Here is a 57435-nt window from a genome sequence, read left to right on the forward strand (position 1 = left end):
ATCTTGCGGGCCCGCTTGGCAAGCGCCAGGCCGAACGGCGTCAGTTCCACGCCACGGGCGACGCGCTGGTAGAGAGATGTCTTGGCGATCGCTTCCATCTCCGACAACATGCGCGAAGCTGCAGGTTGAGAGATATTCATGGATTCGGCTGCGGCGGATATCTGTCCGTGATCCTCGATCATGACGATCATCCGCAGATGATTCATCTTCAATCCGTTGCGCAGGAGGCTGTCGTCACGAAAATTATCTGTGTGGATTTCTATACCATCACGAGAATAATCGTTGTGTATGTTCTCCATGGTGGCATTTTTCCTGCTTACGGGGCCAAAAAGTAGTACTTTTTACCATTATACCAAAATCATCATATTGTACGCCAGTTATTCTATTTGACAGTTATACGAATTGATTCCAGTTTGCCGCCGTGCTGGGAGCAGCATGACACGTGTGGGATCGTGGAGGAGACGTACTTCGTATTGATATTGAAGTAATATCCAATCAACGGAACCTGCCACAGTTTCGGGGTGGGCGCTTTTGCGTACGCCAAATCTTTAAAAAAACGGGAGAGAGCAATGAAATCCATTATCTCATTGATGGCCGCAGCGGCCTTCGGTGTTGCAACATTTGTCATGCCAGCCATGGCTGCCGACAAGGGTCTGGTTGGTATCGCTATGCCAACGAAGTCTTCGGCGCGCTGGATCGATGACGGCAACAACATCGTCAAGCAGCTTCAGGCTGCTGGTTTCACGACCGACCTGCAGTATGCTGACGACGATATTCCTAACCAGCTTTCGCAGATCGAGAACATGGTCACCAAGGGTGCCAAGGTTCTCGTCGTCGCTTCGATCGACGGCACGACACTGTCTGACGTGCTGCAGAAGGCCCATGACGCCGGTATCAAGGTCATCGCCTATGACCGCCTGATCCGCGATTCGGCCAACGTCGACTACTACGCTACCTTCGACAACTTCCAGGTCGGCGTTCTCCAGGCTGGCACCATCGTTGACGGCCTCGGCCTCAAGGACGGCAAGGGCCCGTTCAACATCGAGCTTTTCGGCGGTTCGCCGGACGACAACAACGCCTTCTTCTTCTATGATGGCGCAATGTCGGTTCTTCAGCCTTACATCGACAGCGGCAAGCTCGTCGTGAAGTCCGGCCAGGTTGGCATGGACAAGGTCGGTACGCTGCGTTGGGATCCGGCAACGGCTCAGGCCCGCATGGATAACCTCCTGTCGGCCTACTACACGGATGCTCACGTCGATGCAGTCCTGTCGCCTTACGACGGCCTTTCGATCGGCATCATCTCGTCGCTCAAGGGCGTCGGCTACGGCTCGGGCACCCTGAAGCTGCCAATCGTCAGCGGCCAGGATTGCGAAATTCCTTCGATCAAGTCGATCATTGCTGGCGAACAGTATTCTTCGATCTTCAAGGACACCCGTGACCTCGCCAAGGTCACCGTTGCCATGGTCACCGCAGTTGCTACCGGCGGCACACCTGAAGTCAACGACACCAAGACCTACGACAACGGCGTCAAGGTCGTTCCTTCCTACCTGCTGAAGCCAGTCGTCGTCACCAAGGACACCTACCAGAAGGTCCTCATCGACAGCGGCTACTACAAGGCTGAACAGCTTAAGTAAGCACTGAAAACCACCGGAACCCGCAGATTGCGGGTTCCGGACTTCGCATTTATGATCGTCGCGTCAGTCACGACTCCCGGCGTTGGATTTTGATTATGGACAATATTATCCTAGAGATGCGGGACATCACCAAGACGTTCCCGGGCGTCAAGGCGCTTGAGAATGTGAACCTCAAGGTTCGGCAAGGTGAGATCCACGCACTGGTGGGCGAAAACGGGGCCGGCAAGTCGACCCTCATGAAAGTTCTATCCGGCGTCTATCCGGCCGGCACTTACGATGGCGATATCGTATACGAAGGCGATGTGCGTAACTTCAAAGTCATCAAGGACAGTGAAGCCATCGGCATCATCATCATTCACCAGGAGCTGGCACTGGTGCCGCTTCTGTCGATCGCCGAAAACATTTTCCTCGGCAACGAGGTTGCGACCAACGGCGTCATTCGCTGGCAGGAAGCTTTTTCGCGCACCCGCAAGCTGCTCGACAAGGTTGGATTGAAAGAGTCGCCGGAAACTCTGGTGACCAACATCGGCGTCGGCAAGCAGCAACTGGTCGAAATCGCCAAGGCGCTGTCGAAGAGTGTGAAGCTGCTTATCCTCGACGAGCCGACAGCCTCGCTCAACGAAAAAGATTCCGACGCCCTGCTCAATCTGCTGATCGAGTTCCGCAACCAGGGCATCACCTCGATCATCATCACGCACAAGCTCAACGAAGTGCGCAAGGTGGCCGACCAGATCACCGTCCTGCGCGACGGGATGACCGTGAAGACGCTGAACTGTCACGAGGAAGAGATCAGCGAAGACATCATCATCAAGAACATGGTGGGCCGCGAACTGGCTGACCGCTATCCGCCGCGCTCCGTGCCGATCGGCGAGACGGTTCTGGAAGTCAAGAACTGGAACGCCTTCCACCAGCACCACCGCGACCGGCAGGTTCTCCACGACATCAACGTCAACGTCCGCAGGGGCGAAGTTGTCGGTATTGCCGGCCTGATGGGGGCAGGGCGCACCGAGTTCGCCATGAGCGTCTTTGGCAAATCCTACGGCCACAAGATTACCGGCGAAGTGCTGATGGACGGCAAGCCCGTCGATGTCAGCACTGTGCGCAAGGCGATCGACGCCGGTCTCGCCTACGTGACGGAAGACCGCAAGCATCTGGGCCTGGTGCTGAACGACAGCATCATGCACAACACCTCGCTGGCCAACCTTGCCGGCATCTCCAAAGCGACCGTCATCGACAACCACAAGGAATCGGATGTCGCCACCGACTTCCGCTCCAAGCTGCGCATCCGCAGCTCCGGGATTTTCCAGGAGGCCGTCAATCTTTCGGGCGGCAACCAGCAGAAGGTCGTCCTGTCCAAGTGGCTGTTCTCGGATCCTGAAGTCCTGATCCTCGACGAGCCGACGCGTGGTATCGACGTCGGCGCCAAATACGAAATCTACAGCATCATCAACCAGCTGGCTGCCGACGGGAAGGGCGTTCTGATGATTTCATCGGAAATGCCCGAACTGCTTGGGACTTGCGACCGCATCTACGTCATGAACGAAGGACGCATCGTCGCTGAATTGTCCAAGGAAGAGGCAAGCCAGGAAACCATCATGCGCGCTATCATGCGCTCTGGGGAGAAGAAATAATGACTCCTGTTAACCCCCCCGCCGCTGAGGAAAGCCACGTGATTTCCGCCGTCGATTACATCCGCGGCAATATTCGTGAATATGGCATGCTGATCGTTCTCGTAGCGATTATGGTGTTCTTCCAGTTCTACACAGGCGGTATCCTGTTCAAGCCGGTCAACCTGACGAACCTCGTGCTGCAGAACTCGTTCATCGTCATCATGGCACTGGGCATGCTTCTCGTCATCGTTGCCGGTCATATCGACCTTTCCGTCGGCTCGATCGTCGGCTTCGTCGGCGCCATCGCCGGTATCCTGACCGTGCAATACCAGATGAACTTCATCCTTGCGGCCCTGCTTTGCCTGGTCGTCGGCGGTGTCATCGGGGCGGCCCAGGGCTACTTCATCGCCTATCACAAGATACCGTCGTTCATCGTCACGCTGGCCGGCATGCTTGTCTTCCGCGGCCTGACGCTGTTCGTCCTCGGCGGCAAGAACATCGGGCCTTTCCCGAAGGACTTCCAGCTGATCAGCACCGGCTTCATCCCCGATTTCATCGACATCAGCGGTCTCGTCTCCGGTCTGCACTCGACCTCGATCATCCTGTCGATCGTTATGCCGCTGCTCCTCTTCATCATGGCGTGGCGTCGCCGGAAGACCAACGAGAACCACGGCATCGACGTCGAGCCGATGAGCTTCTTCCTCATCCAGAACCTGATCATCTGCGGCGCCCTGCTGTTCCTCGGTTACCAGCTGTCGTCTGACAAGGGCCTGCCGAACGTCCTGATCATCATGGTCATCCTGATTGCGGCCTACGCCTTCATCACCCGCCAGACGACCATCGGTCGTCGCGTCTATGCCATGGGCGGAAACGAGAAGGCGACGAAGCTTTCGGGCATCAACACCGAGCGCCTGAGCTTCTTCACATTTGTCAACATGGGTGCGCTTGCAGGTCTCGCCGGCATGATCGTCGCCACCCGCCTCAATTCGGCAACACCGAAGGCCGGCGTCGGCAACGAGCTTGACGTCATCGCGGCCTGCTTCATCGGCGGTGCCTCGGCATCCGGTGGCGTCGGCAAGATCACCGGCGCTGTCATCGGTGCGTTCATCATGGGCGTCATGAACAACGGCATGTCGATCGTCGGTCTCGGCATCGACTTCCAGCAGATGGTCAAGGGACTGGTGCTTCTCGCTGCCGTCTTCTTCGACGTCTACAACAAGAACAAGGGCTGATCGCCTCTGGCGATCGGTTCCCATTTGCAGTCAGGCGAGCGATTTTCGCGGGCTCTTTCCTTAAGGGCGTGCCACGCGGGCTAGTCGCTTCCGCCTTCCAGATAGAAGGACAAGGTCCGTGCTCATTTCCCAGATCAAAGGTGCAGACGGCGCGATAACAGTCGCCGTCCGCAACGAACCGGGCGAAACCGCCAAGGCCGTCAAGGGTGCCGCCAGCGTCTATGCGCTCGCGATCGAGGCTGCCGATGGTGGAAAATCACTCTCCGAAGTCATCGCCGCCCACGGGCTGGGTGAGACTGTCGACCTCGACAAGGCCTATGCCGAAGGCAGGTTCCTGCCGCCAATCACCCATCCGGACGCTGCCCACCTGCACCTGACAGGCACGGGCCTTACCCATCTGGGTTCGGCCGCCACCCGCGATTCCATGCACAAGAAGACATCCGAAGAGGCTGAGGAAACCCTCACCGATTCCATGAAGATGTTCCGCATGGGCCTTGAGAACGGCAAGCCGAAGAATGGCGAAAAGGGTGTCCAGCCCGAGTGGTTCTACAAGGGCAACGGCAACGAGACTGCAGCCCCCGGCGCACCCTTGGTGTCGCCCTCTTTCGCGCTCGACGGCGGTGAAGAGCCTGAAATGGCCGGCATCTATGTCATCGGCAAGGACGGCACTCCGTTCCGCATCGGCTTTGCGCTGTCGAACGAATTCTCCGATCACGTGACAGAGCGGATCAACTATCTCTACCTCGCGCATTCCAAGCTGCGGCCTGCTAGTTTCGGCCCGGAAATCCGCATCGGCGCTGCGCCCGACGACATCAGGGGTACGTCGAAAATCACCCGCGACGGCAAGGTCATTTTCGAAAAGCCTTTCCTGTCGGGCGAAGCGAACATGTCGCACACCTTTGCCAATCTCGAATATCATCACTTCAAGTACGGCCTGTTCCGCGCTCCCGGCGACGTTCACGTCCACATGTTCGGCACGGCGACGCTGTCGTTTGCGGACGGTATCAAGCCACAGGCCGGCGATGTGTTCGAGATCGAAGTTGCAGATTTCGGCCTGCCGCTGAGCAATCCGCTCGCCGTAGCCGCGGAAACAGACGTGACGGTTCGCCAGCTCTAGAGACTTATGCTCCGGCCCGAGAGGGATGATCCGGAGCGCCCCCAAGGACGATGTGACATGCACAAGAAAGCAGAATGGCCGCGCCGGTTGAGATCGCAGGAGTGGTACGGCGGCACCAGCCGTGACGTGATCTACCACCGTGGCTGGATGAAGAACCAGGGCTATCCGCACGACCTGTTCGACGGACGGCCGGTCATCGGCATCCTCAACACCTGGTCGGACATGACCCCGTGCAACGGCCACCTTCGCGAGCTCGCGGAGAAGGTCAAAGCCGGCGTCTGGGAGGCCGGCGGCTTCCCGATGGAAGTGCCGGTATTCTCGGCCTCCGAAAACACCTTCCGCCCGACCGCAATGATGTACCGCAACCTCGCGGCACTGGCGATCGAGGAAACCATCCGTGGCCAGCCGATGGACGGCTGCGTGCTGCTCGTCGGCTGCGACAAGACCACGCCGTCGCTGATCATGGCAGCTGCTTCCGTCGACCTGCCGTCGATCGTCGTCACCGGAGGCCCGATGCTGAACGGCTATTTCCGTGGCGAGCGCGTCGGCTCCGGCACCCATCTCTGGAAGTTCTCCGAGATGGTGAAGGCCGGCGAGATGACGCAGGAGGAGTTCCTCGAGGCAGAAGCGTCGATGAGCCGTTCTTCCGGAACCTGCAACACCATGGGCACCGCCTCGACCATGGCGTCGATGGCCGAAGCCCTCGGCATGGCGCTGTCGGGTAACGCCGCGATCCCCGGCGTAGACAGCCGCCGCAAGGTCATGGCGCAGCTGACAGGCCGCCGCATCGTCGAGATGGTCAAGGACGACCTGAAGCCATCCGACATCATGACCAAGGAAGCCTTCGAGAACGCCATCCGCACCAATGCGGCCATCGGCGGCTCAACCAATGCCGTCATCCACCTGCTTGCCATGGCCGGTCGCGTCGGTATCGATCTTTCGCTGGACGACTGGGACCGTTGCGGCCGCGACGTACCGACCATCGTCAACCTGATGCCGTCGGGCAAGTATCTGATGGAGGAGTTCTTCTACGCCGGCGGTCTGCCTGTCGTTCTGAAGCGCCTCGGCGAAGCGGGCCTGCTGCACAAGGACGCGCTGACCGTCTCGGGCGAGACGATCTGGAACGAGGTCAAGGACGTCGTCAACTGGAACGAGGATGTCATCCTGCCGGCCGACAAGGCGCTGACCCAGTCTGGCGGTATCGTCATCGTGCGCGGCAACCTGGCTCCCAAGGGTGCGGTATTGAAGCCATCCGCTGCTTCGCCGCATCTGCTCGTCCACAGGGGTCGGGCAGTCGTGTTCGAGGATATCGACGACTACAAGGCGAAGATTAACGACGATGCGCTCGATATCGACGAGACCTGCGTCATGGTCATGAAGAACTGCGGCCCGAAGGGCTATCCCGGCATGGCCGAGGTCGGCAACATGGGCCTGCCGCCAAAGGTGCTGAAAAAGGGCATCACCGACATGGTCCGCATCTCGGACGCTCGCATGTCCGGCACTGCCTACGGTACCGTCGTGCTTCACACGTCGCCGGAAGCCGCTGTCGGCGGTCCGCTGGCTGTCGTGAAGAACGGCGATATGATCGAGCTCGACGTGCCGAACCGGCGCCTGCATCTCGACATTTCCGACGCGGAACTGGCAGAGCGGCTGGCCGCATGGCAGCCGAACCACGACCTGCCGACGTCCGGCTACGCCTTCCTGCACCAGCAGCATGTCGAAGGTGCCGATACCGGCGCCGACCTCGACTTCCTCAAGGGCTGTCGCGGCAATGCGGTCGGCAAAGACAGCCACTAAAAGCCATCCACATATGATATCGACGAAAGGCGGGGCTATAACCCCGCCTTTTCCTTATCTGCAATTAGCCAAGACTTTGCCGGCGGGCGAGGCGGCTTCCGGCGAACTACGCTTTACCCGACAGCGCTCCAGAAACCATGCTTCTTGCCATGCCTTCGCTTCAGCTCCGCAACATAGACAGCATGATCCGGGAACGCCCCGAAATCGGCGATATGGCTTGCGAGAATTGCGCAGGTGGCAAGGTGTCGGGCGGCGTGGCGATAGCGGCTGGAGCGGCCGCCCTCCAGCGAGAAGTCGATCATCGCCCGCAGCAGGATGGTGGCCGCCAGCGGTTGTTTTTCCTGCAGCCATTCGGCAGCTTTGGCCAGGATCTCGTAGAGGTCGCCATCGATCTCCCCAGCGCGGGCAAGCACCAGCTTTGCCGCTTCCGCCGGCGCCGGCCATCCCTCATAGAACATCAACGCCATATGGACATCCTCGAAGTCGGCCGCGTAGGCGAAGGCCTTTTCCTCGGCCTCGATATCGTCGAAATCCGGCAGGCGCTTGATGAACGCCTTCAGGTGTTCGACGCTCAGGTCCCGCTCGAAACACTGCCAGCGAAAAGCTTGCGCCTCCGCCTCGCGGCCGAGCACCTCCAGCGTCTCGACGCGCAAATGCTGCCACTCGATATCCAGCGCCGGGCGTCCCGTCGGCGGCGCCTTGTCGAGGGCCGCGAGCGCTTCCGCCGCCCGCCCGGCCGCAAGCAGCCGTGTGGCGATCTGGGCGGCAATGGAAGGCACGGTCTGCGACTTTTCACTGTGCTGACGGACGAATGCATCGACGTCCCCCTCGGCATCGGCGATCTGCTGCAGCGCGATGCGGACGGCGGAGTCCCGATGGCGGGCCTCGATCTCGTCGGCATAAATCGGCCCGCTCATGCCCCAGCCGATGGCGACGCGGTCTTTGGGCACCTCGAGCTTCTCCTGCTGCCATCCGGCCAGCAGCTTTTTCAGCTGTGCCAGCCCGCTCTGTCCGAGGGCCGCTGCAAGCGCCGGGATCAGCGGGTCACATTCGCCATACTCATTGCGCCTGATCGCGCCAAATACCTGTTCCGCCAGCCTCTTGTGGTGGGACGCCCGTGGGGCGATGGTGCCGAGATCGACGCAAGCAGCATGAAAACTGCCGATGATCACCCCATTGCTGTCGTCGCATCGTGCGAAGATCGAACCGGCCAGCTCGAGAAAGCGCCACAAAAGGTCCATCGCCTCGTCAGGATCGCCATCGGCGATGGTGCCTGAAATCATCGTACGCTGCGTTTCGAGGTCGCTCTTCAGGGCCTTGATCTTGCGCCAGTCGATGTAGGTTTTCGCCCGGTCGATGGACGACAGCCGCTTGCGCACCTCGCGCGCCACCTCGGCCGTGCTCTGCGCACCTGCCAGCTCCAGCCGAAGCCGCCGTTTGTGCGCCGCGTTGCCCATGCTGATCTCGATCAGCAATTCGGACAGCCGCCCGGCGCCGAGCGTCTCGAGGTTCTTCGCATTCAACGTCGTCTTGGCGGCCATGAAACATCTGCTTCTTTGGTTTAAATCCGGGTGTCCGGAGCCGGCAGATTAACGGCGCCAAGGGCAGGGGGCAATCGCGTTCGCCACCCAGATGCAGCCCAAGCGCATCCCGTCAGAGCGGTTTTTGCAAGAAGAAACAATAGCCTCGCCGCGCCAGCCGATAAAAATGCGCACTAAGCCAAAACACCCGCCGGCAGGGGGTTGCATCGCCAAGAGAATCCTTTATATGACGACGCACCGGCGAAGACCTGAGGCATGCCACAGGGATCTCTATTGGGGAATAGTTCAACGGTAGAACGACGGACTCTGACTCCGTTAATCTTGGTTCGAATCCAGGTTCCCCAGCCAAATCTAATTCATAGAATTAATTTAGATAATTACAGAAAATTACGTTTTGTGGCCGATATTTTCTCGGGGACGAATTTATCGGATCGTGAAAGCACTGAAACCGCCAAATCCGAAGAATGCACAACTCAAAGTTCCTTACGTTTCAGCTCCAGTCTCATTCAGTAAATTTTTGACCAGCGCTTGAAGGCTGAGATGTCAGCTCTCAACAGCTTGAACCACTCCCCACGCGTTCGCTTTGAAGCGAAGCGTTTATGCCAGTATGCTTCGACACCAGCGGGGTCATCAGTGAGGATCGAATGAACGAGTTCGATTTCCTGAGGTAATTCAATCTGGATTTGTCGCCCGCGCTTGTTTAAGGTAGTTGTGCACCCGATCTTATAATCGGAACCATGGCGTTGCATGTAGACGAAACCGAGCGCTACCGCGGCATCTTGGTCGCTCGCAGCTGTTCTGCGGCGCGGGACGTAGCTTCGAGCGAACGCTGCCACTTCTAACTCTTGAGCACGATCAGCGTAGTCAGCTAAGGCTGCGGCTAACTCCACCATGTTCCAATGCGAAGCAATTGTTTTTGCGTCTGGGCTACCAGGACGCTGGTGAAATTCGTATTTAAGATCGGTCGTGGACGGGAATCGGCCGAGCGACCTTGAGATCTCCATCACTATTTGAAGCAGGGCATCTTTCCCCCAAGCTCCCTGAAGTTGGTTTGGTGTAAGTCCTGCTTCGGCGACAGCATCACTCCAGTTTCGCCAAATCTTACCAATCCACTCGTGGCGTTTAACACCTGTTGCTGTTTCAAATCTGGCGATCCCAGGCGCCTTACCTCCACTGCTAGCGGCCAACTGCTGTATCTTGCGAAGAATATCCTGCTTCAGATGTGCATTCATAACTCTGATCCTAGGGTTAACACTTGGCAATAGACCAGCAGCCACATGCGAGGTTGTTCAACACGCTGCGGCGTTGTCATCCAGGAGAATCAAAGAAAATTACGGCGCACAAAGAGTGCCGTCTCTCGAAAATTAAATTGCATTAGCCTTGCCCCGGTTACATGAGTAATTGCGAGTAGATCTTCTACGATAAATTTCCAACAAGAAACTTTGCTTTCACTAGTCACACTCTCCCTACCCGTCCCACACCCCATCCCGACAGCCCCAGGCAAGCTCATCCTCCCATAACCGCCTCAGGTCGGGGAGCGTGGCGAGTCTTTGTGCGCGTCCTGTAAGCGACCTAGCTGTGAGGGCGTTCGGGGTCCCCTGTGATTTCGGGCGTGCATTGTTCGCGGGGGCGCGGGCAGGGCTTCGCGGCTGTGAAGATATCAAAGGGGTTCCACATGATTTCGCCGATTTCCTCGCTGAGCGCCACGCAGATCAGGGCGCTTGCGACCACGACTATCGCGGCCTGGACGACCAACGACATTTCGGCGTTGTCGACGACGCAGATCAAGGCGCTCTCGGCAGCGCAGGTCGCGGCGCTTGAAACGGAAGACCTTGCTTCCTTCTCGACAGCCCAGCTCTCCGCCATCTCGGCAACCTCGATCACCAGCCTCAGCCTCGACCAGCTGGCCATACTCACCACCGACAAGATCGGCGGCCTCGCGGCGACGCAGATCGCGGCGCTGAAGACCGCACAGATCGGCGCGCTCGACGCGCAGCAGATCGAGGCGCTGACGCCCGCTCAGGTGGCATCCCTTAGTGCCGGCCAGATCGCAGCACTGTCGACAGACGATATCGCCGGCTTCTCGACGGCCGACATCGCCGCAATCAGCGCCAGCGCCATTACCGGGCTGTCGTCCGCCAATATCTCCGTGCTCAGCTCCGGCCAGACTGCGGCCCTCAAAACCAGCCAGATCGTCGTGCTGAGGACCAGCCAGGTCGCGGCGCTGACGACGGACCAGATCCCCGCACTCTCGACCGCGCAGATTGCCGCCCTCAGCGCGACGCAGGTCAAGGCCTTGCCGACCGGAGATGTCGGCGCCCTATCCAGCGCCCAGATCGCCGCCCTCGGCACGAGGGCGATTGCAGGGCTGACGTCGGCCCAGATTTCGTCGTTGTCGACGGGGCAAATCGATGCCTTCACGTCTGTGCAGATCGCCAGCCTCACCTCGCTGCAGGTCTCGGCCGTCAGCGTGGCCGGCCTCGCCACATTTTCCTCCGGCGACATGGCGGCGATCAGCACCGTGGCGCTGGCAGGGCTGTCCACCGCCAGCATCGCAGCACTCACCTCCGATCAAGCCGCAGCGCTGAAGACAACCCAGATCGCGGCGCTGAGAACGGGCCAGATCGCAGCGCTCACTTCCGACCAGATCCCGGGCCTGTCGACCTTGCAGATCGCCGCCTTGACCGCATCGCAGGTGAGGATGCTGAACGGCGCAAGTATCGCCGCGTTGTCCACCGATCAGGTCGCGGCCATCAGCACCAAGGCCGTCTCGGGCCTCACCACGCAGCAGATCTCGTCGCTCTCGACAGGGCAGGCGCAGGCTCTCACCCCGGCGCTGGTCGGCGTCATGACGGCAGCCCAGATCGGCGCGCTCAATACTGCTGATCTCGCTACCTTCTCGACGGCCGATATCGCCGCAATCAGCGTTGCCGCATTGCCGGGCCTTTCCACCGCCAATGTCGCCGTTCTCAGTTCCGACCAGCTATCCGCCCTGAAGCCAACCCAGATCGCCGCCCTGAAGACAACCCAGATCGCTGCGCTCGACGCAACCCAGACACCGGCGCTGACGACGGCGCAGGTCACCGCGCTGACCTCGCTGCAGATCAAGGCTTTGGCGAGCACCAGCGTCAGTGCCCTGTCCGCCGACCAGATCGGCGCGCTCAATGCCAAGGCCGTCGCCGGCATGACGACCGCCCAGATCGCGGCCCTCTCCACGGATCAGGCTGCAGCGCTGACATCCAGCCAGATCGCAAGCCTCAACTCCGGCCAGATTGCAGCACTCAGCACTGCCGATATCGCGACGTTCTCGCCCGACGAAATCGCGGCCATCAACGCGGTCGCCCTGACAGGGCTGTCCACCGACGGTATCGCGGCGCTCACTCCGGATCAGGCGGCGGCGCTGAAATCGACCCAGATCGCAGCCCTGAAGTCCGGCCAGATCGCGGCCCTTTCGTCCGACCAGATTGCTGCGCTTACGACATCGCAGGTCGGCGCGCTGGTCTCGGCGCAGGTCAAGGCCTTGTCCAGCGGCGGCCTCGCGGCCCTTTCCGGCGACCAGATTACCGCGTTGAACAGCAAGGCTATCGCAGGCTTTACCTCGCTGCAGATCTCCTCCCTGTCGACGCTGCAGATCGAGGGCTTCACATCCGCCCAGGTCGCCAGCCTCAGTTCCGCGCAACTGGCAGCGCTGAGCACGGCAGACCTCGGTGTCCTGTCTACGGACGAGGTCGCCGCCATCAGCAACGCGGCGCTCTCAGGCCTTTCGAGCGCCGGCATCGCCGCCCTTTCGCCGGAACAGACGGCAGCGCTGAAGGCAACCCAGATTGCCGCCCTGAAGACGGCGCAAATCGCAGCCTTGAGTGCCGCCCAGATTGCCGAACTCGGCACCTCGCAGGTAGCCGTGCTGACGGCAGCGCAGACCGGCGCACTGTCCAGCACCACCATCGCCGCGCTGTCGAACGAACAGATCGGAGCCCTCAGTGCCAAGGCCGTGGCAGGTCTCACGTCGGCACAGATCGCTGCCCTGTCGGTCGATCAGGTGGAATCTCTGACCTTGGCGCAGGTCGCAGGCCTCGGCTCCGCCCAGATCGCCGCCATGAGTTCAGCGGATCTCGCGGCCTTCTCGGCCGATGAAGTGGCAGCTGTCAGCACCGCAGCGCTTTCCGGCCTTTCCAGCGATGTCCTGTCGTCCCTCAGCGCCGACCAGATCGCAGCGTTGAAGACAAGCCAGATCGCAGCCCTTAAAACCGCACAGATCGCCGGCCTTGCATCCGGGCAGATCGGCACCCTGAGCACCACGCAGGTTGCCGCCCTCAGCGCCGCGCAGGTCACGGCTCTCTCCTCCGGCAGCGTCACGGCCCTCTCCGACGACCAGATAGCGGCGTTGAGCGTCAAGGCGGTCGCCGGCCTGACGTCGACGCAGATCACCCTGCTATCCAGCGACCAGATCCAGTCGCTGACCTCGGCACAGGTGGCAGGCCTTGGCTCCTCCCAGATTGCCGCCCTGAGCACGGCAGGTCTCCAGGCCTTCTCGACCGACGATATCGCGGCGATCGGGACGGGAGCTCTTGCAGGCCTCTCGACCACTGCCATCGCCGCCCTCAGCCCGGATCAGGCCGCAGCGCTGAAGACGACGCAGATTGCGGCGCTGAAAAGCGCACAGATCGCGGCACTGACCACGGCACAGATTGCCAGCCTCACGACCCAGCAGATCGGGGCGCTCAGTTCATCAGCCATCTCCGGCATTTCGACAGCTGACATCGCAGCCTTTTCCGCAGACCAGATCGCCTCGCTGACGGCAACGGCGATGAAGGGCCTGACCTCCTCGCAGATCGCTGCCCTGACGACCGACCAGGTCAGCGGCCTCTCGGCATCGCAGATCGGGGCGCTGAATTCCTCGCAAATTGCAGCCCTCAGCACCGCCGACCTCGCGACCTTCTCTGCAGCCGATCTGGCCGCGATCAGCGCGGCCGGCATGTCGGGCCTCTCCAGCGACAATATCTCCAGCCTTTCGCCTGACCAGGTTGCTAGCCTGACCGCGGTCCAAGTGGCCGGGCTGACATCCTCACAGATAGCCGCCCTAACCGGGGCGCAGGTCGCAGCGCTGACAACCACGCAGGTAGCTGCCCTCGTCTCGACCGCGATACCCGGCCTCTCGACTGCAGGGATCGCATCCCTCTCGGGCGAGCAGGTTGCGGCGCTCACCACCAAGGCCGTCGCCAGCCTCACCACGGCGCAGGTCGGCGCCTTGTCCAGCGACCAGATCAACGCGTTGACGGCAACGCAGATTGCCAGCCTCGCCTCGAGCCAGGTCGCCGCCCTGACTGCGGGCGATGTTGCGGTCCTTAGCGCCGACGATATCGCAGCGATCACCGCCTCGGCGCTTTCCGGCCTGTCATCCAGCAACATCGCTGCCCTCAGCGCCGACCAGATTGCAGCCCTGAGTGCCAGTCAGCTGGCTGCACTGCAGACAGCCCAGGTTGCGGCGCTGACTTCAGCGCAGCTTCCGGGCCTCACATCGTCGCAGATCGGCGCGCTCACCTCTCTCCAGATCGCGGCTCTCTCCAGCGACAGCATTGCAGCCCTGTCGCCGGACCAGGTGGCTGGCCTCAGTGCCAAGGCCGTTGCCGGCCTTACGGCAGCCCAGGTTGCCGCGTTGTCGACCAGCCAGGTCGAAGCGCTGACTCCGACCCAGTTTGCAGGCTTCAGCGCCGCGCAGGTCGGTGGCCTCAACAGCGCGGATGTGGCTGTTCTCTCGACGGACGATATCGCAGCTATCGGAGCGGCTGCGCTGCCGGGGCTGGCGAGCGCCAATATCCCATCGCTCACGCCGGACCAGATGGCGGCCCTGAAGACAAGCCAGATCGCCGCACTGACCTTCGCCCAGACCCGGGCCCTGAGTTCGGCACAGGCCGCAAGCCTCAGTACCGATCAGGTGGCGGCGCTGAACGCGGTACAGATAGCTGCGCTCGGAACGGCCAGCGTCGCAGCGCTCTCGACCGATCAGGTCGCGGCCCTGAATGCAAGGTCTCTGGTCGGCCTGACCACGGCTCAGATCGGTGCCATGTCGACGGCGCAGGTCGAAGCCCTGACGCCGGCCCAGGTGGGGGCACTCAATTCCCTGCAGATCGCGGCATTGAGCACGGACGGGCTGTCGGCCTTCTCGCTGGCAGACATCTCCTCGATCTCTACGGCGGCGATTGCCGGCCTCTCCACGGGTGATATCTTCGGATTGTCGAGCGCCCAGTTGCAGGCAATCACCGCATCACAGGCCGAGGCACTGGATCCAACCCAGATGGCGGCGGTCATCACAGCCTACCAGTCTTTCTGATAGGATTGGACCATGCCTTTACCCACGTCGCGCAAAGCGTCGTGGGCTTTCCGGCTCAGAGAAATTCGCGCAGCGTGTCGCGCGATTGCAGCGACAGGAATTCGATTGCAACGCCTTCGCGGAAATGGCGAACGATCCTGCCGCGCATGTTGCCGAGGCGGACGGCCATGCCGAGGGCAGGGCGCGCTTCGACATCGACGGCAGCACCGGAGAGCGACAGATCCATGAGGCGGCAGTTATAGACGGAGCCATCCTCGAGGGTCAGTTCCACCGTCGCACTCTTCGGCGTCAGCCGATCATGGCGGCGATCCTCGGGCAGGCCGAGTTCGTGCTTGTTGGCAAGCCAGGTCAGCTGTGCTGCGAGCTTCTCGCGTTTGCGATCGGTGGCGTTGATCGACATGTTGAAGCCGCGATTGTCGAGCGAGATGACAAGACCCTCAATCCGGCCTAGATGGTCGATATAGGCAATAACCCGCTCATTCGCGCGCGGCCTGCCTTCGCATATAACGTAAAGGTCGCCCGGCGACATATCGACGACCATGCACTCGAATTCATCGTAATTTGCCAGCATCAGGCGACCCTGCATGTTGATCGGCACCCTTTGAAAGGTCCGTTGATCCACGCGCGGCGCACTCCGCGTTGTCAGTGCTGGCTGGAATGAGTGCATAAAGCGACTTCTTGATCCTGTGAGGCTCCAAGCATTGGTAGCAGAAATTTGTTAATAGATGATTGGCCGCCGTACGCCAGTTGCATTCGATGCACGTCATGCACTCATTCGCCACGCCCCAAAAGAGCGCAGGTTGTATCGTGGCTACCGGAGCATCTGCGACAGTTCGAAGGTCAGAGGTTGAGCGCCCGGCGAACGGCGAGGGATAGCCCCAACCCCTTGCTGGCCAAAGCCGATGCTTGAGATTGCGGCGCAGGCGTTTCGGGTTCGCGCAAGCCCGTCTGGCCATCGATCTTACGGCCACGATCGAGACGAAGACCGGCGAGGGGCTGCATTCCAAGCCAGGCGCTTTTGCTCGTCGCCACCAGGCAACCCAGCACCCGATCGCAGCGATCCGGCGAGGAGCGCATCGGCAGCAGGATGACCTCGAATGTCATCGAGCGGCCATAGCCGCCATTGCCCGTTGCATTGAGCAAGGCCGGCGAAACCCCGTCCATGACCCCCTTGGCAAAAGTGACGGCCTCGTCACCTTGGCTGCTCCAAAGCGACGAAAATGGCATGTCGCGAAGTTCCCGGGCGAAAAGACTGCAAATCATCGTCCCCGCCAGGCGAAAGCGGGGACCGCCGGCATCAGCGGCTTCCAGGATGAAGACCTGCGGCAGCATGTGACGGATGGCACCCGGATCGATCTCGGACCGCAACGGAGCGTCGGCGATCCCTCGGGTGCTGTTCCAATAGGTAAACAGTTCAAAGCTCGTATCCAGGCGCATGGTCGGTCCGTGTGTCAATTCGGTGCAGGATGGCGAATATTTCCGCCCTCTGGACCATCCCATGCTTATTCCGTGCCACGGCAACCGGGTTAGGGTTAACGAAGCCTTTCAATTGACCGCCGGTGCTTTCCCGTGAGATCGAGGATCATGACAGTCCGAAGGCTGACAGCACCAACTTCCAGCCGCCCGGCTCAATTGGGCGGCTTCTTTTTTGGCAACCGCTCCTGTATGCCTTGCGCTTTCCTTTCACGACGAAGAGCATGACATGCAAGACGATGTGCCCAATCTTCCCCCGACAGTGGAGAACCGCCCAGACGCGCCTCCGCCACGCACACCGATCTTCAATCTTCCCCCCGTCCTCGTCGCGAGCCTAGGCCTGCTGCTGGCGATCTTTCTGATCCAGAGCGTATTTTTTTCGACGGACACGCTCGACTGGTTCTTCTTTACTTTCGGCTTCGTACCGGGCCGCTACACAACGCCTTTGTCGCAGCAGGGTCTGGAGTGGCTCTGGACGCCGGTAACCTATTCGCTGCTGCATGCAAGCATCGAGCACATCCTGTTTAACGGCTTGTGGCTGATGGCCTTCGGTGCGCCGGTGGCTCGCCGCATCGGCCCGGTGCGCTACATCGCATTCTGGATACTTTCGGCAATCGCAGCTGCAGCACTCAATGCCGCCATCCATTGGGGCCAGATGACGTTGATGATCGGCGCATCGGGCGTCGTCTCGGCGCTGATGGGGGCTGCCTGCCGCTTTGCATTTCCGCCCGAGAAACGCGGGCCTCGCCCGATGGAATCGCACCTCAATCCAAGACTGTCGATCATTGGCGCATTGCGAAGCCGGACAGTCCTGATGTTCATCCTGTTCTGGTTCTTCACCAATATACTCATCGCCTTCGGCATGCCGCTGATTGGCGATGGATCGCAGGACGTGGCATGGGACGCTCATGTCGGCGGCTTTATCTTCGGTTTCCTGCTCTTTTCGCTGTTCGACCGCCCGATAGAATTGCCGACGCCGCCTGAAGACGTCGCCGCCATCGATGGCTGAAGGTTGCATTCCCGGCAACCTGAGTGCAACATCGAATTCCGGCCGCGCGGAGGGAGGAGACCACGGGCGACCGGAATCCTATTGCGATTTCGAAAGGGGAGGATCGAATGCCAATTTCCGTAAAATCCATTTTGGACGCCAAGGGTCGCGCCGTGGTGACCGTCGGTCCGGACACGACGCTGCTTGAGGCCGCTGCGATCCTGGCGGAACACCGTATCGGTGCGCTGGTGATCGGATCGCTCGGAGGCACTATCTCCGGCATATTCACGGAGCGGGACGTTGTAAAAGCTGTTGCCAAATATGGCCGCTCCAGCCTCGACCAACCGGTCGTGGAAGTGATGAGCTATAACATCGTCCGCTGCAGCGAAGATTCGACGGTCGACCAAGTCATGGAGATGATGACGCAAAGACGGTTTCGCCATGTACCGGTGGAAGACGACGGCAAGCTCAGCGGCATCATTTCGATCGGCGACGTCGTCAAGGCTCATATCCGCGAGATTGAACTCGAGGCCGAACAGATCAAGGCCTATATCGCTGGATGAAATGTCCTGGGGAAGGGGCTGATCACAGCGCCTCCCCAGCTACGACTGCGGGATGTGCGCCACCCACCGCGTCAGCGGGCATAGGCCTCCTGCATGCGGCGAATTTCCGGAAGTCGAGCCGAAGCCTCCTCATAGCCGCGATCGATGGCCGCACCGGCGCGATGAAACTCGGATAGGCCGATATCGCTCAGTCGCGGATGCAGCGCCAGGTCCGGTGGGTCGCCGGCAAGACGCGCGCGCGAAATCCTGTCCTGTATGATGTTGAAGGCCTGCACCATGACGCCGGTCATACCGAGCCTGGTATACGGCGCTTCGGACTGGCGATGGATGTCGGTCGCAGGCTGCAGAGCGTTGTGCTTGACCACGGCCGAACGGCCGTAGAGATCGTAATTGAGGTTGACCGCGACGACCAGCGGCTGTTCGTAGGACCGGCAGACCGAGACCGGCACCGGATTGACGAGCGCGCCATCAACCAGCGTCCGGTTGTTGCTGCGCACCGGCTCGAAAATTCCGGGAAGGGCGTAGGACGCACGCAATGCTGTGATCAATGATCCGTTGGTGATCCACACCTCATGGCCGGTGTTGAGTTCGGCCGCCACGGCAACGAATGGCCTGGGCAGGTCCTCGATGCTCAGCCCCTGCAGGTGCTCCTGCATCCGCTTGGTCAGTCGCATGCCGCCGAAGAGCCCGCTTCCGCCAATGGTCAGGTCAAGCAGGCTGGCAATGCGGCGCATGGTAAGCGAGCGGGCGAATGTTTCGAGTTCATCGAGCTTGCCGGCCAGATAGCAACCGCCGACGAGTGCGCCGATCGATGTGCCGGCAATCATACCGATCTCGATGCCGGCCTCGTCGAGCGCTCTCAGCACGCCGATATGCGCCCAGCCTCGCGCTGCGCCGCCGCCCAGCGCCAAAGCGATTTTCGCTTTGCTGGGAAGGACGGGAATGAGGGCCGTTGCGGAGAGATCGTTGCCTTTGGCCGGGGAGGTAACCGCCGAACTCTGTCCGGCTCCCTGACGATTGAAACGCCAGTTCAGCATCTTGTCTTCCTTCGAGACGTATCGCGCCTCTTGTTATATCGCGTCCCTTTTTGTTTGCCTGAACATCATACGTCTACAGGGCTTAACAGTGTAATGCCCTGCCGGATCAATTTGTTTTAATGGCCATATACATCGCGTGGGTCGAAGTGGCGGTGAGTGTCGACGATGCGCACCACCGGCTTACCGTCCTGCAATTCGACGACCCGGTAGAAGCACGAGCGCCGACCGGTATGGCAGGTGGCAGCATGACCCCCAACCTCGACCTTCAGCAGGATTGCATCCTGATCGCAATCGGTACGGATTTCCATAACCGTTTGCAAATTGCCGGACGTTTCGCCCTTCTTCCAGATCTTGGCGCGCGAACGGCTGTAATAATGCGCAATGCCGGTGCTGAGCGTGAGGGACAGAGCCTCGGCGTTCATGTGCGCTACCATGAGCAGGACACCATCACTGGCGTCGGTGACGACAGCGGTGATCAGACCGCCATCGTCGAAACGCGGCGTGAACTCGCCGTCATCCTCAAGTTCCGCCTTGTCGCGGGAAGGCTCCCTGAATCCTATCATCGCAAACCGTCACCTGAAATTAGCGTCCGCGCACCAGCGTCATGAAACGCGCCTGCTCGGCCGGATCGACCTTGTAAGAGCCGGTGAACCGTGTCGTCAGCGTTGTCGATCCCTGCTTCTGCACGCCGCGCATGGCCATGCACATATGCTCGGCCTCGATCATGATTGCAACGCCACGAGGACGCAGCGTCTCGTCGATTGCGGTGGCGATCTGTGCCGTCATAGTTTCCTGGGTCTGCAGGCGGCGCCCGAAGATATCGACCACGCGGGCGATCTTGGACAGGCCAAGAACGCGGCCGTTCGGCAGGTAGGCCACATGAGCTTTTCCGATGATCGGCACCATGTGGTGCTCGCAATGGGAAAAGAACGGAATGTCGCGCACCAGAACCATGTCGTCGTAGCCAGCCACTTCCTCGAAGGTCCGGCCAAGCACATCTTCCGGATCCAGGTCGTAACCGGCGAACAGTTCGCGGTACGACTTGGCGACGCGTGCGGGCGTGTCGATCAATCCCTCCCGGGTCGGGTCGTCACCGGCCCAGCGGAGAAGGACACGCACGGCATCCTCGGCTTCCTTTTGAGTCGGACGATCCGGGTGGGTGTCGGTCAGCGCCAAATTCTTCAACACAGCGTCCATTTCAGGCTCTCCTGATCCGCGATAGGGATCGTTTCAGTCTCGTCAGCGACATTGCCAGCCGGACACGGCTTTCGGCAAAATCAGTCCATACGTCCAGATTCTCGCGGCCGTCGTACACTGTTTCGGGTGAAACTCGCAGAAGAGCGTTGTAAAATCATGTCCTACGAACGAGATACATATAGTACGGCACCCTCGATGTGAAAGTGTTCGATCGGACACGGTGTGTTTTTCGTTTAGAATACAGTGACCGCCATATCGGAGCCCGGAGCGCAATGGACGACATCTACAACACCAAAATCCTTGAGTTTGCCGGCAACATAACGCGCATCGGCGTGATTGAGGATGCGGATGCCAGCGCCAAGGCGCACTCGCGTCTATGTGGCTCCCGCGTCACCATATGGCTGAAACTCGATGGAAATGTGGTCAGCGACTTCACCCACGACGTCAAGGCATGCGCGCTCGGCCAGGCTTCATCGTCAATCATGGCACGCCATGTGGTCGGGGCGACCGTGTCTGAACTGCGCCAAGCTCGAAGCGACATGCTGGCGATGCTGAAGGCAGACGGCGAGGGGCCTGTCGGCCGATTCGAGGAGATGCGATACCTCCGCCCGGTCAAGGACTATAAGGCGCGGCACGCATCGACGATGCTGACATTCGACGCCGTCATCGATGCCATCGAGCAGATCGAGGCCAGACGCGGCGCAGCCGTGGAGGCCTGACCATGTGCGACGCGCACGGCCATGACGATAAACCCCGCCAATCCAGAAACTATGCCGGTCCCTTCCGCAAGACCCCGGACCGGCTGCTCGGGATAGGCCTGATCCGACTCTACCAGCTGACACTTTCCGGCTTCATCGGCAATTCCTGTCGCCACCTGCCGACCTGTTCGGAATACGGCTATGAGGCAATCGCACGACATGGCCTCTGGCCCGGTGGCTGGATGACGTTGTTTCGCGTCGGCAGTTGCGGGCCTGGCGGCAGCAGCGGCTTCGACCCCGTTCCGGAGGTTCTCGAGCGCAGATACCGGTGGTGGACGCCGTGGCGATATCTGGCCCTGCGCCGCTCGCCGGGCGCCTGATAAACAACATCATACACGGCCGGGTAGAACATGAACGGCGTGCCTGATCTTTACTCAAAGCCTGAAAACATCTATCAGGCGCTGCGAGATCGGCGGCCTATTGCCCATCTCGTTTATGACGCACCACCCGCATTGGTTGGCGGGACTGGATAAGGAAGCTTATGATGACGGATGCTATTTCCCTGACATTTCCCGATGGTTCGGTGCGCGGCTTTGCAGCCGGCGCAACAGGCCGGGATGTCGCCGAATCGATATCGAAGTCGCTGGCCAAGAAGGCCGTGGCAATTACCATAGACGGCACTGTACAGGACCTCTCCGAACCGGTGACCTCAGGGGCGATCGAGATCGTCACCCGTACCGACCCACGCGCGCTGGAACTCATTCGCCACGACGCGGCCCATGTCATGGCAGAAGCCGTGCAGGAACTGTGGCCCGGTACGCAGGTGACCATCGGTCCGGTGATCGAGAACGGTTTCTATTACGACTTTGCCAAGAACGAGCCGTTTACGCCGGACGACCTGCCCGTCATCGAAAAGAAGATGAAGGAAATCATCCTGCGCAACAAGCCGTTCACAAGAGAGATCTGGTCGCGCGAAAAGGCCAAGCAGGTATTTGCCGACAAGGGCGAGACCTACAAGGTCCAGCTGGTTGATGCGATCCCTGCTGGCCAGGATCTGAAGATTTACTACCAGGGCGACTGGTTCGACCTCTGCCGTGGCCCGCATATGGCCTCGACCGGCCAGATCGGCACTGCCTTCAAGCTGATGAAGGTGGCCGGTGCGTACTGGCGTGGCGACAGCAACAATCCGATGCTGACCCGCATCTACGGCACGGCGTTCGCCGAACAGTCGGAACTCGACAACTACCTGAACATTCTGGCTGAAGCCGAGAAGCGCGATCATCGTCGCCTCGGCCGCGAGATGGACCTGTTCCATTTCCAGGAAGAGGGACCCGGCGTGGTCTTCTGGCATGGCAAGGGATGGCGGCTGTTCCAGTCGCTGGTATCCTACATGCGCCGGCGCCTTGCGCGCGACTACCAGGAAGTCAACGCGCCGCAGGTGCTCGACAAGTCGCTCTGGGAAACCTCGGGACACTGGGGCTGGTACCGCGACAACATGTTCAAGGTGACGGTTGCCGGCGATGAGACCGACGACGAACGCGTCTTCGCGCTGAAGCCCATGAACTGCCCCGGCCATATCCAGATCTTCAAGCATGGCTTGAAGTCGTACCGCGAACTGCCTGTGCGACTTGCAGAATTTGGCAACGTTCATCGCTACGAGCCCTCCGGCGCCTTGCACGGACTGATGCGCGTGCGCGGGTTTACGCAGGACGATGCCCACATCTTCTGCACCGACGAGCAGATGGCCGCCGAATGCCTAAAGATCAACGATCTCATCCTCTCGGTCTATGAGGATTTCGGCTTCCAGGAAATCGTCGTCAAGTTGTCGACACGGCCGGAAAAGCGGGTCGGGTCGGATGCCCTGTGGGATCGCGCCGAAGCCGTCATGATGGAAGTGCTCCAGACCATCGAGGCGCAATCGGGCGGGCGTATCAAGACCGGCATCCTGCCGGGCGAGGGCGCTTTCTACGGTCCGAAGTTCGAATACACGCTGCGTGACGCCATCGGCCGCGAATGGCAGTGCGGGACGACGCAGGTCGACTTCAACCTGCCGGAACGCTTTGGCGCCTTCTACATCGACCAGAACTCGGAAAAGACCCAGCCGGTTATGATCCATCGCGCTATCTGCGGCTCGATGGAGCGCTTCCTCGGTATCCTGATCGAGAACTTCGCCGGTCACATGCCGCTGTGGATTTCACCGCAGCAGATCGTCGTCGCAACCATCACATCCGAGGCTGACGACTACGGTATGGAAGTAGCCGAGATGCTGCGCGAAGCAGGCCTGCAGGTCGAGACCGACTTCCGCAACGAGAAGATCAACTACAAGATCCGCGAGCACAGCGTCACCAAGGTGCCCGTGATCATCGTTTGCGGCAAGAAGGAAGCCGAGGAGCGCTCGGTCAATATCCGCCGCCTCGGTTCGCAGGCGCAGACCTCGATGTCGCTCGATGCGGCTATCGAAAGCCTGACGCTGGAAGCCACGCCTCCGGACGTTCGCCGCAAGGCAGCGGAGAAGGCGGCGCGGGCAGCCTGAGCGATCACTCTCTGACAGAGCCGTGCTGGCTCTGTCAGAGAACTGACATCGAAGTGTAATATACCGACGCCAGTGTGATCAGGGGCGGGGCCTACCCGGAACAATCGTGAAGCTCAAAGTGCTTTCCTACGCCAATGACCGTGATCCTCGCCTGAAGCGCTGGTTCATCCGCTCCATCGAGGGCCTGTCGGGCCGAGATCGTTACGCGCGGCTTTACGACATCTGGCGCAGCGACATCGTTGCCTCCGGCGACCGTGTGTTTGGCAAGATGCTGGACCTTATCGACATCCGGATGGACGTGCGCGGCGCCTGGCCGCCGGTCAATCTGCCCGACACGCCGCTCGTCATCGTCGCCAACCATCCGTTCGGCATCGGCGACGGGATAGCGGTGCTGGCGCTGGCCGAACAACTCGGTCGTCCCTTCCGGGTGCTGATCAACGACGAACTGCTCAAGGTTCCGGAGATGAGCGCCTATTCGTTGCCGATCTCGTTCGAGGAAACCCGCGAAGCGATGGCGATGAACATGCAGACCCGCCACGAGGCCGTTCGTCTCCTGAAGGAAGGCGTGACCATCATCGTCTTTCCAGCCGGCGGCGTGGCCACGGCGAAGCGGGGATTTGGTCTGGCGGAAGATCTGCCCTGGAAGATCTTCCCGGCAAAGCTGGTGCAGGCAGCGCGGGCGTCCGTCATTCCGATCTATTTCGAAGGCCAGAACGGCCGGCTGTTCCACCTTGCGAGCAAGCTTTCCCTGACGCTTCGTATCTCGATGCTGATCCGCGAATTCCGACGCCTCTCCGGCAGCACGATCACCTCCCATATCGGTGACCTCATCACCTTTGAAAAACTCAGCGAGGGTGCCGATCGCAAGGATCTGCTGTCACGACTTTACAGCGCCGTGTTCTCGATGGCGCCGCCGAAGCGCCCGGTTCTCAGCCGCGCCAGCTGAGTCTGACGAAGCCGACCTGAGCCCGCTAATCCATGCTGGTACCGTCGTCGCCTGGAGGCAGCGGCGGCTGGACGGCGGAGGGTCCGCCGGCCTCGGGAGGTGCGGTCGGCGCCTGTGCGGCCGGTGCCTGCGGCGAAGGTGCCTGCTGCAGCTGGTCGTCAGGTCCGTTTTCCGGATCCTGCAGATCCTGTGGCTGCTGCTCTTTCATCAGCACCTCGACGTCGGTGTTCTTGCCGGCCGCAACACTGAAATCCCGCTGATAGATCTTGTCCTTGTTGCGGGCGACGGCAGTGTAGCGCCCCTCCGCCAGTATCATCGTCGGGAAGGCGCTGACGCTCTCGCCGACGATATCGCCGGCAGCCGTCAGCACAGACCAGGCCGTATCGGCAATGGCCTCGCCGCCGGCATCCGAAACCAGCTTGAAAGTGAGTTTTGCGGCACGATGCTGGATCGTCGCCTCGGTCACCTTGCCGGCCTCGACCTGGATATCGGCGCGGATGATGGCATTGACCTGCCCGTATTCCGAGACAATGTGGTAGGTCCCGGCGCTGAGTCCCACCAGCGTGTTCGGCTTGACGTCGGACATGACGAGACCGCGTGTCCCGTCCTCCTTCACCTCGTTGGAATAGACGGAAAAACTGAGCTCGGCCGGTGGAATCCTGACATCGGAGCCGGACACCGCGTTGAGCAGGATGCCGCCGGCATCGAGCACCATGACCTGCTTCTGCGTCTCGCCGCTTTCCGGCACCGTGAGCTTCTTGGTAACGCCGGCGCGACCGAATGAAACGTTGACGAAATAATCCCCCGGGCCGAGCTGAAAGGCCGCCGAACCGCCTTTGGAGCTGGCCACCAGCGGCAGTTTTCCGTCACCGCCAGCGACAGGACTGAACACGTACCAGGACAGACCCTGTTGCAAAGGCGGCCCATCCGCCGTCAGCTTGGCGTCGAGTGCGACATCGCGGATGGCGGCTGCCTTCTTGTCCGTCCCCGGGGAGATGAAAGCGTTTAGCTTCGGCATTTTCGCCGTACTGTCGAGCTGCTTGAATTCCTTGAAGGCATCGTCTGCCCGGACGGAGAGGCCGGTAGCGAGCAAAAGCATCGCCGTCAGGCCTATACGACCGGTATGAACAAAAGCCGACATGAATTCCCACCGATCGATGACGCGTATCAATCCGCAACAGAAGACCAACGCGGTGGCAAATTCAAGACCTTGACCATCATACCCCCGGGTTTCGCATGGTTTTGTCCCTGCAGCGGCAATTGACATCGGCGCAGCCGGCAGCGACAAACCGGCATCGCCATTCATGACCCTTGCGACCTTGTCGCCACGATGGAATTTCTGATGAAAAACGACATCACGCTGATCGATTACCTCGCTGTCCGCCGGTCGACGCCTGCCTTCCAGATGTGCGAACCCGGGCCGGGCAGGGGCGAACTCGAGGACATGTTGCGACTGGCCTCGCGCGTGCCGGATCACGGCAAGCTCGCACCCTGGCGCTTTATCGTCTACCAGGGTAACGAGCGAGCCAAGATCGGCGAGGCGCTGCTGCAGTTGGCGCGGGAGGCAAAGCCTGACCTTTCCGACGAAATGAGGAAGGTCGAACTCGCCCGGTTCACCCGCGCGCCTGTCGTCATCGCTGTCGTCAGCACCGCCGGACCTCATGTCAAGGTGCCCGAATGGGAGCAGGTCCTGTCGGCTGGCGCGCTCTGCCTCAATCTGTCGATGGCGGCCAACGCCCATGGCTATGTCGCGAACTGGCTGAGCGAGTGGTTTGCCTATGACGAGCGCGCCTATCCTTTGCTCGGCATCAGGCCCGGCGAGAAGGTTGCAGGTTTCATCCATGTCGGATCGACCACCTTCCCGATCACCGAGCGGCCGCGCCCTGAACTCAGCGACACCGTGACCTGGGTCGGCGGAGGCGACGGCTGATGTTCTACAGCACGGACACCAACCGGCACGGCCTGTCCCATGATCCGTTCAAAGCCATCGTCACGCCAAGGCCCATTGGCTGGATCGGCAGCAAGGGCAGGGATGGCTCGATCAACCTGTCCCCCTACTCCTTCTTCAACGCTGTCTGCGACACCCCGAAGATCATCATGTTCTCCTCGCAGGGCCGCAAGGACAGCGCCCGGAACGCGGAAGAAACCGGCGTGTTCACCGCCAATTTCGTCAGCCGCAACCTGATCGAACAGATGAATGCCTCCTCGGTGAGCGTACCCTATGGGGTCGACGAGTTTGATGTCGCGGGCTTGACGGCGGCACCCGCTGAACTGATCGATGCGCCCTACGTCTCCGAGGCCTTCGCCGTGCTCGAATGCAGGGTGACGGAAATCCGTAATCCCATGACCTTGTCCGGGACGCCGGCCAACAATTTCATGGTGTTCGGCGAAGTCGTCGGCATTCGCATCGACGAGGTGATCATCCGCGACGGGCGCCTCGACATGGAACTGGCACGGCCCATGGGCCGCATGGGCTATATGGACTACAGCGAGGCCAGCACGGTGTTCGAACTGCTGCGTCCACCCACGCCAAAGTCGTAATTCGATGTCGATTTACCCGTCGTCGGCCAATTCGACAATCTTACCGGACGCTTAACGCCTATGGTGAACCAATCATAAACTTTTTGCCGCTAGTCTCGGAATCACAGTAGCGGACGGCAGCCGTCCCCAACATCGAGGCCGGAAAAGTGATCGTAGAGGCATTTCTTCGCTGGACGGAAACGGCCAAGGCCGGCGACAGGGCAAGGGCTGCCAATGCGCTTGGTCGGGCCTATCTCGGCACGACGATGCCGGCTGCCGAACGCGATGCGGCCGAGATGGCGATGACTTTCCTGCTAGACGATCCATCGCCGCGCGTCCGCCTGTCTCTCGCGGAAGCACTGGCCCATGCAGCAGATGCGCCGCGCAACGTCATCCTGTCGCTAGCCACCGACCAGCCAGAAATTGCTGCCCAGGTCATCCTCTGCTCGCCGCTGTTTAACGACGCCGATCTCGTCGACCTCGCCTCGCGCGGCGACAGCGTGACGCGGGTGCTGATTGCCTCGCGCGGGGCACTCGGTGCGTCGGTCGTTGCGGCCATTGCCGAGATAGGCGACGAAGAGGAAGTTCTTTGCCTTCTGGAGAATGACGGTGCCTGCTGGTCGCGCGCTTCGCTGAAGCGTGTCACGGATCGGCTGGGCCATTCCGCCGATATCCGCCGGCTGCTTCTCGAGAGGCATGACTTGCCCTGCGATGCCCGCCATCTGCTGATGCAGCAGGTCAGCGACGCGCTGGCGGAATTTTCGCTCGTACAGGCAACCCTCAGCCCGCGCCGCCTGCAGCATGTGACCCGAGAGGCAGGCGAGGCGGCCACCGTGGCAATCGCGGGTGCCGTCAACCATGATGAAATCTCCGGAATGGTCGAGCACCTGCGGCTGTCCGGGCGCCTCACGCCGGCTTTCCTGATGCACACGCTGTGCAGCGGCAAGGTCGATTTCTTTGCCGGCGCCGTCGCCAATCTCTCAGGCTGCAGCGAGCCTCGTGTGCGGTCCATTCTCGGCACCGGACGCATGCATGCCGTGCGTGCCCTCTTTGAAGCCGCCGGATTGTCGCGCGATATCAGCACGCTGTTCGTCGAGGCGACGATGCTTTGGCGTCAGGCGTCGCGGTCCACCATGGAGACCATGCTGGATACGGTATCTCAACGCCTGTTGCGACGCCTTGGCCGGCGCCACGGCACTGCTGGTGGCGTCACCGACCTGCTGGTGATGGTCGAAAAGCTGCACATCCAGGAGCAGCGTCAGTCGGCCCGCAATTTCGTCTCCCAGGCCATGCCCTACGCGGCCTGAGAAACCGAAAGATCGCCTACTTACCCGTCTCGACTTCCGCGATAAAGGCCTTGATGATTTCGGTGAGCAACGCCGGCTGTTCAACGCAGGCTATGTGTCCTGCATCGCGGATCAGTTCATAGCGCGCATCGGGAATGCGCTTGGCCATTGCCAATACGACGTCAGGCGGTGTCGAGCCGTCCTTACCGCCGGCGACACAGATCGTCGGTACGGCAATGGACGTCGCCGCCGTCTCATAGTCTGCGTCTCTCAACGCCTCGCAGGTCGCCACGTATCCCTCCGCCGGCTGACGGACCAGCATATTCCGATAGCCGGCATAGGCTGTATTCTCTGGGCGTCGGAATTCTTCCGTGAACCATCGCTCCATGATGCCGTCGGCAAGCGCCTCTATGCCGCCGGCCTTAACTGCGGCGATGCGGTCATTCCAGAGGTCGGGTGTCCCTATCCTTGGCGCCGTGCCGCAGAGGATGAGGCCTCGCACCAGTTCGGGACGGCGCTGGTAAAGCGACTGGGCAATGAGCCCACCGACAGAAAGGCCGCAGATATACGCATTGCTGACGGAAAGCATGTCGAGAAGACCGGCGAGGTCGCCGGCATGGTCCTCGATCGCATATGGGGTCTGGCCGACATCCGACAGGCCGTGACCGCGCTTGTCATAGAGCACGATGGCAAAATCGCCCGCAAGCCGGACGATCACGTCGCGCCATATGCGGAAATCTGTGCCGAGAGCATTGGCAAAGACGATGGTCGGCTTGTCGGCCGGCGCGCCGATGATTTGATAATGGATCATCAAATCGTTGATGCGGGCAAACTGCATGCTTTGGTCCTCACGATCGGTTTAGGCTTCCATAGCCAGCGGCATGCCGGCAACACGCTCTATTGCCATGAGGATGGCTGCACAGCAAAGAAAATCAGTTCGTTGCAGCGAGCGGCGTAGGTCAGTTCGGTCCGTCGCCACTCCGGGCCACGGAGACTTCAGGGAGAGCATTCCGACGCTCATCTACCCAATGGCTGGCGATTGGTTCGGAACAATAGCAAACCGATTTTGTTGTCCTAGCAACGCCGCAAGGGCCTCCGTCCCGGCGCTCGAGGAATTGACAGCCAATGCAGAAACATCATCAGAGCCTGAGAAGCCTTGCCCGCACCCACGGCATAGACCTCCGCCGGCCGTCCTCGGACGGCAGCACAACGGCAGTATCCGACGCTACACTGCGGATGATGCTGACGGCGCTCAAGGTCACGTTCGATGATGAAACAGCACCCACAGGCCCCGCCAACTGCTTCCTGCCTCCGGAGCTCATAGATCGTCCGTGCTGGGGTCTCAGCCTGCAGCTCTACGAGCTTCGTTCAGCCCGCAACTGGGGCATCGGCGACTTCCTCGATCTCGAGGCTTGTTGCGATCTGGCAGGCCCGCTGGGTGCCGACTTCATTGGCCTTAACCCGCTGCACGCGCCATTCACGGCCGATCCCGAGCGCTGCAGCCCCTATGAGCCTTCCAACAGGCATTTTCTCAACCCTTTCTATATTTCAGTCGATGCGGTGGAAGGCTTCGCGATGACGCCCGCGCTGGATGAGCGCATCCGGCGACTTCGTGCCACGGAGCTTGTAGACTACAGGCAAGTGGCGGAACTGAAGCTCGAGGTGCTCCGGGACCTTTGGACGAGCGGGAAGGGCGGTCGCGGCAGCCCTGATTTTGCCGCCTATGTCTCGGAAGGCGGCGAAGGCCTGCAGCGACACGCTCTGTTTGAAGCCCTCTCCACGGAGATGGGCAGGGGCGGTGTCGGGACCGGTTGGCACGCATGGCCGGATGCTTATCGCACTCCATTTTCAGAGGAGGTCGGCCGCTTTGCGGAGGAGCACTCCGAAAACATCATGTTCCACAAATGGCTGCAGTGGCTGGCGCATCAGCAACTCGGCCAAGCCGGCACCCGTGCCAGGGAACGTGGCATGCGCATCGGGCTATACCTCGACCTTGCCGTCGGCGAGGCGCTTGATGGCTCCGCAACCTGGAGCGATCCGGATTTCTACGTCTCCGGCGCCAGCATCGGTAACCCGCCCGAACCCTATGCCATCGACGGCCAGGACTGGCGGCTGGCCGCCCTTTTGCCGGACGCCATCGCATCCGGCAAAGCCTCGCCGTTCCACAAGATGCTGGCGGCTGCCATGCGCTACGCCGGCGCGATCCGCATCGACCACGCGGCCGCTCTTTCGCGCCTCTTCCTCGTACCCACCAGCGGCACTCCGGCAGACGGGGCCTATGTATCCTATCCGCAGGAAGACCTGCTGCAGGTCCTCTCCAGTGCATCGCAGCAATACCGCTCTATCGTCATAGGCGAGGATCTCGGCAATATTCCCGGTGGTCTCCGCGAAGACCTTGCCGACGCGCAGATACTCTCCTACCGCATTCTGTCTTACGAGCGAAACGGGCAGGGGTTCATCGCTCCGGAAGCCTACCCGGCCCTCGCGCTTGCCTGCGTCTCCACCCACGATCACCAGACATTTACGGGCTGGTGGCGCGGCGACGACATTGCGCTACGCTCCGAGCATCGGCTGGTGCCCGCCGAGCTTGCCGAAGTCCACGAGATCGCAAGGCAGGAGGAGCGTGATGACCTGCTTCGTGCCTTTGCAGATGCCGAGGTTCGCGAGCCAGCGATAACAACGGGCGAAGACGAAAGTGTTGCCCTTGCCGTAGCCTCCTATCGCTATATCGCGCAGACGCCATCCGCGATGGTAGCGGTCAGGCTTGCAGACCTCACCAACGAACCGAACCCGACCAACATTCCGGGCACCAGCACCAGCTATCCGAACTGGAAGCCCAAGCTGTCGGTCCCGCTGGAATCGCTCGCTGAGGCACCGCTGTTTCGTGAAATCGTCAGCGCCATCAGTCAGATCCGACCGCGATAGTGCAAAGGCAGCAGGCTAAGGTAACTTGCCGGCTCAGCCCCCACCACCAAGTGTCACGGACATGAAAGCTCGGAATGTCGCTGCAGCCGTGGCCATAGGTCGGGCGCGCGCCCAGGCCAGGCCGACATCCATGCTGGGGACGGGTTCGATCAGTCTGCGAACTTCGATGCGCTGCCCCTCGAGAGACCACGGCCGATAAACCATGTCCGACAGGATAGTGACGCCGACACCGGCTGCGACGAGCGAGCGGACGGCCTCGACGGAGCTGGTCGTCAACACGGCATTCGGCTTTTTACCGGCAGCATCCCAGTAGCGTGTGGCGGTCGTGCTCGCCTCGTCGACGGTCAGCATCACATAGTCCTCCTGCGCGACGTCGGCGAGGCTGATTTCGGTCCTTGACAGCAGGTGGTGATCGGCGGAGAGCCAAAGCCGGCGTGATGATCGCAGCAGCAGTTCCTGTTCGAGTTCGTCCGAATTCGCCAGGTTGGAGACCAGCATGATCGCGATATCCAGGTCGCCGCTGGCCAGCTGTCGCTCGACTTCGGCGCGGGGCAATTCCCTGATCTCCACCGAGATATGCGGGTAGGTCTTTCGGAAGCGCGCGTAGTATTTCGACATGAAATAGCCGGTCACCGTGTAAGTCATGCCCATGGTGAGTTTTCCCGACAGTTCCGCACGCTCGCGCAGAGGGCTGTGAACCGCAGCGGCGACCGCTCCGGTGATGATCCGTGCGTGATCGAGGAACCGGGCGCCCTCCATCGTCAGCCGCACACCTCCATGCGTCCTCTCCAGAAGCTTGACCCCGAGCTCCTCTTCCAGCGATTTTATCGCTGCCGTTACCGCCGATTGGGAGATGTTGAGGTTGACGGCCGCGTGGCTGACTTGTCCACTTTCTGCAGACGCAATAAAATAATCTAGTTGTTTCAGTGTGATGCTCATGTCTGTTCCACCAATTTCTTATTATCGTTTTTTTCGATATTACATTACGAAAATTACTATTTCACAAGAGGCAAAAGCTCGGACAAGATTTGTGCAACGCCGCAAAGACGGCAGCTTATAAGGGGCACAACAACGATGAGCGTCACGCTGAACTGTGACATGGGAGAGAGCTTTGGCCTTTACAGGCTGGGCGACGACGCCGGGCTTATGCCGCTTATTGATGCGGCGAATGTGGCCTGCGGCTTCCATGCATCCGATCCCGACCATATGCGAACGACAGTCCTCCGCGCCAAGGAGCATGGCGTCAAAGTCGGGGCACACCCGTCGCTTCCTGATCTCCAGGGTTTTGGCCGACGCGAGATGAAGATGAGCCGGCAAGAGATCGCCAACTCGGTCATCTACCAGGTCGGCGCGCTGCTCGGTTTCCTGAAAGCGGAAAACATGCCGCTCAATCACATCAAGCCGCATGGCAGCCTTTACAACATGGCCGCCCGCCAGGAAGAAGTCGCTCAAGGCATATGTGATGCGGCAGAAGTCTTCGGTGTGCCGGTGTTCGGCATGACAGGTACCCTGCACGAAAGCATCTACCCGCAGCGCGGCATCCGCTTCATCCCGGAATTCTATGCCGATCTCGACTATACGCCGGCGGGTGCGCTGATCGTCACGCGCGAGCATCCGGCCATGGATCCGGAGCTGATGGCGTCCCGCTGCGTCCGCGCGTTGACGGACAAACAGGGCACGGCTACCGACGGCAGTCTCTTCCCGGTTGGCTGCGAAACGATTTGCGTGCATTCGGATACGCCGAACGCTATCGATATTGCCAAGGCCGTGCGCAGCGCAATCGCGCCCTGGCACTGATTTCGGCGGCCGCCATCCATGGCGGCCTTATTGCCTGCATCCATCTTGCATTGTCGGAACAGGAGACCCATTCCATGCCACAGATCCTTTCACCGCTTCCCGGAACGTTCTACCGCAGTGCGGCACCAGGCCAGCCGCCATTGAAGGCCGACGGCGACGATGTCGCAATCGGTGACGTTATCGGCCTGATCGAGGTGATGAAGTCCTTCCACGAGGTTAAGGCCGAGGTTGCCGGTAGCGGCATCTCCTTTCTTGTCGACAACGAAGACCCTGTCATGGCAGGCGCACCGCTGGCGGACGTCGGCTGATGCTGAAGAAGTTGCTGATAGCCAATCGTGGCGAGATAGCAGTGCGCGTCATCCGCGCTGCCAAGGACCTCGGCATTGCTACGGTAGCGGTATACTCCGCGGCCGATGCGGATGCGTTGCATGTTCAGCTGGCAGACGAAGCCGTCAACATCGGCCCACCGGCAGCCAAGAAGTCCTATCTCAACATCGAGGCCCTGTTGGCGGCAGCCCGCGACACCGGATGTGACAGCATCCATCCAGGCTACGGCTTTCTGGCTGAAAACGCCGAGTTTTCCGATGCCGTGAGTGCGGCAGGCCTCGTCTTCGTCGGCCCCTCCGGCAATGCAATCCGCCTGATGGGAGACAAGGTTTCGGCGCGCCTCGCTGCCTCTGCTGCCGGCGTTCCAGTTGTTCCGGGTTCGGTCGGTCGGGTCGAAAGCATCGAGGCGGCGCGGGACGTACTGGCCGAGACCGGTTTCCCGGTGATGATCAAGGCCGCCGCCGGCGGTGGCGGACGTGGCATCCGCATCGCCAACTCGGCGGCCGAATTCGAGCAAGCCTATCCGCAGGCCCAGGCCGAAGCCCTGGCTGCCTTCGGGGACGGGGGGCTTTATATGGAGAAGGTCATTGGCCGTGCCCGCCATATCGAGGTGCAGGTGCTTGCCGACGGCCATAATGCGGTCCATTGCTACGAGCGGGAATGCTCGCTGCAGCGTCGTCGCCAGAAGGTCTGGGAGGAGGCGCCTTCGCAAGCCCTCTCAGACGCGCTGCGCGAAGAACTCTGCGCCTCGGCCGTAGCGCTCGCAAAGGCCGTCGCCTATTCCGGCGCGGGGACAGTCGAATACCTCTACGACGATGCCGCCGACCGCTTCTATTTCATCGAAATGAACACCCGTATCCAGGTCGAACATCCCGTGACCGAGGCTGTGACCGGCATCGATCTCGTGGCGGAGATGCTGCGGATTGCCGGCGGCGAGCCATTGCGATTGTCCCAGGCCGATATCAGGGTCAGCGGACACGCAATCGAAGTGCGGCTGAACGCGGAAGATCCCGCCAAGGATTTCGCGCCGTTTCCGGGCAAGGTCGGCGATCTCAGGATACCCGGCGGCCCCGGCGTTCGCTTCGATTCGATGCTCTACGCCGGTTACCAGGTACCGCCCTTCTACGATTCACTTCTCGCCAAGCTGATCGTCCACGCAGAGACCCGGGAAGGGGCGATTGCGCGGCTTCAAAGGGCATTGGGCGAACTCGAGATCTCGGGCATGAAGACGACCAAGCCGCTGTTTCTGGCACTTGCCGCAGACCCGGCAGTCCAATCAGGAAACGTGCATACGCGCTGGCTGGAAGGCTGGCTTGTCGAAAACGCAGCGGCGCTTGCCAGCTGAAAAGGAGAACCGATGTCGATACGCTTCAACTTCGGCGGTGACGAACACATCTTCGGCGAGGTGTCCGAGGAAATGTCGCTCACTTCGTTCTTCACCGGCCTTTCGATGATCAACGCGGTTCGCGAGGCCGGTATCCGAGGGGTCACCGAGACCTGCCCGGCCAATGCGAGCTTCCAGATCCGCTTCGATCCGGATATCATTGCGCCGCAGGATCTTCTGAAAGAACTGCAGTCAATGGAAGACGCCGCGTCAAAGTCCGACGCCTCGCTGAAAACACGCATCATCGAGCTTCCCGTTTATTTCCAGGATCCCTGGACCCATGAGACGGAAATGCGCTTCCGCGAGCGCCATCAGGACCCCAGCGCGACGGACCTCGAATATTCGGCCCGTATAAACGGATACGCCACGATCGAGGAATTCATCGCCGCCTATTCCGGTCAGCCCTGGTTCGTTTCCATGGTCGGCTTCGTGGCGGGCCTGCCATGGCTATACCAGATGGTGGAGCGCAAGAAGCAGATCGAGGCGCCGAAATACCTGCGTCCCCGTACGGACACACCGAAACTCACCGTCGGTCACGGCGGCTGCTTTGCGGCGATCTATTCGGTGCGCGGCGCCGGCGGCTACCAGATGTACGGCGTCACGCCGGCACCGATCTATGACCCGACCCGCAAGATCCGCTATCTCATCGACGAGATGTGCCTCTTCAAGCCGGGTGACATCGTCAAGTTCAAGTCGATCACGCGTGACGAATACGATGGCACGCTCGAGGAAATCGAGGCGAACCGCTGGCAGCCCACGACGCGCGATTGCACCTTCAAGCTCACCGACTTCAACAAAGACATGCTTGGTACCAATGTCCAACTGATGGAGCTTCTCAATGGCCGTTAAAGTCATCAGTCCCGGCCTTGCGACCTCCGTGCAGGACCTCGGTCGCCCCGGCTATTATCACGTCGGCATCCCCGAAGGCGGCGGCATGGACCGGTTTTCGAGCCGCATGGCAAACCTGCTTGTCGGCAACGACGCAGGAGCAGCGGTCCTCGAAGCGACGTTCATGGGGCCTGAGCTGGAGTTCACTCAACCGGCCGTGGTAGCCATCACCGGCGGCGAGTTGCCGCCCAAGGTCAACGGCGAGGAGCGCCCAACCTGGGAAAGCTTCGAGGTCAAGGCGGGCGACCGTCTCTCCTTTGGCTACCTAAAATCCGGCGCGCGCGCATATATTGCAATTTCGGGCGGCATCGACGTGCCCGTCGTGCTCGGGTCCCGCTCCACCTACGTGCTGGGCGCGCTCGGCGGCTTTGAAGGCCGCGTGCTGAAAGCCGGTGACGAGCTTCCCATCGGGCAGGCAACAGGTACCGCCGGCCGCTCGCTACCAGCGGCCCTGCGCGGCCTCGGCGCGATGCCGGCAGAACTGCGCATGCTGCCCGGCATCTACTGGCACAGGATCACCGAGGCTGCCGGAAAGCGGTTCTTCGAGGATACCTGGAAGGTAGCCCCTGAGGCAGATCGCATCGGCTACCGCTTTCGTGGGGGTACACCGCTCGAATTCATGCCCCGTGAACAGCCTTTTGGTGCAGGTTCCGACCCTTCCAATATCGTCGATGCCTGCTACCCCTATGGCTCGGTTCAGGTGCCGAGCGGCACGGAGCCGATCGTACTCCACCGCGATGCCGTATCGGGCGGTGGCTACATGATGCTCGGCGTGGTGATTTCGGCAGACATGGATCGCATCGCCCAGATGCAGCCCCATACGCCGGCGCGCTTCGTTCCCGTCACCCTCGAGGAAGCTCTTGCTGCGCGCGCCGATCGCCGCGCCGAGCTCCGGAAGGCGGAAGAATACCTGACCGCCTGAGGCAGCGGCCCGCGACCGGTCAGGACTGGCGAGGGAAGGGACGAGGCTAAGGTCGGCGCGAGCCGGCCCTTCGAAGCGCCAGCCGACAAAAGGCTGGCACGCGCAACAACAAGACAAAGCCGGTAAACGGCGAGACTTTGGCAGCCGAGCGGTCCGCAGAGATCGCCGGTACCGAAAAAGGGGAACATAGCTAGACTCGGCAGCCTGTAACACGGCCGGACCCGTCGTTCCCTTTCCATCGGTAACACAAGGAACTGGGAACATGGTTGAACTGAGCGCGCAAAACATATCGGTCGCCTTTGCAGGGCTCAAGGCGCTGTCGTCGGTGACGCTCGACATCACGCCCGGACATATCAGCGGACTGATCGGCCCGAACGGTGCTGGCAAGACGACGCTCGTCAACGTCCTCACCGGATTTCAGGCGCCGACGGAGGGCGAAGTGAAGCTCGATGGAGCATCGCTCAATCGCCTCAAGCCGCATCAAGTACGCCGCAGGGGCATCGCCCGAACGTTCCAGGGCGGGCGCCTGTTTCGCGACCTCGCAGTCGTCGACAATCTGGAAGTGACCGGCGTCGGGCTCGGCATGAGCCGGCGCGCCGCCGTCGCCGAAGCTGAGGCCATGCTCGACTGGATGGGCATCGGATCGCTCGGTTCGCGTATCGCCGGAACGCTTCCCTACACGGACGAGCGCCGGGTCGCTATCGGCCGCGCGCTGATGGGCCGCCCAGCCTACATCCTTCTCGACGAGCCCGCCGCCGGCATGAGCAGCCAGGAGGCGGCCGACCTGTCGTCCCTTGTGCGCAAGATCGCCCGCGAACTCGGCTGCGGAGTGCTGATCATCGAGCACAATGTCGGTCTCGTCCTCGGTCTCTGCGACCACATCGTCGTGCTCGATTCCGGTGCTGTCATAGAGGAGGGGACACCGGCTGCGATCCGCAACAGCGAAAAGGTCCGCCACGCCTATATGGGAACTGCTGCGGACACAGCGCTGCCGGTCGTGGAGGTGCTGCTATGAGCCTGCTGGTTCTCGCCAATATCGAGGTTCGCTACGGTCGCCTGACGGCCGTGCGCGGCGTATCGTTTTCCATCAGGGATGGCGACACGGTTTTCATTACCGGGCCAAACGGCGCCGGCAAATCATCGTTGCTGCGCGCAATTGCCGGCGTCACGCCTGCCTTTGCAGGCACGATCGATTTCGACGGCTACAATATCACCGGCCGCGCGCCGGAGGATATTGCCCGCCTCGGCTTTTCGCTGGTGCCTGAGGGCCGGGATGTCTTCGGTTCGCTGACCATCGAGGAAAATCTGCTGGTCGGCACCGGAATGAAGGCAAAGGATCGCGGCTGGAAGGCCAAGGTCGCCGAGGATCTCGAGGCGGTCTACCAGACATTCCCGATGCTGAAGGAACGCCGCAACGGCCAGGCCGGCCTGCTGTCTGGCGGCCAGCAGCAGATGCTCGTCATCGGCCGGGCGCTGATGACCAATCCGCGCCTGATCGCCATCGACGAGCCGTCGCTCGGGCTGGCGCCCAACATCACCGATCAGGTGTACGAGCGGCTGATTGCCTTGCAGGCGCTGCGCAAGTTGACGCTGCTGATCGTCGAACAGAGTTCCACCCGCGCCAATCTCGTCGGCGGACGAATGCTGCTGATGCGCGGTGGCGAGGTCGTGCTTGACGGCGATGCCCGCGAACTCGGCACCAGCGAGGCCATCCAGGCCGCCTATTTCGGCTACGAGGACAAATGAGATGTTGCAGATCGTATTTGACTCGCTGTCCCTCGGTTCGCTCTATGCCCTCGGCGCCCTCGGCATCGCGCTGATCTTCGGCGTCATGCGCCTGGTGAATTTCGCCCACGGGGACGTCATCGCCTTCTGCGTCTTCGCATTGCTCTGGCCATCCACGGATGCGATGGCCATCGTCTTTGCCGGCAACCTGCCATGGTACCTGCTGGTGCCGCTGGTGCTTGCTACGGGTGCTGCGCTGTCGGTCCTCTGCGAAATCGTCGTCTTCCGCCGCTTCCGCCGTGCCAACCCGGCCACCATGATGATCGCGTCTTTCGCGCTCGGTTTCGTCATCCGCTACTTCCTGCTGATGCTCTTCACGAGCCGCCCGAAGTCGATCTCGCTGCTGCCGATGCTCTCGCAACCGGTGGAGATCTTCGGCGCCCGGCTGCCTCTGCTGCAGCTGATCACCATCGTCGCGACAGTGTTGATCCTGATCGCCCTTTCGCTCTTCCTGCGCCGCACGAGGTTCGGGCTGGAAATGCGCGCAGCCGCCGAAAACTTCTCGATGGCACGGATGCTCGGGGTGAGGGCCAACCGGGTGATCATGGGGGCCTTCGCATTGTCCGGAGCGCTGGCTGGCGCAATCTCGCTGATCTTCGTCTGCCAGACAGGCACCGCCGATATCCAGATGGGCGGGGCGATCATGCTGATGGCATTCATCGCAACGGTGATCGGCGGCCTCGGCAGTCTTCCGGGTGCAGTGCTTGCCGGCTTCCTGCTGGGTGCTGCCTCCGTCATCATGCAGGTGGTGTTGCCGATCGATGCGCGTCCGTTCCGTGATGCCTTCGTCTATGGCGCCGTCATCCTCGTCCTCCTCTTCCGTCCGCAAGGTCTGATCGCCGCGCGCGGCACCAAGGAAAGGGTCTGATCCATGACCACTGCAACCGCTCCCGCCTTGCCGGCCGAACTGGCATCGCCGCGCAAGCCCGCACCCTTCGCGCTCGCCCGGCGCACGATCATGACGCCGATCCTGCTGTCTCTGCTCATGCTGGCGATCGCCGTGCTGACCGTCATGACCGGCTCGCGTCCGTTCAACCAGGCGGTGATCGATGTCTTCGTCCGCATCACCCTGGTCGTCGGGCTCTATATCTTCATCGGCAACTCCGGGGTCCTCAGCTTCGGCCATATCGGCTTTACCTGCATGGGTGCCTATGCCGCAGCGTGGCTGACCATTAGCCCGATGATGAAGAAGAGCGCGCTTCCGGGCTTGCCCGGGTGGCTGCTCGAGACGCGTCTTCCGTACTGGGAGTCTGCGATTATTGCGGCGATCTTTGCCGGGCTGGCGGCCCTGGTTTTCGGGCGGGTGCTGATGCGCCTGTCGGGCATTGCCGCGTCGATCGCCACCTTCGCGATGCTGGCAATGATCAATACCATCTACTCGAACTGGCAGGATGTTACCGGCGCGACGTCGTCGGTGGTGGGCATTCCCATCGTGCGCCTCATCTGGCCTTATGTGGGTGCGGCCGTCCTCGCCATCTTCATCGCCTGGGCGCATGCCATCTCGCGCTCGGGACTGGCCTTGCGCGCCGCCCGCGACGAGCCGACGGCGGCTGCCGCCTCCGGCGTCGATATCCCGAAGGAGCGGCTGGTCGCATTCACCATCTCGGGCGTGGTCATGGGCCTCGGAGGCGCTCTGATGGCGCATTCGATCGGCGTCGTCACGCCCGACAATTTTTATCTCGGCCTCACCTTCATCACGCTTTCCATGCTCGTTGTCGGCGGCATGAGCAGCCTTTCCGGCGCGGTGATCGGGGTGGTCCTTCTCTCTGCCCTCATCCAGGTTCTTCGCTGGCTGGAGGCGGGTGTCCCCGTGGGCACAGTCACCCTCGCTCTTCCCAAGGGGCTCCAGGAGATCGCCCTCGGTGTCATCATGATCGTCATTCTCGCGCTTCGTCCTGCCGGCTTGATAGGCAATCGCGAGATCACGTTTTTCAGGCGTAAACATAACAAATAGCCGACGAGGACAACAATCGTCAGGCAATAAAGGAGCAGCTAATGGAATACGTAAGAAGACTATTTGCAGCAGTTCTGGCCACGGCATTCGCCGCGGCCGCAGTTCCGGCCATGGCCGACGACAGCAAGATCGTTGTGGGCTTTGCGACGGCCGCATCCGGCTTCATGCAGGCTTACGACAAGCCCGCAACCGATGCCGCGATGATCCGCATCGATGAGATCAACGCTGCCGGCGGCCTGCTCGGCAAGAAGATCGAAGTCGTCAGCGCCGACACCAAGTCCGACCGTGCAGAAGGCGCCAAGGCTGGCCTGTCGGTCATCGACCAGGGCGCAAGTCTGGTAGTCGTTTCCTGCGACTACGATTTCGGGGCACCGGCAGCACTGGCCGCCGAAGATGCCGGACTGGTGTCGTTCTTCCTTTGCGCGGAATCGGTCAAGGCCGGTATCCAGGGCGTCGGCAAGCACAGCTTCTCGGCTTCCGTGCTGGCAGCTGTCCAGGGCGCGACGATGGCCGAATGGGCCTTCAAGGAAAAGAAGGCCCAGACCTTCTACCGCCTGCTCGACACCTGGACGGAATACAACAAGGGCATCTGCGACGGCTTCGACTGGATGATGCCGAAGCTTGAAGCCCAAGGCGCCAAGCTCGTGGGCCAGGATACCTTCAAGAACGAAGATGCCTCGATCGCCGCCCAGATCACGCGCATCAAGTCGCTCCCCAAGGAGCCTGACGCCATCATGCTCTGCACGATGATGCCGGGCGCCGTCTCGGCGATCAAGCAGATCCGCGCCGCCGGCATCAACTCGATGATCCTCAACGGCTCCGGCGTCGATGGCAGCTACTGGCTGTCGGCCGTGCCGGACCTGTCGAACTTCTACACGCCGGTCCAGGGCTCGATCTACGGCGACGACCCAAATCCCGATGTGCAGAAATTCAATGGCGTCTATAAGAAGAAGACCGGCACGGATCCTTCCAGCCAGTACGTCTATCCCGGCTATTCGATGATCGACGTCTGGGCCAAGGCCGTCCAGCGCGCAGGCACGACCGATGCCGACGCAGTGGTTGCCGAACTCGAGAAGATGAAGGACGAGCCGACGCTCTTTGGACCGCGCACCTTCACCGCCGAACTGCACCACCAGAACAAGGCGCGCTACCTGATCGTCGAAACCAAGAACGGCAAGCCCGGCGTCGTTGGCAACTGGACGATCTCCGAGCCAGTTCCAATGGAAGCACTGGTCAAGAAATAACAAACCACCGCCGGGTCTGACCCGCCAAAACCAAAGAGCCCGACCGCTTCCACGCGGCCGGGCTTTTCACTTTCCGCTGCGGAGAAAAGTGTGACGCGGGTTTACCGAAGCTGCAACGAGAGCCGGCCAGACGGCGGACATTGATCCTGCGCTAAATCTCACGTCTCAGTCGCCGCCCATGGCCACGCTGGCAACAACGGGCAGGGGTCCATCGCGCAATATCCTGGCGTTCGTCCATGTCGAGCTGCAAGTAGGTGCGTTCCATTCCTCCACACTATCATAGCGGTCATAAATCCTTGAAATCATTGGCATGTCGCACTTGAAAATAGAATGTACCCGACTAGATGCAAAAGGTGGATAAGATAGATTATGGAACTGATGTGGATAGCCACATACTACCAAACCCCGCACCCATCGCAGATCCACGGCTACTCCGGCGTGTCGATCTCGAACGCGAAGCTCATCTGGTCGTAGGCCGGTTCGACGTTGGCTGGTGTTTCTCTGAGAACGGTGGCGTAGTCGAGCGGTGTGTGCATGTGGGTCAGGATGGCGCGCTGTGGCTTCAGGCGGCTGATCCAGTCGAGCGATTGCTCTAGCGACAGATGGCTTGGATGTAACCGGTACTGGAGCGCGTCGATGATCAGCACGTCGAGGTTGCCAAGAGCCTGGACGGATGCTCGCGGGAAATCGCTGACGTCGCTGCAATATGCGACGTCGCCGATGCGAAAGCCGAGCGACTGGATGTCTCCGTGTTGCTGGAGATGCGGCTGGACATGGATCGGGCCGCCGGCGCCGTCGATTGCGAACGCCTGCATATCCTCAATGATGACAGGCTCGACGATCGGCGGGTAATTGCTGCCGGTCGGTGTTTCCAGGCAATAGCCGAAACCCTGCCGGATGCGGTCCATGGTGACCCTGTCGGCGTGGATCGGAATGCGCTTGTTGTCGATGTGGAAATAGCCGCGCAGGTCGTCGATGCCGTGGATATGGTCGGCGTGCGCGTGGGTATAGAGAACCGCGTCGATTGCCTCGACCCTGGCGCGGACCATCTGCTCGCGAAAGTCTGGACCGGTGTCGACGACGACGGTGGTAACGCCGCCATCCGGCCCAAATTGTTCAATCAGCAATGCCGCCCGGCTGCGCCTGTTTTTGGGATTGGTCGGGTCGCAGGCGCCCCAGTCGCCGGTGATGCGCGGAACGCCCGGAGACGATGAGCAGCCGAGAATGGTGAACCGCCGCCTGTAGGTCACGCCGTCAGATCCTCGGCATCTTCGAAAAAATCCTGAATGCATTTTCGGTCGTCAGCGCCGCAACTTCCGCACTGCTGACGCCGATGGTCTCGGCCAGCACTTCAGCCGTGTTGACGACGTAGGACGGCTCGTTGCGCTTGCCGCGCCAGCGTTTTGGCGCAAGGTATGGCGCATCGGTCTCGACCAGAAGCCGGTCATGCGGGACGGTCCTGGCCACCGCGCGCAGTTCCTCGGATTTGGGGAAAGTCAGGATGCCGGAGAACGAGATATAGCCGCCGAGCGCAACGCCCGTGGCTGCCAGATCGGCACCCGCCGAGAAACAGTGCAGGATGAAGGGGAAGGCGCCCTTCCCTGTTTCCTCGGTCAGGATTTCAGCCATGTCGTCGTCGGCGCTGCGACTGTGAATGACAAGCGGCAGGCCGGTTTCGCGCGCCGCAGCGATATGTCGGAGAAAGCCGGTGCGCTGGTCCTCAGGCTTCACCGTGTCGTAGAAATAGTCGAGCCCGGCCTCGCCGATGGCCACCACCTTCGGATGGCGCGACAGCCGCACGAGATCCTCGACCTCGATGTCGAGCTCCTCGTCGGCATTGTTCGGGTGCGTGCCGACGGAGCAGAACACAGACGGATAGGCGTCGGTGATCGCCAGCAGGCCGTCCAGCTTGGCGACACGTGTCGAGATCGTCACCATCTGGCCGACGCCGGATGCGTGGGCACGCGCCACGATGGCATCGCGCTCCTCGGCGAAATCGGCAAAATCGAGGTGGCAGTGGGTATCGATCAGCATGTCGTCCTAGACCTCCGGCGCCACGTAGCGCGGGAATACCGGCTTCGGTGCTTCGAGCGGGGTGCCCGGCACGAGACGACCCGCCTCGCCCAGCGCCGCGAAATCGCGTTTGTCCGCAGGCGCGGCCACCAGGTCCAGCAGCTTGGCTGCCGAATCCGGCACAAACGGCTGCAGCAGGATGGCGATCTGGCGAACCACTTCGGCGGTTACGTACAGCACGGTTCCCATGCGGACGATATCGGTCTTTTTCAGCGCCCAGGGCTCCTGGCCGGCAAAGTACCGGTCGGTTTCAGACACGACGGCGATGATGGCCGCCAGCGCCCGGTGGATCATCTGCTTGCCCATCTCGTCACGGGTGATATCGGCCAGGGCATCGACTTGCGCCAACATCGCCTTGTCTTCATCTGACAGAGGCCCGCATTCCGGAATTTTTCCGTCGCAATTCTTGACGATCATCGACAGCGAACGGCTGGCAAGGTTACCGATGCCGTTGGCAAGATCGGCGTTGATGCGTGTGCCGATGGCGTCTTCGCTGCAATTGCCGTCCTGCCCGAACGAGATTTCGCGCATCAGGAAATAGCGGATCGGGTCGAGGCCGAAATGGGCAATCAGCTCGAACGGATCGAGCACGTTGCCGAGCGACTTCGACATCTTCTCTCCGCCCTTGGCCAGCACGAAGCCGTGGGCAAAGATCCGCTTCGGCAACGGCAACCCGGCCGACATCAGGAACGCCGGCCAGTAGACGGCGTGGAACCGGATGATGTCCTTGCCGATCACATGGACATCGGCCGGCCAGAATTTTGCCCGGGGGCCATTGGGATCTTCCAGATAGCCAGTCGCGGTCAGGTAGTTGGTGAGCGCATCGACCCAGACATACATGACATGCGATGGGTCGTTCGGCACCTTGATGCCCCAGTCGAAGGTGGTGCGTGAGATCGACAGGTCGCGCAGCCCCGATTTGACGAAGGACATCACCTCGTTGCGGCGCTCGGAGGGGCCGATGAATTCGGGATCGCTCTCGTAGAGCGCCAGCAGCTTGTCCTGGTACTGCGACAGGCGGAAGAAGTAGCTCTCCTCCTGCACCCATTCGACGACCGTGCCCTGCGGCCCGTAGCGCAACCCATCGGCGCGCTTCTCGGTTTCGTTTTCCTGGTAATAGGCCTCGTCGCGCACGGAATACCAGCCGGCGTAGGAATCCTTGTAGATGTCGCCATTCTCGGCCATCCGGTTCCAGATGTCGCGCGAAGTCTGGTGGTGACGCTCTTCCGTCGTGCGGATGAAGTCGTCGTTCGATGAATTCAGCAGCTTGCCCATCGCACGGAATTCGTCCGAGTTGCGCAATGCCAGAGCCTCCGGGGCAATCCCTTCGAGCTTTGCCGTCTGCTGCATCTTCTGGCCGTGCTCGTCGGTGCCGGTGAGAAAAAACACCTCGCGCCCGTCCAGCCGCTGGTAGCGGGCCAGCGCATCCGTGGCGATCAGCTCATAGGCATGGCCGATGTGCGGTCGGCCATTGGGATAGGCGATCGCGGTGGTGATGTAGAATGGGGAAGTGTCTTTCATCGGCGGCATCGAGCCCGTCTTGTTATGTTTGAAGAAGCTGCGTCGCTATTATCGCAAGTCGCACCGCAGCGAAACCTTGAAGTTTGGCGCCAGCGTCGATCGACCCGGCAGGAGGCGACTACAGCTGCTGTTTAAGATCGCCCAGCACGGTCAATATGGTCTGCTTGCGATCAAGATTGTAGGCCTGCGACACTGTCAGCCGTTCGGTGACGTCAGAATGAAGCCGCGACATCCGCTCGGCGTCCACCACCCGGCCTTCGAGTGCCGCCTGGCGCGCCCGCGCCATGATATCGTCCTCGATCTGGGAGACGAAGAAATCGAAAATCGTTTCGCTCTCCCGGCCCGACAGCACGTCCGCAAGCTTGTGCATCGCCTTGCGCGCTGCAGGCCCATCGGAAGCCACCACCTGTCGGTAGGCCGCGACAATGTCCGCGCCACCGTAGTTGATCAGCTTCAGCGCCTCGCTGACGCTCCCCTTGGCATCGCGCAAAAGGTTGGCATCGGCGGCGATGTCGAGATTGGACAAAGCCGCTGCCAGCGCTTCGTCACTGAGCGGTGACAGGCGCAATGGCAGGCAGCGCGAGCGTATGGTCGGCAGAAGCTTGCCGGGCGCGTGCGACAGCACCAGGAACAGCGCCCGCTTCGGCGGCTCCTCGAGTATTTTCAGGATGGCGTTTGCAGCGCTGCGGTTCATGTCGTCGGCGGGGTCGATGATGACGATGCGCCAGTTGCCGGTGCCCGACGTCTGCGAGAAGAATTTACCGGCCCGCCTGACCTCGTCGACGGTGATTGCCGATTTCACCTTGCCGGTCTTCTCGTCGACAGGGCGCGCCAGATAGAGAAGGTTGTGAGACGCGCCCGACGCGATGGCATGGCTGACGACAGAGGCCGGATCGGGATCGGCGATCTCGCCCGGCGCCATCAGCGGATCCGGATGCGACAGCACATGATTGGCAAAGCGGAAGGCCAGCGTCGCCTTGCCGATGCCCTCCGGCCCCTCGATCAGGATCGCATGGTGGCCCTTGCCGGAACGATAGGACTGGGCCAGGAACGCCTCTGCCTCCGCATGGCCGAAAAGCCTGGTATTTTCCATGGGAGCAATGGCGCCGTCCAGCACGCCGGGCCGTTCGTCGCTCATTGTGCGGTCTCCGGGCCGGGCCCCGCCTGCCCGTCATGCGATGCCAACCGCTGGCTGACAATGGCAAGGATGCGGGCCGCGATCTCTTCGGGTGCATGCAGGGCGTCGATGACATGGCAGCGTTGCGGATCGCTGGCAGCAATATCGAGAAACGCCTCCCGGCGCTTTTCATGGGTTTCCATCTCTTCCTTTTCAAAGCGATCCGGCTCGGCCGTCGTCGCGGCTCCGCGCCTGTGTGCACGCTCGAGGCCGACGCTGGCGGGCAGGTCGAGGATCAGGGTGCAGTCCGGAACGACGCCGTCGACGGCAATCCGTTGCAGCGCCTCGATGAAATCAGGCTCCAGATTGCCCGTCACGCCCTGGTAGACGCGCGATGAATCCATAAACCGGTCGCAGAGAACGATTTTCCCTTGCGCCAGAGCCGGGCGGATGACCTCCTCGACATGATCGTTGCGGGCCGCAGCAAACAGGATGGCCTCCATGCGCGTCCCGAAAGGCTCGGCAGCCCCGGAGAGCAGCACGTGGCGCACCGCCTCCGCACCGGGCGAACCGCCGGGCTCGCGGGTGACTAGCACATCGCGACCGCTCGCCGTCAGGGCTTCGGCGAGCAGACGGATTTGCGTCGATTTACCGGCACCCTCCCCGCCTTCAAAGCTTATGAACAAACCGGTTCCGTTCGACAATTGCTCGCATCCTGCGATCTCGCATTCCATTCGGCAGTCAGATAGGCACTGCCATCGGCCGTTGGCGACTGTTTAACGCAAGACGACGCCGGGCGAAACCTTCTGGCCGAGAGTTTGCGATGTTGTGCGGTGATTTGCCCGAAGCTCTGTCAAGCCGGGGTCGGAGTTTCCCAGAGCCAGGAAAACAAAAGCATTTCCGATAGCTCGACCAGGGCATCGAGCGCCCGGCGCCCGAGACCGCCCTGGGCGACATCGCCATCGGTGAACAACGGAACCTCGCGCACGACGCGGGTCCCGGAAAACACTTTTAAAATCCCCGCCGGCTGGCCGCTTGCAACAGGCGCGGCCAGCGGCCAGCGGTAGATGACGCGGGCCGTCAGCCGATCGGGATTGTTGACGGGCACGTAGACATCCACGCCTGTCTTGGCGACAAGCCCGACCGATGCCCTGGCGCCGCCGTAGACGCTGGCCGTGCCAATCACTTCGCCCTCATCGAAAACACGCTGGCTCCTGAAATTGCTCAGTCCCCATTCCAGTACGCGCTTGGCTTCCTCGGTGCGCTCCTTGTCGGAGCCGAGGCCGCCCATGGCAAGGAACAGACGCCGCCCGTCACGCGTCACGGATGAGACGATCGAAAACCCCTCGCCCTCCGCAAAGCCGGTGCCGAGCCCGTCGACGCCCATGGTCAGCGGCAGCAGCGGATTGCGGTTTCGCTGAAAAATCTTGTTCCAGGTAAAGTCGGGCTGCGAGAATGACTTGTAAAGGTCCGGATATTTTGACTGCAGGTCACGCGCCAGCGTTACCAGTTCGCGGGCCGAAACCTTGCTGTCGGCATCGGGAAGTCCCGTTGCGTTGCCGAACTGCGCCTTCGGCATGCCGATTTCGCGCGCATGCTGGGTCATCCTGCGGGCAAACTCCGCCTCGCTGACGGACATGCCTTCGGCAAGCACGATGCAGGCGTCATTGGCCTGCTGGATCGCCGCGCCCTGGACGAGGTCGCCGATCCGCACGCGGGATTTCAGCGCTGCAAACATGGTCGACGCCCGCGATGGTGCGCCGCCCCGGCGCCAGGCGTTTTCAGAGACGGGATAGGTGGTATCGAGGCTAACCTCGCCGCGGGCCAGCGCCTCGAAAACCACGTCCAGTGTCATAAGCTTTGCCAACGACGCTGGAGAAAAGGGTTTGTCCTCATTCTTGGCCAAGAGAACGGTGCCGGTCGACGCCTCGATCATAAAGGCCTGCCCGGCCTTGGTGTCGAAGGCCGGTGGTGGCGTTTGTGCGACCGCATTTGTGGAAAACAGCGCGACTACAGCGAAAAGGTATTTCAGCATCGAGTCCCCTTCCCGCTTGCCTGCATTAAAATTACGCGCGGCCCGGAACTAAGGCAATTGCCGCCCTCAGTCGACCTGCGCGGCGGCCATCTGCCGATGATACGAAGCCAGTATCGATTTCTGCGTCAGGCCATCGTTGCGGACCATCACGGCGTCGAACGCCAGTGCACGTGGCGCAGCCCTCTCAGGTTCCCCATAGGCGACGGCAAGAGACGACGCAGGTGTCAGAGCGGCAAAACCCTGGCGGGAATTCGGCCGTTCGTATGGAACGGGTCCGATCTGCGGCAGCGACACGAGGATACCCTGGGCCGCCGGCTCCGGTGCACCCCAGTTCATCGGTGGCTGCTGCTGCTTGAAGGCCGGCGATGTCGGTGTCGATCCGGCATAGGCAGTCGACGCCATGGGAGCTGCCGCGGGCACGGGCACTCCCGACGTCGGGCGGCGGGTCGGCTGGCGCAGCGGCGTCTGCACATAGTCCGGCAACTGGTCGGCGGTCATCTTGCCATTCGATGCGACCATCAGGCCGCTGCCGAACTGGCTGCCGGGATTGATGCCGGGCACGCGGCTGCCCTTCGGTACATAGGAGGCCATCAGATAAGGCATGTCGTGACCCTCGAGCGGTGCACGACCGACATATTGCACCCGCACCGCGCCGGTCCCGCTGTCGCGAAGATCGAGGAGGTCGGCGCTCTTGTTCGAAAGGTCGATGATGCGGCCGGGATGATACGGGCCGCGATCGTTGACACGCACGATGACCGACGAACCGTTCTCGACATTGGTAACCCGCGCGTAGCTCGGCAGCGGAAAAGTCGGATGGGCTGCAGATAGGCTTAGCTGGTCATAGACCTCGCCATTGGCCGTCAATCGGCCGTGAAATGCGGAACCGTACCAGGACGCGATGCCGACCTTGTTATACCTGTAGTCTTCCTTCGGATAATACCACGCACCCTTCACCTGATAGGGATTGCCGACCATGAAGCGTCCGCCGCCGCTGGGAATCTTGCCACTGGTGACGACGCGCGGGCTGGCCTTGACGCCATATTCGGCTTCAGAAAAATATTCCTTGCCATGCTTGGTCTTCAGAGGCGGAGCATGCGTCGTGCCGCAGGCGGAAACGGCTGCACACACGGCCGAGAGTGCCGCCCAGCGCAGGCCTCTCCTGTATGATACCGAAACATTCTCGAACGTCATGTCTGCCAAACCGATACGCGATACTGAACAAGGTGGAACAGAAGAGGGTGGATGAGACGACGGGTCTTCAACTCCAATTCCGACCTACGCCCCAATCACCTAACGGGACTTTAATCATGTTTGCATGATGTCAAATTAGCCGGTCCCAGTGGCCTAAAAGGAACAATTGTAACGATCATGGTTAACCAGCAGTAAACGGAACCAGGCAACCGCGCGCCAACCCTGACGGCCGGGAAAAGTATCAACCCGTTGCGCGACTGCGCTGTCCCCACGGATCGAATCTCAACCCCCAGGTCAGGTTCGTCTCCTAGCAGTACGGTTTTCTCCCCGGGGAACTACATGCGTCTGTTTTCGATCATCCTGGCCGGCTCACTGGCGGTTTCCACCACTGCGTTCGCCAATTCTCCCTGTAGCGGCAAGAAAGGTGGCATCGACCATTGCGAGGGCAGCACATTCATATGCAATGACGGGTCGGTGAGTGCCAGCAAGAAGTCATGCTCAGCCACCATGGGAACAGGCACGGGAGCACTCGGCATAGCCGGCGCCCAACAGGAAGAAATGTCGCCGACAGCTTCGAGCGACTGCTCCTGCCGATCCGCAACCTATTGCACCGGCCCAAAAGGCGGCCACTTCTGCACCACAGATACCGGTGGCAAGAGCTATCTCCATAAAGACTGACGAACGAGCCTCGACCAGCCAACGATAGTGGCTTAGATCCATGTGGCAAGGACGCTTGCATTGCCGAAAAGGTTGACGCCGCGTTGCAAGAAGCTATAAGCGCAAGTCGAAAACCGAAATAGTTGCAACCTGCGCCGCAACTAGTCATTCCGGTCAACGATATTGAAGAAGAAACCGCTTCAATATCATACGCTTGGAAGAGTGTCCGAGTGGTTTAAGGAACCGGTCTTGAAAACCGGCGTGCGGGAGACCGTACCGTGGGTTCGAATCCCACCTCTTCCGCCATTTCGCTGCAGATTGTGCGACAAACTGCGATTGCTGCGAATGGGATCGCCACGTCATCTCGCCGACGCAAAAATCAAAAGTGCTGGTCAAGAAACGCCGCCGCTTCGTCCGAGATTCCGACTACTTTGTTCGTCGCCTGACGATAGAGTTTGAAATTTAGCTCGGTTCCCGGCTGGCCATCATTCCATTCGTTGAGAGGCTTTAGCTCGCTCCGCCCCAGCGGCCTTTTTACGAGCGCGGTGCATCGAATGGAGAGGCTCACGCGCGGCGTTTGCCGGGCGACGCCGCGCTTCTTTGCAATCGCCTCGGCGTAAGTCACGATGCCGCGCGCGCAAAGGCCTCGCCCGCCCTCGTTCTCGCTTGCGAATACGAAAATTACGTCACCTTTGACGATCTGTTTGCCGCCGTACATCGTTTTCTGTGCCGTGAACGAGAAACTTTCAACCCTTGGATCGCCAACCTCAGCCTTGATCGCGAACGCCATGACTCTCCCTCCCGACTGCCCAAAGGACACATAGTGCTATAGCGTAGACATAGTGCCATCTTCATCGGGCGTGGCCCGCCACTTTGCCGAGGCAGCCGTGTCTGCGAACGGCTTATCGCAAATCGCCGCCCTTTTCATGCCATCACACGCCCTCGCCGGCGATCGACTGCCGATCCGAATCAATCGTGGCGTCGATGTAATCCGCAAGCCCGTCGAGCAGGACGCGTGTTTTGAGTGGCAAATGCCGAGCGCTTGGATAGAGGGCAACGATCGGCGCTTCGCCACCATCCCAACTTGGCAGTACACGCTCAAGCAGGCCTGTGGTGAGGTCTCCGGCAATATCGACTTCCGATTTCAACATGATGCCAAGGCCGTCCCGCGCCCAGCCGTGCACGACATCGCCGTCATCGGCGCGTAGCCGTGCATGCGCCGCAATATTTGCTGTGGCGCCATCGGGCCCGTGCAGGTACCAGGGTTCGCTGGCGGCGCCATAGCGCAGGAAAGCGTGCGCCTTTGAATCGCCCGGCGTGAGCGGCCGGCCAACGCGATCGAGATAAGCGGGCGCCGCAACCAGGATGCGCCGATTGTCGGCGAGCTTTCGCATCATGGCCGAACTGTCAGCAAGGGCGCCGATGCGGATCGCGACATCAAAGCCGTCGGCTACGATATCGACCACACGGTCGTCGAGTTCCAGCGCGACGGTAAGGCCGGGGTAGCGCCCGGCAAGTCGTCCAAGGGCCGGCGCCACGAAGCGCCGGCCGAAAGCGATCGGCGCACTGACGCGCAAGGTGCCAACCGGCTCGTTGCGACCGCCAGCCAATCGGCCTTCCGCCGCTTCCAGGGTTTCGAGAGCCCGCACGACATCGGCCAGCAGCCGAGCGCCTTCGTCTGTCGCGCTCAGTGACCGGGTGGTACGATGGATCAGCCGAACGCCGACGCGGCTTTCGAGTGTCCCGAGCCGCTTGCTGACCACGGCCAGCGTAACGCCAAGGCGCAATGCTGCAGCCGTCAGGCTGCCTTCCGCCAGGATCGCGCGAAACGTCTTTAACTCGTTGAGGTCATCGAGCATCAATTATCAATCCGAAGTCGACAAACAATCGTCTATAAATAACATTATCATCTATGGCACGATAGTCCATATCATGGCTCATGACGAATGTAGCCATTCTCACCAACAATCGAACGCTTCTCGGTAGCGACCTTGCCGCAATCGCCGCGTCCGCGATCTCCGCTCCCGGCAATGCCCGATCGAAGCCCGCCGTGTGGTTCGCTCGCAAGGATGAGATCGCGACATGGGCAGCCGAGCACCGCGCGATCACTCCCATTTATGACCGCGGCGCGCTGACCGTCAGCGGGTTGCCCGGCTCAGCCGCCTGATCCCGAACGAAAGGATTTGACCATGACTCTCTCCCTGAAAGATAAACGCGTCCTCATCGTCGGCGCCACCGGCGGGATTGGTGCCGCGACGGCCGAAGCTTTTGCCGCGACCGGTGCTTCCGTCTTCGCCGCTGGCAGGCCCGGTCCCAAGCTCGAAGCCCTCGCCGCCCGCATCGCGGCCCAGCCCGTCGCGCTCGACATTCTCGACAACTCCGCCATCGAAGTCTTCTTCGGCGAGGCGCAGCCGTTCGACCACTTGGTGATCGCCGCGGCGGCAACCCGGAGTGGTCCCGTTGGTGGGCTGTCGCTCGACGACGCCAAGGCCTCCATGGAAAGCAAGTTCTGGGGCGGCTATCGCATCGCGCGGGCCGCCAGAATCGCGGATAGCGGTTCGATCACCTTCGTCTCGGGATTTCTGTCACGGCGTCCGAGTGCGAGTTCGGTGCTGCAGGGGGCAATCAATGCGGCCCTGGAAGCGCTCGGACGCGGCCTGGCGTTGGAACGGGCCCCGGTCCGGGTCAACACAGTGTCACCCGGCCTGATCGACACGCCGCTCTGGGGCGGCATGGAAAAGGCCGACCGCGTAGCCATGTTCGCCCGCACGGCCGAACGGCTGCCCGTGCGTCGCGTCGGCGAGCCGGAGGACATCGCGCAGGCGATCCTGTTCGTCGCGACCAATCCCTTCGCCACCGGTACCACGGTCACAGTCGATGGTGGCGCCACCATCGCCTGAGACAAGCGGTGCTCGCCCGAACTCGGAAACACGACCACTTCACCACTGCGCCGACCGCTATCCTCGACGAACGCGTGTGTCGCGGGGACGACGATGCCGCCAACCCCTGAAAGAGAAAATGTCATGCGCAAATTTCCAGTCGCAGCCGCCATCCTCGGAATGCTGCTCTCTGTGCCAGTCGATGCCGCGGAGCTGAAGATCGACGATCTCACCGTTGGAAGGACCGTCTCGAACGAACAAAACCAGGCGACAGTGACGGCAGCGAAGGCCTTCTATCAGTTCTGGGACACCGGCGACGAAGCCGCCCTCAAGGCAGCGATCGCGTCTACCTTCACCGACCGCACGCTGCCGCCCGGCCGTCCCCAAGGACCGGCAGGCCCGGCGTTCGCCTCGAAAAAATTCCGCTCAGCGGTCCCCGATCTCCGCGTGGAGGTGAAGAAAATGATCGTCACAGGTGAGTTTGTTACGGTTCACATGGAGTTCAGAGGTCATTTCACCGGCACCTTCGGCACAGTGAAGGGCCAGGGGCAGGCGATCGACTTCATCGCGACCGATCTGCTCAAGGTGACCGATGGGCGGATTACGGACAACTGGCACATTGAAGACAATCTGACACTGCTCTCGCAAATGGGCGTCGCGACCGTAACGCGGTGATGGTTGCGCGAACCTGAAAGCCCCTACCGTGTGGGAGCGCTTTCGAATGGTGCATCAAATTGCGCGAGCAGCGGTCCATTCCTGACGGCGATGATATCATCATCGGCCAGATGCGGCATTAGAGGGCTATAGCGTAGACGTAGTGCTCTTCATCATCGCGCGGGGCCCGCCATTTCGCCGACTTTACGCCATGGTGCGACATTCTTCGCGATAGATCCTCGACCACCGCCGATAGAGCCACAGAGGCGATATGTGAGGATGTCATACATGGCTTATGAGAACCCTCGGATCGGCAGCAAGCGCCCCCAGACGGACGCTTAAATGAGCATTTCGAGCCGCCGAAAGCGGCCATTTGTTCAGCGCGATCTTTCCCGTTTCTCTGTCTCCCCGCGAAGATTTGGGGGGAAGCCGAAGTTGCGCTCGGTCGCGTGTATGAGGAACGCGGCGGCTTTCTCGCTCCCGGTCCGCAATCGGGAAAGTTGCCTTGCCGGTGACGGCGTTAAGGCGGCGATCGAGCCGCTTCCAAATAGGCGTTGCACATCATCATGAGCTGACCTTGGACGGCGCGTTCCTCGTCTGGAGGCAAGTTGCGCTCGAACACGTTGCGGACCGTGCCGAAAACGGTGGCTAGCAGCGTAAGGTTGACGGTCGACAGCTCGGCAAAGGTCGCATCGGAAGCGGTTCCTAACATCGCAGCGGTCGCGGCATCGACACGGGCGGCGAAGGCTGCGATCAGCGCCTCGTTGTCAATCTCCACAACGGAGCGATAGAGCGCGCGTGTCACCTCCGGCCGCTCCGTCTTGGCGTGCCAGTAGGTCGTCACCAGCGCCTCGATCATCCGCTTGATGGCAGCGCCGTGCTGCACCAGGCACGCAGCCTCTACTTTGGTAGCCAGTGCGTCGAGATAGCGTTCGTTGAGCGCATAGTACAGCGCCTGCTTGTGCGGGAAATACTGGTACAGCGTGCCCACCGACACGCCCGCCCGCTGCGCCACGCGAGTGGTCGTCAATCGGTGCGGTCCATCGCTCACCAGAACCTGAATGGTCGCCTCGAACATGACGTCCAGCGTCACCGTCGCCCGTGCCTGACGCGGCGTTTTCCGGGGGTTTAGGTGGGACGGCCGCGCCGAAGCCATAAGCGAATCCTCAAACTGATGGATCCTTCATATATTGGAGCGACACCAAAACGAACCCCATAAGGACTGAAGAAATGGCCGACACTTCCCGCATTGCCCTCGTCACCGGCGCGAACAAAGGCATCGGACTTGAAATTGCTCGCCAACTTGCTCAAGCGGGTGTCACCGTTGTCATCGGCGCTCGCGATCCCGGTCGCGCCACCGCATCCGTGAGCGGGCTATTGGAAGCTGGCCTGTCGGTTCGATCAGTTACCCTCGACCTCAACAATCATGCGGGCATCGCTGCGGCGGCCGAAACTATTCGCGCCGAATATGGTCGGCTCGATATCCTCGTGAACAACGCCGGCATCGTCGATGCCGAGGACGGACCGCCGACCAGCGGCTCAGCGGAGGCCGCGCGGCGTATCATGGACACCAACTTCGTCGGCACGTTGGCGGTGACGCAGGCAATGCTGCCGCTACTGCGCCTGTCGTCGGCCGCCCGTATTGTGAACCTATCCAGCTCGCTAGGTTCGCTCGCGCTCAACGGCGATCCAGCCTCGCCCTACTATTCAGCCCGGCTGATCGGCTACAATGCCTCCAAGGCGGCGCTGAACATGCTGACTGTGCAGCTTGCCGAGGAACTGCGCGACACGCCCCATGTCATCAACTCGGTTAGCCCAGGCTATGTGAAGACCGACCTGACCGGGGGCAACGGCTTCATGACGCCCCAGGAGGGCGCGAAGCTGCCGGTCAAATACGCGCTGCTGGGTGGAGATGCGGTATCCGGCCGCTTCGTTGAAGCACGTGGCGAGACGCCTTGGTAAGCTTTCGCGTAGGACGCCCTGCCCGCGTGACGGACGAGAGAGACGAGAGCGGACGGCCGGCAATTCACCAGCCCGGCCGTTCAGGACATAAATGGCCAAACTGCTAGGCAACCGTTGCAACCTCGGAAGTCGCGCCGTGCGGCGGTAGAGGGTTACAGCGTAGACATCATCACAATCGGGCGCGGCCGCCACTTCGCCGATGTTCAATCAGAGGCATTGTCGAGATGGTTTGCCCCATACCCTCACAGTCAGTCGAGCTATCCCGAGCGCGCTCCTCTGGCGAGTTCGGCCATCAACTTGCGCTTCGAAGACGCCCATGCTGCGCGGCAGCAGTCAAGATACCAGCTTCCGCATGCGCAGGTAGTTCAGATACTTCGCATCGGATTCCTCGAATATCTCCTCGCCCTCGGCCATGTAGGCGCGCAAGAGCGGGTCGGTGCTCTCCTCCTGATGACCAAGATCGTAAAGGCATGTGCCTATGCCTAGCTGGACAAAGCCGTTGGCATGGCCATCGCTGCTCGCTGCCGCCTGCTGGAAGGAGGAGAGCGCGGCCTCCATATCGCCTTGCTGCCTTTGGGCGTCGCCTATAGAAGCATAGAGCCACAGCGCCGCATCCCATTTGTGGTGCGGCTCCGGTAGCAAACGGATGGCCGACTGCCAGCACCGGATCGCACCTGTCTCGTTGCCAGCATCAAGCAGGTCGTTGCCCTGCTCGGACAACTCCGTCACGCGCTCATGAATGTCGTCCGGCAGTTCTTCCTGTTCAACACTCATTCTGCAAAGCCTTGTCTATCGATTTATCGGATATCTCTGTGGCGGGCGACGAAAGATACCCTGCCATACACGTACCCGACCGTCGCCTCCGCTGCCGTCGTCTTCAATCCTGTTGAATGAAATTGCGCGTTAGACCAGAAACCCAAGCCCACGAAGCCTTTTCTCCAGCGCGGCCATCGTTTCCTCCGGCGACCTTCCGACGGTCTCCAAGCGGACCTCGGGTTTTTCCGGGGCCTCGTAGGGGGAATCGATGCCCGTGAAGTTCTTGAGCATCCCATTTAGCGCCTTGGCATAGAGACCTTTTGGATCGCGGCGGGCACACTCTTCGAATGGCGTATCGACAAAAACCTCGACAAATTCGCCTGGCTGCAACATCTCCCGCGCCATCTGTCGCTCTGCACGAAATGGAGAAATAAACGACACCAGGACGATGAGGCCAGCATCGGCCATCAGCCGCGCGACCTCGGCAACACGCCGGATATTCTCGACCCGGTCCTCGTCCGTAAATCCCAGATCGCGGTTAAGCCCATGGCGCACGTTGTCGCCATCCAGGAGATAGGTATGGTAGCCGGCAAAATGCAGCTTTTTCTCGAGCAAATTGGCAATTTCCGACTTGCCCGCACCGGACAGACCGGTGAACCACAAGACGACCGGCTGCTGATACTTTGCCGCTGCGCGCTGCGTCTTGTCGATATCGAGAGACTGCCACCGGATATTCCCCGCGCGCCGCAAAGGATTGAGGATCGTTCCTGCAGCCACGGTAGCATTTGTCATCCGGTCGACAAGGACAAACGCGCCAGTGATGCGATTGACGGCAAAAGTGTCGAACGCGATCCGTGACTG

General features: G+C 61.1%; 54 protein-coding genes and 2 tRNA genes (2 of these 56 cut by a window edge). 33 read left to right on the top strand and 23 right to left on the bottom strand.

Annotated features, from left to right (window positions below; genetic code table 11):
* A protein-coding gene (locus J5289_RS10860) for a LysR family transcriptional regulator (RefSeq protein ID WP_209183743.1) crosses the window boundary here: on the bottom strand, window positions 1-299 show its 5' portion. 706 nt of this gene lie to the left of the window's left edge; the window shows 299 of its 1005 coding nt (coding positions 1-299); the start codon lies at window positions 297-299; the stop codon falls past the left edge of the window.
* Between the two features lie 270 nt (window positions 300-569).
* On the opposite strand from J5289_RS10860, the gene chvE reads away from it, so the two are divergent.
* The 5 genes from chvE (at window position 570) to araD (ending at window position 7390) form a co-directional block, all read left to right on the top strand.
* The gene (gene chvE / locus J5289_RS10865; RefSeq protein WP_142822692.1) at window positions 570-1634 is read left to right on the top strand and encodes a multiple monosaccharide ABC transporter substrate-binding protein; all 1065 of its coding nucleotides are present in this window, start codon (window positions 570-572) and stop codon (window positions 1632-1634) included.
* 95 nt (window positions 1635-1729) lie between these two features.
* Window positions 1730-3265 (top strand): multiple monosaccharide ABC transporter ATP-binding protein, encoded by a 1536-nt coding sequence (gene mmsA / locus J5289_RS10870; protein ID WP_209183744.1) that lies wholly within the window; start codon window positions 1730-1732, stop codon window positions 3263-3265.
* Window positions 3265-4476, top strand: coding sequence for a multiple monosaccharide ABC transporter permease (mmsB, locus tag J5289_RS10875; RefSeq protein ID WP_142822694.1), 1212 nt, complete (start codon window positions 3265-3267; stop codon window positions 4474-4476). Before mmsA ends, mmsB begins: the two co-directional genes overlap by 1 nt.
* Window positions 4477-4594: 118 nt before the next feature.
* Window positions 4595-5593, top strand: a complete 999-nt coding sequence (araD1, locus tag J5289_RS10880; RefSeq protein WP_209206561.1) for an AraD1 family protein — start codon at window positions 4595-4597, stop codon at window positions 5591-5593.
* A gap of 57 nt (window positions 5594-5650) precedes the next feature.
* Window positions 5651-7390, top strand: a complete 1740-nt coding sequence (gene araD / locus J5289_RS10885; protein ID WP_209206560.1) for an L-arabinonate dehydratase — start codon at window positions 5651-5653, stop codon at window positions 7388-7390.
* 113 nt (window positions 7391-7503) lie between these two features.
* On the opposite strand, the gene J5289_RS10890 is transcribed toward araD, so the two are convergent.
* Window positions 7504-8931, bottom strand: coding sequence for a DUF6880 family protein (locus tag J5289_RS10890; RefSeq protein WP_209183746.1), 1428 nt, complete (start codon window positions 8929-8931; stop codon window positions 7504-7506).
* 274 nt (window positions 8932-9205) lie between these two features.
* Between J5289_RS10890 and J5289_RS10895 the strand changes: the two genes are divergently transcribed.
* Window positions 9206-9279 (top strand) — tRNA-Gln (locus J5289_RS10895).
* Between the two features lie 158 nt (window positions 9280-9437).
* Here J5289_RS10895 and J5289_RS10900 read toward each other — a convergent pair.
* Window positions 9438-10163 carry a GIY-YIG nuclease family protein gene (locus J5289_RS10900; RefSeq protein ID WP_209183747.1) on the bottom strand — a complete coding sequence of 242 codons (726 nt, stop codon included), beginning with the start codon at window positions 10161-10163 and terminating at the stop codon, window positions 9438-9440.
* 443 nt (window positions 10164-10606) lie between these two features.
* Here J5289_RS10900 and J5289_RS10905 point away from each other — a divergent pair, with 443 nt between their 5' ends.
* Window positions 10607-15262, top strand: a complete 4656-nt coding sequence (locus J5289_RS10905; protein ID WP_209187464.1) for a hypothetical protein — start codon at window positions 10607-10609, stop codon at window positions 15260-15262.
* Between the two features lie 55 nt (window positions 15263-15317).
* Here J5289_RS10905 and J5289_RS10910 read toward each other — a convergent pair whose 3' ends face one another.
* Window positions 15318-15929 (bottom strand): PilZ domain-containing protein, encoded by a 612-nt coding sequence (locus tag J5289_RS10910; protein ID WP_209206559.1) that lies wholly within the window; start codon window positions 15927-15929, stop codon window positions 15318-15320.
* Between the two features lie 173 nt (window positions 15930-16102).
* The gene (locus J5289_RS10915; protein WP_209183750.1) at window positions 16103-16699 is read right to left on the bottom strand and encodes a PAS domain-containing protein; all 597 of its coding nucleotides are present in this window, start codon (window positions 16697-16699) and stop codon (window positions 16103-16105) included.
* 265 nt (window positions 16700-16964) lie between these two features.
* Between J5289_RS10915 and J5289_RS10920 the strand changes: the two genes are divergently transcribed.
* Together J5289_RS10920 and J5289_RS10925 are read left to right on the top strand one after the other, a co-directional pair.
* Entirely contained in the window at window positions 16965-17744 is a 780-nt protein-coding gene (locus tag J5289_RS10920; RefSeq protein WP_209183751.1) for a rhomboid family intramembrane serine protease, read from the top strand.
* A gap of 107 nt (window positions 17745-17851) precedes the next feature.
* On the top strand, window positions 17852-18286 hold the full coding sequence (locus J5289_RS10925) for a CBS domain-containing protein (RefSeq protein WP_209183752.1): 435 nt from the start codon (window positions 17852-17854) through the stop codon (window positions 18284-18286).
* Window positions 18287-18357: 71 nt separating this feature from the next.
* Here the strand turns inward: J5289_RS10925 and J5289_RS10930 are convergent, their stop codons facing one another.
* The 3 genes from J5289_RS10930 to folE all read right to left on the bottom strand — a co-directional run bounded on the left by J5289_RS10930 (window position 18358) and on the right by folE (window position 20520).
* A complete protein-coding gene (locus J5289_RS10930) occupies window positions 18358-19323 on the bottom strand; it encodes a patatin family protein (protein ID WP_209187465.1) in 966 nt (321 codons plus the stop codon).
* 116 nt (window positions 19324-19439) lie between these two features.
* Complete coding sequence (hisI, locus tag J5289_RS10935) at window positions 19440-19886, bottom strand: phosphoribosyl-AMP cyclohydrolase (protein ID WP_209183754.1); 447 nt, start codon at window positions 19884-19886, stop codon at window positions 19440-19442.
* A 19-nt stretch (window positions 19887-19905) separates the two neighbouring features.
* Window positions 19906-20520: a GTP cyclohydrolase I FolE gene (gene folE, locus J5289_RS10940; RefSeq protein WP_142822706.1), complete on the bottom strand. Its 615-nt coding sequence runs from the start codon at window positions 20518-20520 to the stop codon at window positions 19906-19908.
* Between the two features lie 272 nt (window positions 20521-20792).
* Between folE and J5289_RS10945 the strand changes: the two genes are divergently transcribed.
* From J5289_RS10945 to J5289_RS10960, 4 genes are all read left to right on the top strand, one after another.
* Complete coding sequence (locus J5289_RS10945; RefSeq protein ID WP_209183755.1) at window positions 20793-21239, top strand: iron-sulfur cluster assembly scaffold protein; 447 nt, start codon at window positions 20793-20795, stop codon at window positions 21237-21239.
* A 2-nt stretch (window positions 21240-21241) separates the two neighbouring features.
* On the top strand, window positions 21242-21598 hold the full coding sequence (gene yidD / locus J5289_RS10950) for a membrane protein insertion efficiency factor YidD (RefSeq protein WP_209183756.1): 357 nt from the start codon (window positions 21242-21244) through the stop codon (window positions 21596-21598).
* 164 nt (window positions 21599-21762) lie between these two features.
* The gene (gene thrS / locus J5289_RS10955; RefSeq protein ID WP_209183757.1) at window positions 21763-23751 is read left to right on the top strand and encodes a threonine--tRNA ligase; all 1989 of its coding nucleotides are present in this window, start codon (window positions 21763-21765) and stop codon (window positions 23749-23751) included.
* 106 nt (window positions 23752-23857) lie between these two features.
* Window positions 23858-24697: a lysophospholipid acyltransferase family protein gene (locus J5289_RS10960; RefSeq protein ID WP_209183758.1), complete on the top strand. Its 840-nt coding sequence runs from the start codon at window positions 23858-23860 to the stop codon at window positions 24695-24697.
* A gap of 25 nt (window positions 24698-24722) precedes the next feature.
* Here J5289_RS10960 and J5289_RS10965 read toward each other — a convergent pair whose 3' ends face one another.
* On the bottom strand, window positions 24723-25796 hold the full coding sequence (locus tag J5289_RS10965) for a hypothetical protein (RefSeq protein WP_247749127.1): 1074 nt from the start codon (window positions 25794-25796) through the stop codon (window positions 24723-24725).
* Between the two features lie 243 nt (window positions 25797-26039).
* On the opposite strand from J5289_RS10965, the gene J5289_RS10970 reads away from it, so the two are divergent.
* The 3 genes from J5289_RS10970 (at window position 26040) to J5289_RS10980 (ending at window position 28524) form a co-directional block, all read left to right on the top strand.
* Window positions 26040-26627: a nitroreductase gene (locus J5289_RS10970; RefSeq protein WP_209206558.1), complete on the top strand. Its 588-nt coding sequence runs from the start codon at window positions 26040-26042 to the stop codon at window positions 26625-26627.
* Entirely contained in the window at window positions 26627-27238 is a 612-nt protein-coding gene (locus J5289_RS10975) for a flavin reductase family protein (RefSeq protein WP_209183759.1), read from the top strand. Before J5289_RS10970 ends, J5289_RS10975 begins: the two co-directional genes overlap by 1 nt.
* A 146-nt stretch (window positions 27239-27384) precedes the next feature.
* Window positions 27385-28524: a DUF2336 domain-containing protein gene (locus J5289_RS10980; protein ID WP_374108271.1), complete on the top strand. Its 1140-nt coding sequence runs from the start codon at window positions 27385-27387 to the stop codon at window positions 28522-28524.
* Between the two features lie 16 nt (window positions 28525-28540).
* On the opposite strand, the gene pcaD is transcribed toward J5289_RS10980, so the two are convergent.
* The gene (gene pcaD, locus J5289_RS10985) at window positions 28541-29341 is read right to left on the bottom strand and encodes a 3-oxoadipate enol-lactonase (RefSeq protein ID WP_209183760.1); all 801 of its coding nucleotides are present in this window, start codon (window positions 29339-29341) and stop codon (window positions 28541-28543) included.
* A gap of 287 nt (window positions 29342-29628) precedes the next feature.
* Between pcaD and malQ the strand changes: the two genes are divergently transcribed.
* Window positions 29629-31428 carry a 4-alpha-glucanotransferase gene (malQ, locus tag J5289_RS10990; protein WP_209183761.1) on the top strand — a complete coding sequence of 600 codons (1800 nt, stop codon included), beginning with the start codon at window positions 29629-29631 and terminating at the stop codon, window positions 31426-31428.
* Window positions 31429-31461: 33 nt separating this feature from the next.
* Here malQ and J5289_RS10995 read toward each other — a convergent pair whose 3' ends face one another.
* On the bottom strand, window positions 31462-32367 hold the full coding sequence (locus tag J5289_RS10995) for a LysR family transcriptional regulator (RefSeq protein ID WP_142822716.1): 906 nt from the start codon (window positions 32365-32367) through the stop codon (window positions 31462-31464).
* Window positions 32368-32502: 135 nt separating this feature from the next.
* Between J5289_RS10995 and J5289_RS11000 the strand changes: the two genes are divergently transcribed.
* The 10 genes from J5289_RS11000 to J5289_RS11045 all read left to right on the top strand — a co-directional run bounded on the left by J5289_RS11000 (window position 32503) and on the right by J5289_RS11045 (window position 41729).
* Window positions 32503-33225, top strand: coding sequence for a LamB/YcsF family protein (locus J5289_RS11000; RefSeq protein WP_142822717.1), 723 nt, complete (start codon window positions 32503-32505; stop codon window positions 33223-33225).
* A gap of 74 nt (window positions 33226-33299) precedes the next feature.
* On the top strand, window positions 33300-33533 hold the full coding sequence (locus J5289_RS11005) for an acetyl-CoA carboxylase (protein ID WP_142822718.1): 234 nt from the start codon (window positions 33300-33302) through the stop codon (window positions 33531-33533).
* Window positions 33533-34897 carry an acetyl-CoA carboxylase biotin carboxylase subunit gene (locus J5289_RS11010; protein ID WP_209183762.1) on the top strand — a complete coding sequence of 455 codons (1365 nt, stop codon included), beginning with the start codon at window positions 33533-33535 and terminating at the stop codon, window positions 34895-34897. Before J5289_RS11005 ends, J5289_RS11010 begins: the two co-directional genes overlap by 1 nt.
* Before the next feature lie 12 nt (window positions 34898-34909).
* A complete protein-coding gene (locus tag J5289_RS11015; protein WP_209183763.1) occupies window positions 34910-35785 on the top strand; it encodes an allophanate hydrolase subunit 1 in 876 nt (291 codons plus the stop codon).
* Window positions 35775-36746: a biotin-dependent carboxyltransferase family protein gene (locus J5289_RS11020; RefSeq protein ID WP_209183764.1), complete on the top strand. Its 972-nt coding sequence runs from the start codon at window positions 35775-35777 to the stop codon at window positions 36744-36746. Before J5289_RS11015 ends, J5289_RS11020 begins: the two co-directional genes overlap by 11 nt.
* Before the next feature lie 262 nt (window positions 36747-37008).
* Window positions 37009-37761: an ABC transporter ATP-binding protein gene (locus J5289_RS11025; protein ID WP_209183765.1), complete on the top strand. Its 753-nt coding sequence runs from the start codon at window positions 37009-37011 to the stop codon at window positions 37759-37761.
* Window positions 37758-38492, top strand: coding sequence for an ABC transporter ATP-binding protein (locus J5289_RS11030; protein WP_209183766.1), 735 nt, complete (start codon window positions 37758-37760; stop codon window positions 38490-38492). The genes J5289_RS11025 and J5289_RS11030 overlap by 4 nt, the downstream gene beginning before the upstream one ends.
* 1 nt (window position 38493) lies before the next feature.
* Window positions 38494-39399: a branched-chain amino acid ABC transporter permease gene (locus J5289_RS11035; RefSeq protein ID WP_209183767.1), complete on the top strand. Its 906-nt coding sequence runs from the start codon at window positions 38494-38496 to the stop codon at window positions 39397-39399.
* A gap of 3 nt (window positions 39400-39402) precedes the next feature.
* On the top strand, window positions 39403-40485 hold the full coding sequence (locus J5289_RS11040) for a branched-chain amino acid ABC transporter permease (RefSeq protein WP_209183768.1): 1083 nt from the start codon (window positions 39403-39405) through the stop codon (window positions 40483-40485).
* 41 nt (window positions 40486-40526) lie between these two features.
* Window positions 40527-41729, top strand: a complete 1203-nt coding sequence (locus J5289_RS11045) for an ABC transporter substrate-binding protein (RefSeq protein ID WP_209183769.1) — start codon at window positions 40527-40529, stop codon at window positions 41727-41729.
* Between the two features lie 428 nt (window positions 41730-42157).
* Here the strand turns inward: J5289_RS11045 and J5289_RS11050 are convergent, their stop codons facing one another.
* The 7 genes from J5289_RS11050 to J5289_RS11080 form a co-directional block, all read right to left on the bottom strand.
* On the bottom strand, window positions 42158-42979 hold the full coding sequence (locus J5289_RS11050) for an MBL fold metallo-hydrolase (RefSeq protein ID WP_209183770.1): 822 nt from the start codon (window positions 42977-42979) through the stop codon (window positions 42158-42160).
* Window positions 42980-42983: 4 nt separating this feature from the next.
* The gene (locus tag J5289_RS11055; protein ID WP_209183771.1) at window positions 42984-43763 is read right to left on the bottom strand and encodes a TatD family hydrolase; all 780 of its coding nucleotides are present in this window, start codon (window positions 43761-43763) and stop codon (window positions 42984-42986) included.
* 6 nt (window positions 43764-43769) lie between these two features.
* Window positions 43770-45323 (bottom strand): methionine--tRNA ligase, encoded by a 1554-nt coding sequence (gene metG, locus J5289_RS11060; RefSeq protein ID WP_209183772.1) that lies wholly within the window; start codon window positions 45321-45323, stop codon window positions 43770-43772.
* A gap of 118 nt (window positions 45324-45441) precedes the next feature.
* Window positions 45442-46461, bottom strand: coding sequence for a DNA polymerase III subunit delta' (locus J5289_RS11065; RefSeq protein ID WP_209183773.1), 1020 nt, complete (start codon window positions 46459-46461; stop codon window positions 45442-45444).
* The gene (gene tmk / locus J5289_RS11070) at window positions 46458-47144 is read right to left on the bottom strand and encodes a dTMP kinase (RefSeq protein ID WP_209183774.1); all 687 of its coding nucleotides are present in this window, start codon (window positions 47142-47144) and stop codon (window positions 46458-46460) included. The genes J5289_RS11065 and tmk overlap by 4 nt, the downstream gene beginning before the upstream one ends.
* A 149-nt stretch (window positions 47145-47293) precedes the next feature.
* Window positions 47294-48475 (bottom strand): D-alanyl-D-alanine carboxypeptidase family protein, encoded by a 1182-nt coding sequence (locus J5289_RS11075; protein WP_209183775.1) that lies wholly within the window; start codon window positions 48473-48475, stop codon window positions 47294-47296.
* A gap of 66 nt (window positions 48476-48541) precedes the next feature.
* Entirely contained in the window at window positions 48542-49666 is a 1125-nt protein-coding gene (locus J5289_RS11080; protein WP_209183776.1) for a septal ring lytic transglycosylase RlpA family protein, read from the bottom strand.
* A 339-nt stretch (window positions 49667-50005) separates the two neighbouring features.
* On the opposite strand from J5289_RS11080, the gene J5289_RS11085 reads away from it, so the two are divergent.
* Together J5289_RS11085 and J5289_RS11090 are read left to right on the top strand one after the other, a co-directional pair.
* On the top strand, window positions 50006-50344 hold the full coding sequence (locus tag J5289_RS11085) for a hypothetical protein (RefSeq protein WP_209183777.1): 339 nt from the start codon (window positions 50006-50008) through the stop codon (window positions 50342-50344).
* Between the two features lie 195 nt (window positions 50345-50539).
* Window positions 50540-50629: transfer RNA gene (locus J5289_RS11090), tRNA-Ser, on the top strand.
* A 73-nt stretch (window positions 50630-50702) separates the two neighbouring features.
* On the opposite strand, the gene J5289_RS11095 is transcribed toward J5289_RS11090, so the two are convergent.
* Both J5289_RS11095 and J5289_RS11100 read right to left on the bottom strand, forming a co-directional pair.
* A complete protein-coding gene (locus tag J5289_RS11095; protein ID WP_209183778.1) occupies window positions 50703-51113 on the bottom strand; it encodes a hypothetical protein in 411 nt (136 codons plus the stop codon).
* 142 nt (window positions 51114-51255) lie between these two features.
* On the bottom strand, window positions 51256-52182 hold the full coding sequence (locus J5289_RS11100) for a LysR family transcriptional regulator (RefSeq protein WP_209183779.1): 927 nt from the start codon (window positions 52180-52182) through the stop codon (window positions 51256-51258).
* Between the two features lie 80 nt (window positions 52183-52262).
* On the opposite strand from J5289_RS11100, the gene J5289_RS11105 reads away from it, so the two are divergent.
* From J5289_RS11105 to J5289_RS11115, 3 genes are all read left to right on the top strand, one after another.
* Complete coding sequence (locus J5289_RS11105) at window positions 52263-52490, top strand: hypothetical protein (protein ID WP_209183780.1); 228 nt, start codon at window positions 52263-52265, stop codon at window positions 52488-52490.
* A 22-nt stretch (window positions 52491-52512) separates the two neighbouring features.
* On the top strand, window positions 52513-53223 hold the full coding sequence (locus J5289_RS11110; protein WP_209183781.1) for an SDR family oxidoreductase: 711 nt from the start codon (window positions 52513-52515) through the stop codon (window positions 53221-53223).
* A gap of 123 nt (window positions 53224-53346) precedes the next feature.
* Window positions 53347-53877, top strand: coding sequence for an ester cyclase (locus J5289_RS11115; RefSeq protein ID WP_209183782.1), 531 nt, complete (start codon window positions 53347-53349; stop codon window positions 53875-53877).
* 499 nt (window positions 53878-54376) lie between these two features.
* Here the strand turns inward: J5289_RS11115 and J5289_RS11120 are convergent, their stop codons facing one another.
* Entirely contained in the window at window positions 54377-55012 is a 636-nt protein-coding gene (locus J5289_RS11120) for a TetR/AcrR family transcriptional regulator (protein ID WP_209183783.1), read from the bottom strand.
* A gap of 74 nt (window positions 55013-55086) precedes the next feature.
* Here J5289_RS11120 and J5289_RS11125 point away from each other — a divergent pair, with 74 nt between their 5' ends.
* A complete protein-coding gene (locus J5289_RS11125; RefSeq protein WP_209183784.1) occupies window positions 55087-55818 on the top strand; it encodes an SDR family oxidoreductase in 732 nt (243 codons plus the stop codon).
* Window positions 55819-56151: 333 nt separating this feature from the next.
* Here J5289_RS11125 and J5289_RS11130 read toward each other — a convergent pair whose 3' ends face one another.
* Together J5289_RS11130 and cysC are read right to left on the bottom strand one after the other, a co-directional pair.
* Window positions 56152-56592: a tetratricopeptide repeat protein gene (locus tag J5289_RS11130; RefSeq protein WP_209183785.1), complete on the bottom strand. Its 441-nt coding sequence runs from the start codon at window positions 56590-56592 to the stop codon at window positions 56152-56154.
* A 129-nt stretch (window positions 56593-56721) separates the two neighbouring features.
* Window positions 56722-57435, bottom strand: the 3' end of a protein-coding gene (gene cysC, locus J5289_RS11135) for an adenylyl-sulfate kinase (protein WP_209183786.1). The gene runs 1200 nt beyond the window's last position; the window shows 714 of its 1914 coding nt (coding positions 1201-1914); its start codon lies beyond the right edge, outside the window — the gene reads right to left on this strand; it ends in the stop codon at window positions 56722-56724.

This window comes from Rhizobium sp. B230/85 (assembly GCF_019355735.1).
GTDB classification, from domain to species: Bacteria; Pseudomonadota; Alphaproteobacteria; order Rhizobiales; family Rhizobiaceae; genus Rhizobium; species Rhizobium rhododendri.

Coding starts and splice junctions, on each gene's coding strand:
- chvE (WP_142822692.1), top strand. CDS start 570: ATGAAATCCATTATCTCATTGATGGCCGCAGCGGCCTTCGGTGTTGCA.
- mmsA (WP_209183744.1), top strand. CDS start 1,730: ATGGACAATATTATCCTAGAGATGCGGGACATCACCAAGACGTTCCCG.
- mmsB (WP_142822694.1), top strand. CDS start 3,265: ATGACTCCTGTTAACCCCCCCGCCGCTGAGGAAAGCCACGTGATTTCC.
- araD (WP_209206560.1), top strand. CDS start 5,651: ATGCACAAGAAAGCAGAATGGCCGCGCCGGTTGAGATCGCAGGAGTGG.
- J5289_RS10890 (WP_209183746.1), bottom strand. CDS start 8,931: ATGGCCGCCAAGACGACGTTGAATGCGAAGAACCTCGAGACGCTCGGC.
- J5289_RS10900 (WP_209183747.1), bottom strand. CDS start 10,163: ATGAATGCACATCTGAAGCAGGATATTCTTCGCAAGATACAGCAGTTG.
- J5289_RS10905 (WP_209187464.1), top strand. CDS start 10,607: ATGATTTCGCCGATTTCCTCGCTGAGCGCCACGCAGATCAGGGCGCTT.
- J5289_RS10910 (WP_209206559.1), bottom strand. CDS start 15,929: ATGCACTCATTCCAGCCAGCACTGACAACGCGGAGTGCGCCGCGCGTG.
- J5289_RS10915 (WP_209183750.1), bottom strand. CDS start 16,699: ATGCGCCTGGATACGAGCTTTGAACTGTTTACCTATTGGAACAGCACC.
- J5289_RS10920 (WP_209183751.1), top strand. CDS start 16,965: ATGCAAGACGATGTGCCCAATCTTCCCCCGACAGTGGAGAACCGCCCA.
- J5289_RS10925 (WP_209183752.1), top strand. CDS start 17,852: ATGCCAATTTCCGTAAAATCCATTTTGGACGCCAAGGGTCGCGCCGTG.
- J5289_RS10930 (WP_209187465.1), bottom strand. CDS start 19,323: ATGCTGAACTGGCGTTTCAATCGTCAGGGAGCCGGACAGAGTTCGGCG.
- hisI (WP_209183754.1), bottom strand. CDS start 19,886: ATGATAGGATTCAGGGAGCCTTCCCGCGACAAGGCGGAACTTGAGGAT.
- folE (WP_142822706.1), bottom strand. CDS start 20,520: ATGGACGCTGTGTTGAAGAATTTGGCGCTGACCGACACCCACCCGGAT.
- J5289_RS10945 (WP_209183755.1), top strand. CDS start 20,793: ATGGACGACATCTACAACACCAAAATCCTTGAGTTTGCCGGCAACATA.
- yidD (WP_209183756.1), top strand. CDS start 21,242: ATGTGCGACGCGCACGGCCATGACGATAAACCCCGCCAATCCAGAAAC.
- thrS (WP_209183757.1), top strand. CDS start 21,763: ATGACGGATGCTATTTCCCTGACATTTCCCGATGGTTCGGTGCGCGGC.
- J5289_RS10965 (WP_247749127.1), bottom strand. CDS start 25,796: ATGCTTTTGCTCGCTACCGGCCTCTCCGTCCGGGCAGACGATGCCTTC.
- J5289_RS10970 (WP_209206558.1), top strand. CDS start 26,040: ATGAAAAACGACATCACGCTGATCGATTACCTCGCTGTCCGCCGGTCG.
- J5289_RS10975 (WP_209183759.1), top strand. CDS start 26,627: ATGTTCTACAGCACGGACACCAACCGGCACGGCCTGTCCCATGATCCG.
- pcaD (WP_209183760.1), bottom strand. CDS start 29,341: ATGCAGTTTGCCCGCATCAACGATTTGATGATCCATTATCAAATCATC.
- malQ (WP_209183761.1), top strand. CDS start 29,629: ATGCAGAAACATCATCAGAGCCTGAGAAGCCTTGCCCGCACCCACGGC.
- J5289_RS10995 (WP_142822716.1), bottom strand. CDS start 32,367: ATGAGCATCACACTGAAACAACTAGATTATTTTATTGCGTCTGCAGAA.
- J5289_RS11000 (WP_142822717.1), top strand. CDS start 32,503: ATGAGCGTCACGCTGAACTGTGACATGGGAGAGAGCTTTGGCCTTTAC.
- J5289_RS11005 (WP_142822718.1), top strand. CDS start 33,300: ATGCCACAGATCCTTTCACCGCTTCCCGGAACGTTCTACCGCAGTGCG.
- J5289_RS11010 (WP_209183762.1), top strand. CDS start 33,533: ATGCTGAAGAAGTTGCTGATAGCCAATCGTGGCGAGATAGCAGTGCGC.
- J5289_RS11015 (WP_209183763.1), top strand. CDS start 34,910: ATGTCGATACGCTTCAACTTCGGCGGTGACGAACACATCTTCGGCGAG.
- J5289_RS11020 (WP_209183764.1), top strand. CDS start 35,775: ATGGCCGTTAAAGTCATCAGTCCCGGCCTTGCGACCTCCGTGCAGGAC.
- J5289_RS11025 (WP_209183765.1), top strand. CDS start 37,009: ATGGTTGAACTGAGCGCGCAAAACATATCGGTCGCCTTTGCAGGGCTC.
- J5289_RS11030 (WP_209183766.1), top strand. CDS start 37,758: ATGAGCCTGCTGGTTCTCGCCAATATCGAGGTTCGCTACGGTCGCCTG.
- J5289_RS11035 (WP_209183767.1), top strand. CDS start 38,494: ATGTTGCAGATCGTATTTGACTCGCTGTCCCTCGGTTCGCTCTATGCC.
- J5289_RS11040 (WP_209183768.1), top strand. CDS start 39,403: ATGACCACTGCAACCGCTCCCGCCTTGCCGGCCGAACTGGCATCGCCG.
- J5289_RS11045 (WP_209183769.1), top strand. CDS start 40,527: ATGGAATACGTAAGAAGACTATTTGCAGCAGTTCTGGCCACGGCATTC.
- J5289_RS11055 (WP_209183771.1), bottom strand. CDS start 43,763: ATGCTGATCGATACCCACTGCCACCTCGATTTTGCCGATTTCGCCGAG.
- metG (WP_209183772.1), bottom strand. CDS start 45,323: ATGAAAGACACTTCCCCATTCTACATCACCACCGCGATCGCCTATCCC.
- J5289_RS11065 (WP_209183773.1), bottom strand. CDS start 46,461: ATGAGCGACGAACGGCCCGGCGTGCTGGACGGCGCCATTGCTCCCATG.
- J5289_RS11075 (WP_209183775.1), bottom strand. CDS start 48,475: ATGCTGAAATACCTTTTCGCTGTAGTCGCGCTGTTTTCCACAAATGCG.
- J5289_RS11080 (WP_209183776.1), bottom strand. CDS start 49,666: ATGACGTTCGAGAATGTTTCGGTATCATACAGGAGAGGCCTGCGCTGG.
- J5289_RS11085 (WP_209183777.1), top strand. CDS start 50,006: ATGCGTCTGTTTTCGATCATCCTGGCCGGCTCACTGGCGGTTTCCACC.
- J5289_RS11095 (WP_209183778.1), bottom strand. CDS start 51,113: ATGGCGTTCGCGATCAAGGCTGAGGTTGGCGATCCAAGGGTTGAAAGT.
- J5289_RS11100 (WP_209183779.1), bottom strand. CDS start 52,182: ATGCTCGATGACCTCAACGAGTTAAAGACGTTTCGCGCGATCCTGGCG.
- J5289_RS11105 (WP_209183780.1), top strand. CDS start 52,263: ATGACGAATGTAGCCATTCTCACCAACAATCGAACGCTTCTCGGTAGC.
- J5289_RS11110 (WP_209183781.1), top strand. CDS start 52,513: ATGACTCTCTCCCTGAAAGATAAACGCGTCCTCATCGTCGGCGCCACC.
- J5289_RS11115 (WP_209183782.1), top strand. CDS start 53,347: ATGCGCAAATTTCCAGTCGCAGCCGCCATCCTCGGAATGCTGCTCTCT.
- J5289_RS11120 (WP_209183783.1), bottom strand. CDS start 55,012: ATGGCTTCGGCGCGGCCGTCCCACCTAAACCCCCGGAAAACGCCGCGT.
- J5289_RS11125 (WP_209183784.1), top strand. CDS start 55,087: ATGGCCGACACTTCCCGCATTGCCCTCGTCACCGGCGCGAACAAAGGC.
- J5289_RS11130 (WP_209183785.1), bottom strand. CDS start 56,592: ATGAGTGTTGAACAGGAAGAACTGCCGGACGACATTCATGAGCGCGTG.